This window comes from Amycolatopsis sp. NPDC088138, assembly GCF_044741685.1.
Lineage (GTDB): Bacteria > Actinomycetota > Actinomycetes > Mycobacteriales > Pseudonocardiaceae > Amycolatopsis.
The window spans coordinates 558423-613085 of the sequence record NZ_JBIUTB010000003.1; the positions used below are offsets into that span (position 1 = coordinate 558423).

The 54663-nt window shown below is 68.8% G+C and carries 62 protein-coding genes (2 of these 62 running past the window's edge); 8 read left to right on the forward strand and 54 right to left on the reverse strand.

From position 1 onward, the window contains the following. The 27 genes from ACIOD2_RS17600 to ACIOD2_RS17730 all read right to left on the reverse strand — a co-directional run. Window positions 1-10 carry the beginning of a hypothetical protein gene (locus ACIOD2_RS17600; protein WP_400539007.1) on the reverse strand. The gene continues 623 nt to the left of window position 1, outside the view, so only the first 10 of its 633 coding nucleotides appear in the window; its start codon is at window positions 8-10; its stop codon lies beyond the left edge, outside the window. A 108-nt stretch (window positions 11-118) separates the two neighbouring features. Further along, on the reverse strand, window positions 119-565 hold the full coding sequence (gene rplO / locus ACIOD2_RS17605; protein WP_323329526.1) for a 50S ribosomal protein L15: 447 nt from the start codon (window positions 563-565) through the stop codon (window positions 119-121). Next, entirely contained in the window at window positions 562-747 is a 186-nt protein-coding gene (gene rpmD / locus ACIOD2_RS17610) for a 50S ribosomal protein L30 (protein WP_005166796.1), read from the reverse strand. The genes rplO and rpmD overlap by 4 nt, the downstream gene beginning before the upstream one ends. A 1-nt stretch (window position 748) precedes the next feature. Beyond that, window positions 749-1396, reverse strand: coding sequence for a 30S ribosomal protein S5 (rpsE, locus tag ACIOD2_RS17615; protein ID WP_400539010.1), 648 nt, complete (start codon window positions 1394-1396; stop codon window positions 749-751). 34 nt (window positions 1397-1430) lie between these two features. Then, entirely contained in the window at window positions 1431-1829 is a 399-nt protein-coding gene (rplR, locus tag ACIOD2_RS17620) for a 50S ribosomal protein L18 (protein ID WP_400539012.1), read from the reverse strand. A 2-nt stretch (window positions 1830-1831) separates the two neighbouring features. Next, window positions 1832-2371 carry a 50S ribosomal protein L6 gene (rplF, locus tag ACIOD2_RS17625; protein WP_323329524.1) on the reverse strand — a complete coding sequence of 180 codons (540 nt, stop codon included), beginning with the start codon at window positions 2369-2371 and terminating at the stop codon, window positions 1832-1834. A 16-nt stretch (window positions 2372-2387) separates the two neighbouring features. Then, window positions 2388-2786: a 30S ribosomal protein S8 gene (gene rpsH, locus ACIOD2_RS17630; protein ID WP_155548873.1), complete on the reverse strand. Its 399-nt coding sequence runs from the start codon at window positions 2784-2786 to the stop codon at window positions 2388-2390. Between the two features lie 96 nt (window positions 2787-2882). Next, entirely contained in the window at window positions 2883-3068 is a 186-nt protein-coding gene (locus ACIOD2_RS17635) for a type Z 30S ribosomal protein S14 (protein ID WP_284745392.1), read from the reverse strand. A gap of 4 nt (window positions 3069-3072) precedes the next feature. Next, on the reverse strand, window positions 3073-3636 hold the full coding sequence (rplE, locus tag ACIOD2_RS17640; protein ID WP_323329523.1) for a 50S ribosomal protein L5: 564 nt from the start codon (window positions 3634-3636) through the stop codon (window positions 3073-3075). After that, a complete protein-coding gene (gene rplX, locus ACIOD2_RS17645) occupies window positions 3636-3950 on the reverse strand; it encodes a 50S ribosomal protein L24 (RefSeq protein WP_323329522.1) in 315 nt (104 codons plus the stop codon). Before rplX ends, rplE begins: the two co-directional genes overlap by 1 nt. After that, window positions 3950-4318: a 50S ribosomal protein L14 gene (rplN, locus tag ACIOD2_RS17650; RefSeq protein ID WP_004558867.1), complete on the reverse strand. Its 369-nt coding sequence runs from the start codon at window positions 4316-4318 to the stop codon at window positions 3950-3952. Before rplN ends, rplX begins: the two co-directional genes overlap by 1 nt. Before the next feature lie 79 nt (window positions 4319-4397). Beyond that, window positions 4398-4676 carry a 30S ribosomal protein S17 gene (gene rpsQ / locus ACIOD2_RS17655; protein ID WP_013222609.1) on the reverse strand — a complete coding sequence of 93 codons (279 nt, stop codon included), beginning with the start codon at window positions 4674-4676 and terminating at the stop codon, window positions 4398-4400. Next, window positions 4673-4918 carry a 50S ribosomal protein L29 gene (gene rpmC, locus ACIOD2_RS17660; RefSeq protein WP_323329521.1) on the reverse strand — a complete coding sequence of 82 codons (246 nt, stop codon included), beginning with the start codon at window positions 4916-4918 and terminating at the stop codon, window positions 4673-4675. Before rpmC ends, rpsQ begins: the two co-directional genes overlap by 4 nt. Then, complete coding sequence (rplP, locus tag ACIOD2_RS17665) at window positions 4918-5337, reverse strand: 50S ribosomal protein L16 (protein ID WP_004558864.1); 420 nt, start codon at window positions 5335-5337, stop codon at window positions 4918-4920. The genes rpmC and rplP overlap by 1 nt, the downstream gene beginning before the upstream one ends. A gap of 3 nt (window positions 5338-5340) precedes the next feature. Beyond that, the gene (gene rpsC, locus ACIOD2_RS17670) at window positions 5341-6162 is read right to left on the reverse strand and encodes a 30S ribosomal protein S3 (protein WP_323329520.1); all 822 of its coding nucleotides are present in this window, start codon (window positions 6160-6162) and stop codon (window positions 5341-5343) included. Beyond that, window positions 6162-6578: a 50S ribosomal protein L22 gene (gene rplV, locus ACIOD2_RS17675; protein WP_323329519.1), complete on the reverse strand. Its 417-nt coding sequence runs from the start codon at window positions 6576-6578 to the stop codon at window positions 6162-6164. Before rplV ends, rpsC begins: the two co-directional genes overlap by 1 nt. 28 nt (window positions 6579-6606) lie before the next feature. After that, window positions 6607-6888 carry a 30S ribosomal protein S19 gene (gene rpsS / locus ACIOD2_RS17680; protein ID WP_026468892.1) on the reverse strand — a complete coding sequence of 94 codons (282 nt, stop codon included), beginning with the start codon at window positions 6886-6888 and terminating at the stop codon, window positions 6607-6609. Window positions 6889-6906: 18 nt separating this feature from the next. Further along, window positions 6907-7743 carry a 50S ribosomal protein L2 gene (gene rplB, locus ACIOD2_RS17685; RefSeq protein WP_323329518.1) on the reverse strand — a complete coding sequence of 279 codons (837 nt, stop codon included), beginning with the start codon at window positions 7741-7743 and terminating at the stop codon, window positions 6907-6909. A 14-nt stretch (window positions 7744-7757) separates the two neighbouring features. Then, window positions 7758-8069 carry a 50S ribosomal protein L23 gene (gene rplW, locus ACIOD2_RS17690; RefSeq protein WP_091618496.1) on the reverse strand — a complete coding sequence of 104 codons (312 nt, stop codon included), beginning with the start codon at window positions 8067-8069 and terminating at the stop codon, window positions 7758-7760. Then, a complete protein-coding gene (gene rplD, locus ACIOD2_RS17695; protein WP_400539019.1) occupies window positions 8066-8755 on the reverse strand; it encodes a 50S ribosomal protein L4 in 690 nt (229 codons plus the stop codon). The genes rplW and rplD overlap by 4 nt, the downstream gene beginning before the upstream one ends. Continuing rightward, window positions 8752-9408, reverse strand: coding sequence for a 50S ribosomal protein L3 (gene rplC, locus ACIOD2_RS17700; RefSeq protein ID WP_400539021.1), 657 nt, complete (start codon window positions 9406-9408; stop codon window positions 8752-8754). The genes rplD and rplC overlap by 4 nt, the downstream gene beginning before the upstream one ends. Before the next feature lie 31 nt (window positions 9409-9439). Next, window positions 9440-9745, reverse strand: coding sequence for a 30S ribosomal protein S10 (rpsJ, locus tag ACIOD2_RS17705; protein ID WP_003102098.1), 306 nt, complete (start codon window positions 9743-9745; stop codon window positions 9440-9442). 394 nt (window positions 9746-10139) lie between these two features. After that, window positions 10140-11333, reverse strand: coding sequence for an elongation factor Tu (tuf, locus tag ACIOD2_RS17710; protein WP_328445538.1), 1194 nt, complete (start codon window positions 11331-11333; stop codon window positions 10140-10142). Between the two features lie 131 nt (window positions 11334-11464). After that, complete coding sequence (fusA, locus tag ACIOD2_RS17715; protein WP_400539023.1) at window positions 11465-13564, reverse strand: elongation factor G; 2100 nt, start codon at window positions 13562-13564, stop codon at window positions 11465-11467. A gap of 63 nt (window positions 13565-13627) precedes the next feature. Further along, the gene (gene rpsG / locus ACIOD2_RS17720; RefSeq protein ID WP_003102106.1) at window positions 13628-14098 is read right to left on the reverse strand and encodes a 30S ribosomal protein S7; all 471 of its coding nucleotides are present in this window, start codon (window positions 14096-14098) and stop codon (window positions 13628-13630) included. Beyond that, window positions 14098-14472, reverse strand: coding sequence for a 30S ribosomal protein S12 (gene rpsL, locus ACIOD2_RS17725; protein ID WP_003102113.1), 375 nt, complete (start codon window positions 14470-14472; stop codon window positions 14098-14100). Before rpsL ends, rpsG begins: the two co-directional genes overlap by 1 nt. Before the next feature lie 392 nt (window positions 14473-14864). Further along, window positions 14865-15020 (reverse strand): hypothetical protein, encoded by a 156-nt coding sequence (locus tag ACIOD2_RS17730; RefSeq protein WP_400539026.1) that lies wholly within the window; start codon window positions 15018-15020, stop codon window positions 14865-14867. A 164-nt stretch (window positions 15021-15184) separates the two neighbouring features. Between ACIOD2_RS17730 and ACIOD2_RS17735 the strand changes: the two genes are divergently transcribed. The 4 genes from ACIOD2_RS17735 to ACIOD2_RS17750 are packed head-to-tail and all read left to right on the forward strand — an operon-like array spanning window position 15185 to window position 17962. Then, window positions 15185-15751: a YbaB/EbfC family nucleoid-associated protein gene (locus ACIOD2_RS17735; RefSeq protein ID WP_400539028.1), complete on the forward strand. Its 567-nt coding sequence runs from the start codon at window positions 15185-15187 to the stop codon at window positions 15749-15751. Continuing rightward, complete coding sequence (locus tag ACIOD2_RS17740) at window positions 15751-16104, forward strand: hypothetical protein (RefSeq protein ID WP_400539030.1); 354 nt, start codon at window positions 15751-15753, stop codon at window positions 16102-16104. The genes ACIOD2_RS17735 and ACIOD2_RS17740 overlap by 1 nt, the downstream gene beginning before the upstream one ends. Before the next feature lie 8 nt (window positions 16105-16112). After that, window positions 16113-17339: a hypothetical protein gene (locus ACIOD2_RS17745; protein WP_400539032.1), complete on the forward strand. Its 1227-nt coding sequence runs from the start codon at window positions 16113-16115 to the stop codon at window positions 17337-17339. A gap of 2 nt (window positions 17340-17341) precedes the next feature. Then, entirely contained in the window at window positions 17342-17962 is a 621-nt protein-coding gene (locus ACIOD2_RS17750; RefSeq protein WP_400539034.1) for a hypothetical protein, read from the forward strand. A 3-nt stretch (window positions 17963-17965) separates the two neighbouring features. On the opposite strand, the gene ACIOD2_RS17755 is transcribed toward ACIOD2_RS17750, so the two are convergent. After that, the gene (locus ACIOD2_RS17755) at window positions 17966-18190 is read right to left on the reverse strand and encodes a hypothetical protein (RefSeq protein ID WP_400539036.1); all 225 of its coding nucleotides are present in this window, start codon (window positions 18188-18190) and stop codon (window positions 17966-17968) included. 67 nt (window positions 18191-18257) lie between these two features. On the opposite strand from ACIOD2_RS17755, the gene ACIOD2_RS17760 reads away from it, so the two are divergent. Beyond that, entirely contained in the window at window positions 18258-18737 is a 480-nt protein-coding gene (locus tag ACIOD2_RS17760) for a GNAT family N-acetyltransferase (protein WP_400539038.1), read from the forward strand. Here ACIOD2_RS17760 and ACIOD2_RS17765 read toward each other — a convergent pair. From ACIOD2_RS17765 to ACIOD2_RS17795, 7 genes are all read right to left on the reverse strand, one after another. After that, window positions 18730-19197 (reverse strand): hypothetical protein, encoded by a 468-nt coding sequence (locus ACIOD2_RS17765; RefSeq protein ID WP_400539040.1) that lies wholly within the window; start codon window positions 19195-19197, stop codon window positions 18730-18732. The genes ACIOD2_RS17760 and ACIOD2_RS17765 overlap by 8 nt on opposite strands. A gap of 55 nt (window positions 19198-19252) precedes the next feature. Further along, complete coding sequence (locus ACIOD2_RS17770) at window positions 19253-19483, reverse strand: hypothetical protein (RefSeq protein ID WP_400539042.1); 231 nt, start codon at window positions 19481-19483, stop codon at window positions 19253-19255. A gap of 17 nt (window positions 19484-19500) precedes the next feature. Beyond that, window positions 19501-19707 (reverse strand): hypothetical protein, encoded by a 207-nt coding sequence (locus ACIOD2_RS17775; protein ID WP_400539044.1) that lies wholly within the window; start codon window positions 19705-19707, stop codon window positions 19501-19503. A 27-nt stretch (window positions 19708-19734) separates the two neighbouring features. Continuing rightward, window positions 19735-21426 (reverse strand): hypothetical protein, encoded by a 1692-nt coding sequence (locus tag ACIOD2_RS17780; RefSeq protein ID WP_400539046.1) that lies wholly within the window; start codon window positions 21424-21426, stop codon window positions 19735-19737. Window positions 21427-21438: 12 nt separating this feature from the next. Continuing rightward, complete coding sequence (locus tag ACIOD2_RS17785) at window positions 21439-23286, reverse strand: hypothetical protein (protein WP_400539048.1); 1848 nt, start codon at window positions 23284-23286, stop codon at window positions 21439-21441. 362 nt (window positions 23287-23648) lie between these two features. Further along, complete coding sequence (locus ACIOD2_RS17790; protein ID WP_400539050.1) at window positions 23649-24290, reverse strand: zinc ribbon domain-containing protein; 642 nt, start codon at window positions 24288-24290, stop codon at window positions 23649-23651. A 71-nt stretch (window positions 24291-24361) separates the two neighbouring features. Beyond that, entirely contained in the window at window positions 24362-25546 is a 1185-nt protein-coding gene (locus ACIOD2_RS17795) for an MFS transporter (protein ID WP_400539052.1), read from the reverse strand. A gap of 95 nt (window positions 25547-25641) precedes the next feature. Between ACIOD2_RS17795 and ACIOD2_RS17800 the strand changes: the two genes are divergently transcribed. Together ACIOD2_RS17800 and ACIOD2_RS17805 are read left to right on the forward strand one after the other, a co-directional pair. After that, window positions 25642-26148 carry an Lrp/AsnC family transcriptional regulator gene (locus tag ACIOD2_RS17800; RefSeq protein WP_400539054.1) on the forward strand — a complete coding sequence of 169 codons (507 nt, stop codon included), beginning with the start codon at window positions 25642-25644 and terminating at the stop codon, window positions 26146-26148. A gap of 42 nt (window positions 26149-26190) precedes the next feature. Next, on the forward strand, window positions 26191-26976 hold the full coding sequence (locus tag ACIOD2_RS17805; protein ID WP_400539056.1) for a M15 family metallopeptidase: 786 nt from the start codon (window positions 26191-26193) through the stop codon (window positions 26974-26976). A 52-nt stretch (window positions 26977-27028) separates the two neighbouring features. Here the strand turns inward: ACIOD2_RS17805 and ACIOD2_RS17810 are convergent, their stop codons facing one another. From ACIOD2_RS17810 to rplJ, 17 genes are all read right to left on the reverse strand, one after another. Then, complete coding sequence (locus ACIOD2_RS17810; RefSeq protein WP_400539058.1) at window positions 27029-28780, reverse strand: hypothetical protein; 1752 nt, start codon at window positions 28778-28780, stop codon at window positions 27029-27031. Window positions 28781-28941: 161 nt separating this feature from the next. Then, complete coding sequence (locus ACIOD2_RS17815; RefSeq protein ID WP_400539060.1) at window positions 28942-32853, reverse strand: DNA-directed RNA polymerase subunit beta'; 3912 nt, start codon at window positions 32851-32853, stop codon at window positions 28942-28944. A gap of 96 nt (window positions 32854-32949) precedes the next feature. Beyond that, the gene (locus ACIOD2_RS17820; protein WP_400539062.1) at window positions 32950-36453 is read right to left on the reverse strand and encodes a DNA-directed RNA polymerase subunit beta; all 3504 of its coding nucleotides are present in this window, start codon (window positions 36451-36453) and stop codon (window positions 32950-32952) included. 1709 nt (window positions 36454-38162) lie between these two features. Then, complete coding sequence (locus ACIOD2_RS17825; RefSeq protein ID WP_400539064.1) at window positions 38163-39023, reverse strand: ADP-ribosylglycohydrolase family protein; 861 nt, start codon at window positions 39021-39023, stop codon at window positions 38163-38165. A 76-nt stretch (window positions 39024-39099) separates the two neighbouring features. Beyond that, complete coding sequence (locus tag ACIOD2_RS17830) at window positions 39100-40128, reverse strand: hypothetical protein (RefSeq protein WP_400540387.1); 1029 nt, start codon at window positions 40126-40128, stop codon at window positions 39100-39102. 177 nt (window positions 40129-40305) lie between these two features. Next, window positions 40306-40902, reverse strand: a complete 597-nt coding sequence (locus ACIOD2_RS17835) for a hypothetical protein (RefSeq protein ID WP_400539066.1) — start codon at window positions 40900-40902, stop codon at window positions 40306-40308. A gap of 36 nt (window positions 40903-40938) precedes the next feature. Continuing rightward, window positions 40939-42204, reverse strand: coding sequence for an MCE family protein (locus ACIOD2_RS17840; protein WP_400539068.1), 1266 nt, complete (start codon window positions 42202-42204; stop codon window positions 40939-40941). Continuing rightward, a complete protein-coding gene (locus ACIOD2_RS17845; protein ID WP_400539070.1) occupies window positions 42204-43391 on the reverse strand; it encodes an MCE family protein in 1188 nt (395 codons plus the stop codon). Before ACIOD2_RS17845 ends, ACIOD2_RS17840 begins: the two co-directional genes overlap by 1 nt. Beyond that, entirely contained in the window at window positions 43388-44572 is a 1185-nt protein-coding gene (locus ACIOD2_RS17850) for an MCE family protein (RefSeq protein ID WP_400539072.1), read from the reverse strand. Before ACIOD2_RS17850 ends, ACIOD2_RS17845 begins: the two co-directional genes overlap by 4 nt. Continuing rightward, complete coding sequence (locus tag ACIOD2_RS17855; RefSeq protein ID WP_400539074.1) at window positions 44569-45555, reverse strand: MCE family protein; 987 nt, start codon at window positions 45553-45555, stop codon at window positions 44569-44571. The genes ACIOD2_RS17850 and ACIOD2_RS17855 overlap by 4 nt, the downstream gene beginning before the upstream one ends. Continuing rightward, window positions 45552-46580 (reverse strand): MCE family protein, encoded by a 1029-nt coding sequence (locus ACIOD2_RS17860; protein ID WP_400539076.1) that lies wholly within the window; start codon window positions 46578-46580, stop codon window positions 45552-45554. The genes ACIOD2_RS17855 and ACIOD2_RS17860 overlap by 4 nt, the downstream gene beginning before the upstream one ends. Then, a complete protein-coding gene (locus ACIOD2_RS17865; RefSeq protein WP_400539078.1) occupies window positions 46577-47902 on the reverse strand; it encodes an MCE family protein in 1326 nt (441 codons plus the stop codon). Before ACIOD2_RS17865 ends, ACIOD2_RS17860 begins: the two co-directional genes overlap by 4 nt. Next, window positions 47899-48735, reverse strand: a complete 837-nt coding sequence (locus ACIOD2_RS17870) for an MlaE family ABC transporter permease (protein WP_400539080.1) — start codon at window positions 48733-48735, stop codon at window positions 47899-47901. The genes ACIOD2_RS17865 and ACIOD2_RS17870 overlap by 4 nt, the downstream gene beginning before the upstream one ends. A 4-nt stretch (window positions 48736-48739) precedes the next feature. Next, window positions 48740-49534 (reverse strand): ABC transporter permease, encoded by a 795-nt coding sequence (locus ACIOD2_RS17875; RefSeq protein WP_323329492.1) that lies wholly within the window; start codon window positions 49532-49534, stop codon window positions 48740-48742. After that, complete coding sequence (locus tag ACIOD2_RS17880; protein ID WP_400539082.1) at window positions 49531-50733, reverse strand: ABC transporter ATP-binding protein; 1203 nt, start codon at window positions 50731-50733, stop codon at window positions 49531-49533. Before ACIOD2_RS17880 ends, ACIOD2_RS17875 begins: the two co-directional genes overlap by 4 nt. A gap of 358 nt (window positions 50734-51091) precedes the next feature. Next, a complete protein-coding gene (rplL, locus tag ACIOD2_RS17885; protein WP_284747833.1) occupies window positions 51092-51475 on the reverse strand; it encodes a 50S ribosomal protein L7/L12 in 384 nt (127 codons plus the stop codon). Between the two features lie 52 nt (window positions 51476-51527). Next, window positions 51528-52082: a 50S ribosomal protein L10 gene (rplJ, locus tag ACIOD2_RS17890; RefSeq protein ID WP_400539084.1), complete on the reverse strand. Its 555-nt coding sequence runs from the start codon at window positions 52080-52082 to the stop codon at window positions 51528-51530. A 422-nt stretch (window positions 52083-52504) separates the two neighbouring features. Between rplJ and ACIOD2_RS17895 the strand changes: the two genes are divergently transcribed. After that, entirely contained in the window at window positions 52505-53341 is an 837-nt protein-coding gene (locus tag ACIOD2_RS17895; RefSeq protein ID WP_400539086.1) for a hypothetical protein, read from the forward strand. Here ACIOD2_RS17895 and ACIOD2_RS17900 read toward each other — a convergent pair. Both ACIOD2_RS17900 and rplA read right to left on the reverse strand, forming a co-directional pair. Beyond that, window positions 53338-54111 (reverse strand): alpha/beta fold hydrolase, encoded by a 774-nt coding sequence (locus tag ACIOD2_RS17900; RefSeq protein WP_400539088.1) that lies wholly within the window; start codon window positions 54109-54111, stop codon window positions 53338-53340. The genes ACIOD2_RS17895 and ACIOD2_RS17900 overlap by 4 nt on opposite strands. A 70-nt stretch (window positions 54112-54181) precedes the next feature. After that, a protein-coding gene (rplA, locus tag ACIOD2_RS17905; RefSeq protein ID WP_323329487.1) for a 50S ribosomal protein L1 crosses the window boundary here: on the reverse strand, window positions 54182-54663 show its 3' portion. It continues 238 nt past the right edge of the window; 482 of the gene's 720 nt are visible here — the last part of the coding sequence; its start codon lies beyond the right edge, outside the window; its stop codon occupies window positions 54182-54184.

The window sequence follows — 54663 nt, forward strand, 5'->3', positions numbered from 1 at the left end:
GGGTGTCCACACCGGGATCTTCCAGGCGAAACACCCGGCGGGCAAGGACGGCGCGCCGGGTCCGGAAACGCCGAAGGCCCGCCTGGCGAACCAGGCGGGCCTTCGAACGAGGTACAGCTCAGTTGGTGGTGGCGGAGCCACCGGCCGCTTCGAGCTTCTCCTTGGCGGAACCGGAGAAACCGTCGGCGGTCACGTTGAGCTTGACGCCGTTGACGTCACCGTTGCCGAGCACCTTGACGAGCTTGCCCTTGCGGACGAGGCCCTTCGCGACGAGCTCCTCGGCGCCGACCGTGCCACCGTCCGGGAAGACGCGGGCGATGTCGCCCACGTTCACCGGCTGGTACTCGGTGCGGAAGCGGTTCTTGAAGCCGCGAAGCTTCGGGAGCCGCATGTGGATGGGCATCTGCCCACCCTCGAAACCGGCGGGCACGTTCTTCCGGGCCTTGGTGCCCTTGGTACCGCGACCGGCCGTCTTGCCCTTCGAGCCTTCACCACGACCGACGCGCATCTTCTCGCGCTTCGAGCCCGGAGCCGGGCGGAGGTGGTGGATCTTGATGGCCGTCATGCCTTGACCTCCTCGACCTCCACCAGGTGGCGGACGGTGTGGATCAGGCCGCGCACCTGGGGGGTGTCTTCACGCACGACGCTCTGGCGGATCTTGCGCAGCCCGAGGGTGCGCAGCGACTCGCGGTGAGCGTGCTTGGTGCCGATCTTGCTCTTGACCTGGGTGACCTTGAGCTGAGTCATGTCAGGCCCCCTGACCCGCGCGCTGGCGCAGCATCCGGGCCGGAGCGACGTCCTCGAGCGGGAGACCGCGGCGGGCCGCGACCTCTTCGGGACGCTGCAGACCCTTCAGGGCCGCCACGGTCGCGTGCACGATGTTGATCGCGTTGTCGGAGCCGAGCGACTTCGACAGCACGTCGTGAACGCCCGCGCACTCCAGCACGGCACGCACCGGGCCACCGGCGATGACGCCGGTACCGGCGGAAGCCGGACGGAGCAGGACCACACCGGCGGCTTCCTCACCCGTGATCGGGTGGGGGATGGTGCCGCCGACGCGGGGAACGCGGAAGAAGTTCTTCTTCGCTTCCTCGACGCCCTTGGCGATCGCCGCGGGAACTTCCTTGGCCTTGCCGTAGCCGACGCCGACCTGACCGTCACCGTCACCGACGACGACGAGGGCGGTGAAGCTGAAGCGACGACCACCCTTGACGACCTTGGCGACGCGGTTGATCGTCACGACCTTCTCGAGGTGCGGGGTCTTGTCCTGGCCGGCCCCGCCACGGCCGCTGTCGCGCCGGTCCCGGCCGCCACCGCGACGTTCATTGCGGTCGTTGCCGCCCTGCCCGCCGGGTCCGCCCTGTCCGCCGCCGAATTGCCGTGTACGTCCCGGCATCAGGCATTCCTTCCGTTAACAAGCTTCTGCATCGTCAGAACTCCAACCCCGCCTCACGGGCGGCGTCGGCGAGCGCGGCGATGCGGCCGTGGTAGGCGTTGCCCCCACGGTCGAACACCACAGCCGAGATCCCGGCGTTCTTGGCACGGGCCGCGACGAGTTCCCCGACCTTGGCGGCCTTGGCCTTCTTGTCGCCGTCCAGCGCCCGCACGTCCGCCTCGAGGGTGGACGCCGAGGCCAGCGTGTGACCGGCCAGGTCGTCGATGACCTGCACGGCGATGTGCCGCGAAGACCGCTTGACGACCAGGCGCGGACGCTGTTCGGTGCCCGAAACCTTCTTGCGGAGCCGGAAGTGCCGACGGGTCTTCGCAACGCGGCGGCGGGTCGAGATGTCCTTGCCCACCGGCTTGCGCTTCGTAGTCGTGTCGCTCATGATCACTTACCCGTCTTTCCGACCTTGCGGCGGATCTTCTCACCCTCGTAGCGCAGGCCCTTGCCCTTGTAGGGGTCCGGGCGCCGCAGCTTGCGGATGACGGCCGAGATCTGGCCGACCTTCTGCTTGTCGATGCCGGAGACCGAGAACCGGGTCGGGGTCTCCACCTTGAAGGTGATGCCCTCGGGGGCCTCGATCTTCACCGGGTGCGAGAAGCCGAGGGCGAACTCGAGGTCCGAGCCCTTGGCCTGCACACGGTAACCGACACCGTGGATCTCGAGCTTCTTCTCGTAGCCGGCGGTGACGCCGACGACGAGGTTGTTCACGAGCGTGCGGGTGAGGCCGTGCATGGCCTTGCTGGTGCGCTCGTCGTCCGGGCGCTTGACCAGCAGGGTGCCGTCCTCGTCGCGCTCGACCGTGATCGGCTCGGCGATGGTGTGCTCCAGGGTCCCCTTGGGGCCCTTGACGCTGATGTGCTGACCGTTGATGGTCACCTCGACCCCGGAGGGGACGGCGACCGGCAGCTTTCCGATGCGTGACATGTCTGTGCCCCCTTCCTTACCAGACGTAGGCGAGGACTTCGCCGCCCACGCTGTTTCGCTTGGCCTGACGGTCCGTCTGCAGCCCCGAAGACGTCGAGATGATCGCGACGCCGAGGCCACCGAGAACGGACGGCAGTTCGGTCGATTTTGCGTAGACCCGCAGGCCGGGCTTGGACACGCGCCGGAGGCCGGCGATGCTGCGCTCACGGTTGGGGCCGTACTTGAGCTCGACGATCAGGTTCTTGTGCTTCTCGCCCGGCTCGTCGCGGTAGCTCGCGATGTAACCCTCGCGCTTGAGGATCTCCGCGATGTTCGCCTTGAGCTTCGAGTGGGGAAGCACGACCTCGTCGTGGTACGCCGAGTTCGCGTTACGCAGACGGGTCAAGAAGTCTGCGATCGGGTCGGTCATCGTCATGGTGACCTGTCAACCTTTCTCGCCTGGTTCCCCGCCGCCCGGAGTGCGGGCAGCGGGGCCTGTGGCGAAGTGGGAGTTAAAGATAAAGAAACGCTTCTACCAGCTGGACTTGCGGACCCCGGGCAGCTCGCCCGCGTGCGCCATCTCGCGAAGGCAGATCCGGCAGAGCCCGAACTTGCGGAACACCGCGTGCGGGCGGCCGCACCGCTGGCAGCGGGTGTAGCCGCGGACGGCGAACTTCGGCTTCTTCGCGGCCTTGTGGACCAGTGCTTTCTTGGCCATCGGCTCAGTTCTCCTTGAACGGGAAGCCGAGCTTGCGCAGCAGCGCCCGGCCCTCGTCGTCGTTCGTGGCGGTCGTGACGACGGTGACGTCCATACCGCGCGGGCGGTCGATGGAGTCAGGGTCGATCTCGTGGAACATCGACTGCTCGTTGAGACCGAACGTGTAGTTGCCGTGGCCGTCGAACTGCTTCGGCGAAAGCCCGCGGAAGTCGCGGATACGCGGCAGCGCGATGGTCAGCAACCGGTCGAGGAACTCCCACATGCGGTCGCCGCGCAGCGTGACGCGCGCACCGATCGGCTGACCCTCACGCAGCTTGAACTGCGCGATGGACTTGCGGGCCTTCCGGACCTCGGGCTTCTGGCCGGTGATCAGGGAGAGGTCCTTGACCGCACCCTCGATCAGCTTGCTGTCGCGAGCGGCGTCACCGACACCCATGTTCACGACGACCTTCACGACACCCGGGATCTGGTGGACGTTGACGAAGGAGAACTCCGCCTGCAGCTGTCCCTTGATCTCTTCGCGGTAGCGCACCTTGAGGCGCGGCGCGACCTTCTCTGCGGTGGTCATCAGATGTCCTTACCGTTCCGGCGCGAGATCCGGACCTTCTTGCCGTCCTCGCCGATGCGGTAACCCACCCGCGCCGGCTTGCCGTCCGCGTCGACGACCATCACGTTCGAGACGTGGATGGGCGCCTCCTGCGTGACGATGCCGCCGGACTGCGCGCCGCGCTGGGTCTGGCTGATCCGCGTGTGCTTCTTGATCCGGTTCACACCCTCGACCAGGACGCGGTCGCGCTCGGGGTAGGCCATGATGACCTTGCCCTTGGCGCCCTTGTCCTTGCCGGCGATGACGACGACCGTGTCGCCCTTCTTCACCTTCATCACAGCACCTCCGGCGCGAGCGAAATGATCTTCATGAACTTTCGGTCGCGCAGCTCGCGGCCCACCGGGCCGAAGATGCGGGTGCCCCGGGGCTCGTTGTCGTTCTTGATGAGCACGGCGGCGTTCTCGTCGAACCGGATGTAGGAACCGTCCGGACGACGACGCTCCTTGACCGTGCGGACGATGACGGCCTTGACGACGTCGCCCTTCTTCACCCCGGCAGCCGGGATGGCGTCCTTCACGGTGGCGACGATGATGTCGCCGATGCCGGCGTAGCGCCGCCCGGAGCCACCGAGAACGCGGATGCAGAGAATTTCCTTCGCACCCGTGTTGTCGGCTACCCGAAGCCGCGACTCCTGCTGGATCACGTCAACTCCTGTATGTCGCGCCGGTTCTCGCCCCGACGAGCGAGCCTTGCGGAACTAAGGACTCTTGGGAGAGCCCTGCTTACTTGGCCTTCTCCACGATCTGCACCAGGCGCCACCGCTTCGTTGCCGACAGCGGGCGGGTCTCCATCAGGGTGACCCGGTCGCCCACGCCCGCCTCGTTGTTCTCGTCGTGCACCTTGACCTTGGTGGTGCTGCGAACGACCTTCGAGTAACGGGGGTGCTTCTTGCGGTCCTCGAGCTCGACCACGATCGTCTTGTTCATCTTGTCCGAGACCACGTAGCCCTCGCGGACCTTGCGGTCGTTCCGGGCCGGCGTCTCGGTGGTGGGCTCGCTCATGCGGCACCTTCACTCTCGGCGTCGGGGGCAACGGACAGGCCGAGTTCGCGCTCGCGCATGACCGTGTAGATCCGCGCGATGTCCGTGCGGACGGTGCGCAGACGGCGGTTGTTGTCGAGCTGCCCGGTCGCCATCTGGAAGCGGAGGTTGAAGAGCTCCTCCTTGTATTCCTTCAGACGCAGGACGAGCTCTTCCGCGGTGAGCTCACGCAGCTCCGATGCCACAGCACCAGCGTTCGCCATCAGAACTCACCACCTTCACGGGTCACGATGCGGCACTTCATGGGCAGCTTGTGGATCGCGCGGCGGAGCGCCTCACGGGCGGTCTCCTCGTTCGGGAACGAGATCTCGAACATCACGCGGCCCGGCTTCACGTTGGCGATCCACCACTCGGGCGAACCCTTACCGGAACCCATGCGGGTTTCGGCCGGCTTCTTGGTCAGCGGGCGGTCCGGGTAGATGGTCGTCCACACCTTGCCACCACGCTTGATGTGACGGGTCATGGCGATACGAGCGGACTCGATCTGCCGGTTCGTCACGTAGCTGTGCTCAAGCGCCTGGATGCCGTACTCGCCGAAGCTGACCTTCGTGCCACCCTTGGCGGCGCCGTGGCGCTTCGGGGAGTGCTGCTTCCGGTGCTTGACCCTGCGCGGGATGAGCACGTCTCAGCCCTCCGTCTTTTCTGCGGTCTCGGTGGCCGGAGCCGCCTCGGTCGTGGCGGCAGCGGCGGCGCGACCGGCTTCGGTCGACGTGGCGGTCGTGCCCGAGGCGCCGGAACGACGCGGACGGGACGGCCGGTCGCTGCGCTCGCGACGCGGCGCGCGCTCGGCGGCGTCACGGGCTTCGCGGGCCTTCAGGCCACCGACGAGCTCACCCTTGTAGATCCACACCTTGACGCCGATGCGACCGAACGTCGTCTTGGCCTCGAAGAAGCCGTAGTCGATGTCGGCGCGCAGCGTGTGCAGCGGGACCCGGCCGTCGCGGTAGTGCTCGGAGCGGGACATCTCGGCACCGCCGAGACGACCGCCGCACTGCACGCGAATGCCCTTGACCTGCGGCGAGCGCATGGAGGTCTGGATCGCCTTCCGCATCGCGCGGCGGAACGCCACACGGTTGGAGAGCTGCTCCGCGACCGCCTGGGCGACCAGCTGGGCGTCGGCCTCGGGGTTCTTGACCTCGAGGATGTTCAGCTGGACCTGCTTCTTGGTCAGCTTCTCCAGCGCGCCGCGGATCCGGTCGGCCTCCGCGCCGCGGCGGCCGATGACGATGCCCGGCCGGGCGGTGTGGATGTCCACGCGGACGCGGTCACGGGTGCGCTCGATCTCGACCTTGGAGATGCCGGCGCGCTCCATGCCCGTCGCCAGCAGCTTGCGGATCTTGACGTCCTCGGCCACGTACTCGGCGTACTGCTTGTCGGCGTACCAGCGCGACTTCCAGTCCGTGGTGATACCCAGGCGGAAGCCGTGCGGGTTGATTTTCTGGCCCACTACCGGCCACCTGCCTTCTTCTTGCTCTGAGCCTTCGGCGCGGCGGCGGCCGGACGCGACTCCACCTCGACGGTGATGTGGCTGGTCCGCTTGCGGATCCGGTACGCGCGCCCCTGGGCACGCGGGCGGATGCGCTTGAGGGTCGGGCCCTCGTCGGCGTACGCGTTCTTGACCCAGAGCGTCTCCGGGTCCAGCTGAAGGTTGTTCTCGGCGTTGGCCACGGCGCTCGCGAGCACCTTCGCGACCGGCTCGCTCGCCGCCTGGGGGGCGAAACGGAGCACGGCCAAGGCGTCGGCGGCGCTACGTCCCTTGATGAGCTCGATGACCCGGCGCACCTTGGTAGGCGAGTCCCGGACAAAGCGAGCCCGCGCGTAAGCCACAGGCAGAGCCTCGGCCACGTCGTTCTGGGCGTTCATCGCTAGTTCCTTGATCTCTCGTGCCCGCTCAGCGGCGGCGCGACTTCCGGTCGTCCTTGATGTGACCCTTGAAGGTCCGAGTCGGGGCGAACTCCCCGAGCTTGTGACCCACCATTGCCTCGGTGACGAACACCGGGACGTGCTTGCGGCCGTCGTGCACCGCGATCGTGTGACCCAGGAAGTCCGGGATGATCGTGGAACGACGCGACCAGGTCTTGATCACGGTCTTCTTGCCCGACTCGTTGAGAACGTCCACCTTCTTGAGCAGGTGGTCGTCCACGAAGGGGCCCTTCTTCAGGCTACGTGGCATGTTCTTCTACCTCCCTGCTCAGCGCTTGTTCTTGCCGGTACGGCGACGGCGGACGATCATCGCGTCGGATGCCTTGCGGCGGCGCGTACGACCCTCGGGCTTACCGTTCGGGTTGACCGGGTGGCGACCACCGGAGGTCTTACCCTCACCACCACCGTGCGGGTGGTCGACCGGGTTCATGACGACACCACGGACCGTGGGGCGCTTGCCGCGCCAGCGGTTACGGCCGGCCTTGCCCCAGTTGATGTTGGCGTGCTCGGAGTTGCCGACCTCGCCGATGGTGGCGCGGTTGCGCACGTCCACGTTGCGGATCTCACCCGAGGGGAGACGCAGCTGGGCGTACGGCCCGTCCTTGGCGACGAGCTGCACCTTCGCGCCCGCGGACCGCGCCATCTTCGCGCCGCCACCGGGGCGGAGCTCGATCGCGTGGATCACGGTACCGACCGGGATGTTGCGCAGCGGCAGGTTGTTACCCGGCTTGATGTCGGCACGGGGGCCGTTCTCGACCGTGTCACCCTGGCGGAGCTTCTCCGGCGCGATGATGTAGCGCTTCTCACCGTCGGCGTAGTGCAGCAGCGCGATGCGAGCGGACCGGTTGGGGTCGTACTCGATGTGCGCGACCTTGGCGGGAACGCCGTCCTTGTCGTTCCGGCGGAAGTCGATCAGCCGGTACGCACGCTTGTGACCGCCACCCTTGTGCCGGGTGGTGATCTTGCCGGACGAGTTGCGACCGCCCGAACCGCTCAGCGGACGAAGCAGCGACTTCTCCGGCGTGGAGCGGGTGATCTCGGCGAAGTCCGAGACGCTCGAACCGCGACGACCCGGGGTCGTCGGCTTGTACTTGCGGATGCCCATGTCAGCTCAGTCCTTTACGCGGTGGGTCCGCCGAAGATCTCGATCGCCTTGCTCTCAGGCGAAAGAGTCACGATGGCGCGCTTCGTGTCCTTGCGCTTGCCGAAGCCTGCGCGAGTCCGCTTCCGCTTGCCCTGCCGGTTGGCCGTGTTGACGCTGACCACCTTGACGCCGAACACCTTCTCGACCGCGATCTTGATCTGGGTCTTGTTGGCGTCCGGGCGGACGATGAACGTGTACTTGTGGTCCTCGAGGAGCCCGTAGGACTTCTCGGAGATCACCGGCGCGAGCAAGATGTCGCGGGGATCGGCAATGGCGACCGAACTCACTGCTCGTCACTCCCTTCCGAAATCTCGCTCGACCGGGCCGAAGCCTTCGCGCTCTTGCCCCGGGTGGGGCCGGCGACGAAGCCGTCGTAAGCGGCCTTGGTGAACACGACGTCGTCGTTGACCAGGACGTCGTAGGTGTTGAGCTGGTCGAACCAGATCAGGTGGACCTCGGCGAGGTTCCGCAGGGAAACCCAGCTGAGCTCGTCGTCCCGGTGCAGCACCACGAGCACGCGCTTCGCCTGCGTCACCGCGGCGAGAGCGAGCTTGGCGGCCTTGGTCGACGGCTTCTCACCCGTCACCAGTTCGGTGACGACGTGCAGCTGGCCGGCGCGAGCCCGGTCCGAGAGGGCGCCACGCAGAGCGGCGGCCTTCATCTTCTTCGGGGTGCGCTGGGAGTAGTCACGCGGCGTGGGGCCGTGGACGACACCGCCACCGACGAACTGCGGCGCACGGGTCGAACCCTGGCGGGCACGGCCGGTGCCCTTCTGGCGGTACGGCTTCTTGCCGCCACCGCGAACCTCGCCACGGGTCTTCGTGTCGTGCGTGCCCTGGCGGCCGGCGGCCTGCTGGGCCACCACCACCTGGTGCATCAGCGCGACATTGGCCTGCACGTCGAAGATCTCCTCGGGGAGGTCCACGGTGCCGTCGGCTTTACCGGCCGGGGTCTTCAGCTCGACGCTTGTCATTCGGAGTTACCACCCTTCGCGGCGCTGCGCACGAACAGCAGGCCGCCCTTGGGACCGGGCACGGCGCCCTTGATCAGCAGCAGGCCGTCCTCGGCACGCACGGCGTGCACGGTCAGGTTCTGCGTGGTGACCCGGTCGTTGCCCATCCGGCCCGCCATGCGCAGGCCCTTGAAGACGCGGCCGGGGGTGGCGCAGCCACCGATAGAACCCGGCTTGCGGTGCACGGCCTGGGCACCGTGGCTCGCGCCCTGGCCCTTGAAACCGTGGCGCTTCATGACACCGGCGTAGCCCTTGCCCTTGCTGGTACCGGTCACGTCGACCTCGACGCCGGCGGCGAACACCTCGGCGGTGATCTCCTGGCCGACCTCGTAGGTCTCGGCGTCGGTGGTACGCAGCTCCGCGAGGAAGCGCCGCGGGGTCACGCCCGCCTTGTCGTAGTGGCCGGTGCGCGGCTTGTTCACCTTGCGCGGGTCGACCGCGCCGAACGCCAGCTGCACGGCCGTGTAGCCGTCCTTGTCCTGAGTCCGAACCTGGGTCACCACGTTCGGACCGGCCTTCACGACGGTGACCGGGACAACCCGGTTCAGCTCGTCGAAGACCTGGGTCATGCCGAGCTTGGTGCCCAGGATGCCCTTCATCTGCCTGTCAGACATGAGTCTCTTATCTCCGCCGCTCGCCCAACGCTTACTGGATGTTGACGTCGACGCTCGCCGGCAGGTCGATGCGCATGAGCGCGTCGACCGTCTTCGGCGTCGGGTCGAGGATGTCGATCAGACGCTTGTGCGTGCGCATCTCGAAGTGCTCGCGCGAGTCCTTGTACTTGTGCGGCGAGCGGATGACGCAGTAAACGTTCTTCTCGGTGGGCAGCGGCACCGGCCCGACAACACGGGCGCCGGTGCGCGTGACCGTCTCCACGATCTTGCGCGCCGAGGTGTCGATCGCCTCGTGGTCGTAGGCCTTGAGCCGGATGCGGATCTTCTGTCCCGCCATGGTGGCTGCTCGTTCCTTGTCGTCTCGTGCCGCTATCTCACAAACCCGAACCGGATGTCGCCATCCAGAGCCCGAGTTTCCGCAGTTCAACGGCCCTGTCCCCGGTCCACGCGGTCGGGCGTGTCGCGCCCGACGCACAGACGGATCCCGCGGGATCGTCGTCTTGCCTGGTCTTCCTCAACGTGAGGAGGCTATGAGCCGGCTGACCGTCTCACTGCCTTTGCCCGCTCGCCTACCCGAAGGAAGAGGCTCGGCGGACCGTGGCCACTCGCACCGAGGCGGCCGGATCCCCGAAGGAATCGGCCGCCCCAGGACGAGCAACCTGAATAGTGTCGCACACGTGATTTGACGCCCCGGACCCGGGGGTGTATCACCCCCGGGAGGGGCGCCTGAATCACTTGATGATCTTGGTGACCTGACCCGCACCAACGGTGCGGCCACCCTCGCGGATGGCGAAGCGCAGGTTCACGTCCATGGCGATCGGCTGGATCAGCGCCACCGAGATGTCGGTGTTGTCGCCCGGCATGACCATTTCGGTGCCCTCGGGGAGGGTCACGACGCCGGTCACGTCCGTGGTGCGGAAGTAGAACTGCGGGCGGTAGTTGTTGAAGAAGGGGGTGTGACGGCCACCCTCGTCCTTCGACAGGATGTAGACCCGGCCCTCGAAGTCGGTGTGCGGGGTGGTGGTACCCGGCTTCACGACGACCTGGCCGCGCTCGACGTCCTCACGCTTGATACCGCGGACGAGGAGGCCGACGTTGTCGCCCGCCTGGCCCTGGTCCAGCAGCTTGCGGAACATCTCGACACCGGTGACAGTCGTCTTGGTCGACTTCTCCTTGATGCCGACGATCTCGACCTCTTCGTTCACGTTGACCACGCCACGCTCGACGCGGCCGGTGACGACGGTGCCGCGACCGGTGATCGTGAAGACGTCCTCGATCGGCATGAGGAACGGCTTGTCGAGCTCGCGCACCGGGTCCGGCACGTTGTCGTCGACAGCGGTCATCAGCTCGAGAACGGCTTCGCCCCACTTCTCGTCGCCCTCAAGGGCCTTGAGGCCCGAGACGCGCACGACCGGAGCGTCGTCGCCCGGGAACTCCTGCGAGGACAGCAGCTCGCGGACCTCGAGCTCGACGAGCTCGAGAATCTCCTCGTCGTCGACCATGTCGGCCTTGTTCAGCGCGACGACGATGTAGGGCACGCCGACCTGGCGGGCGAGCAGCACGTGCTCACGGGTCTGCGGCATCGGGCCGTCGGTCGCCGCGACCACGAGGATCGCGCCGTCCATCTGAGCGGCACCGGTGATCATGTTCTTGATGTAGTCAGCGTGACCGGGGGCGTCCACGTGGGCGTAGTGACGCTTCTCGGTCTGGTACTCGACGTGCGAGATGTTGATCGTGATACCGCGCTGGCGCTCTTCGGGCGCGTTGTCGATCTGGTCGAACGCACGCGACTCGTTGAGCTCCGGGTACTTGTCGTGCAGAACCTTGGTGATCGCCGCGGTCAGCGTGGTCTTGCCGTGGTCGACGTGACCGATGGTCCCGATGTTGACGTGCGGCTTGCTCCGCTCGAACTTCGCCTTCGCCACTGGAATGTCCTCCTGGACTGATTTCGCTTTGTGCTCGGGGGCCGGCGTGGCTGCCGACCCCCGAATGTTCCTTCGTCGGTGCTAGCGGACGTTCAGGAGAGTCCCTTAATGCCCGCGCGCGGTGGGGGGAGTTACTCCCCCGTCGCCTTCGCGATGATTTCCTTCGCGACGTTCGCGGGAACCTCGGCGTAGGAGTCGAACAACATGGAGTAGTTCGCCCGGCCCTGGGTGCGGGACCGGAGGTCACCGACGTAGCCGAACATCTCCGACAGCGGGACCAGCGCCTTCACGACGCGGATGCCCGCCCGCTCCTCCATGGCCTGGATCTGGCCACGACGGGAGTTGAGGTCACCGATGACGTCACCCATGTAGTCCTCGGGCGTGGTCACCTCGACCGCCATCATCGGCTCCAGGATCACGGGGTGGGCCTTCTTCGCGGCTTCCTTCATCGCCATGGAACCGGCGATCTTGAACGCCATCTCCGAAGAGTCGACCTCGTGGTACGCACCGTCCAACAGGGTGAACTTCAACCCGACGAGCGGGTAGCCGGCCAGGACGCCGTACTGCATCGCGTCCTGGGCGCCCGCGTCGACCGACGGGATGTACTCCCGCGGCACACGGCCACCGGACACCTTGTTGACGAACTCGTAGAGCGCGCCGTCGGTGCGCTCGAGCGGCTCCAGCTTCACGATGACCTTCGCGAACTGGCCGGAACCACCGGTCTGCTTCTTGTGGACGAAGTCGAGCTTCTCCACCGTCTTCTTGATGGTCTCCCGGTAGGCGACCTGCGGCTTGCCGATGTTCGCCTCGACCTTGTAGTCGGACTTCATCCGGTTCACCAGCACCTCGAGGTGCAGCTCGCCCATGCCCGCGATGATCGTCTGGCCGGTGTCCTCGTCCAGCTTGACCTGGAACGTCGGGTCCTCTTCGGCCAGCTTCTGGATCGCCAGGGACAGCTTCTCCTGGTCGGCCTTCGTCTTCGGTTCGATCGCGACCCGGATGACCGGCTCGGGGAACGTCATCGACTCCAGCACGATCGGGTTCTGCGGGTCCGCCAGGGTGTCACCCGTGGTGGTGTCCTTCAGGCCGATGACCGCGTAGATGTGGCCGACCTGGGCGTCGTCGACCGGGTTCTCCTTGTTGGAGTGCATCTGGAAGATCTTCCCGATGCGCTCCTTGCGCTCCTTGGTCGCGTTGACGACCTGCGCCCCGGCGGCGACCTTGCCCGAGTACACCCGGATGTAGGTCAGCTTGCCGAAGAACGGGTGCGCGGCGATCTTGAACGCGAGCGCGGCGAACGGCTCGTCGACCGACGCCTTGCGGGACGCCACGGTCTCGCCGTCGGGCAGCAGGCCCTCGACGGCCGGGACGTCCAGCGGGGTCGGCAGGTAGTCGATGACCGCGTCGAGCATGGGCTGCACGCCCTTGTTCTTGAACGCGGAACCGGCCAGCACCGGGAAGACCTGGCTGGTGATGGTGAGCTTGCGGATGCCGGACTTGATCTCGGCCTCCGTCAGCTCCTCACCCTCGAGGAACTTCTCCATCAGCGCGTCGTCCGCCTCGGCGACGGTCTCGACGAGCTTCTCGCGGTACTCCGCGGCCTTCTCGGCCAGCTCGGCCGGGATCTCCTCGACGGAGTAGTCCTCGCCCTTCTGGACCTCGCCACGCCAGGTCAGCGCCTTCATGCGGACCAGGTCGATGACGCCTTCGAAGTCGTTCTCGGCACCGATCGGCAGCTGGATGACCAGCGGCCGGACACCGAGACGATCGATGATCGTCTGGACCGTGTAGTAGAAGTCCGCGCCGAGCTTGTCCATCTTGTTGACGAAGCAGATGCGCGGGACGTCGTACTTGTCCGCCTGCCGCCAGACCTGCTCGGACTGCGGTTCGACGCCTTCCTTGCCGTCGAAGACCGCGACCGCGCCGTCGAGCACCCGGAGGTTGCGCTCCACCTCGACGGTGAAGTCGACGTGGCCCGGGGTGTCGATGATGTTGATCTGGTGGTCGTCCCAGAAGGTGGTGGTGGCAGCCGAGGTGATGGTGATACCCCGCTTCTGCTCCTCCTCCATCCAGTCCATGGTGGCGGCGCCGTCGTGGACTTCACCGATCTTGTAGTTGACCCCGGTGTAGAACAGGATCCGCTCGGTGGTGGTCGTCTTGCCGGCGTCGATGTGGGCCATGATGCCGATGTTGCGGACCTTGTTCAGGTCGGTCAGCACGTCACGTGCCACGAGAGTGTTCCCCTGTTCTCAAGCTTGGGGCCCGGCATGGCTTGATCGACAGCCGGGCGATCATCACCAGCGGTAGTGCGCGAAGGCCCGGTTGGACTCGGCCATCTTGTGCGTGTCCTCGCGGCGCTTCACGCTGGCACCGAGGCCGTTGGAAGCGTCGAGGAGCTCGTTCTGCAGACGCTCGATCATCGTCTTCTCGCGGCGGGCCTGCGAGAAGGAGACCAGCCAGCGCAGCGCCAGGGTGGTGGAGCGGCCCGGCTTGACCTCGATCGGCACCTGGTAGGTGGCGCCACCGACGCGGCGGCTCTTCACCTCGATGGTGGGCTTCACGTTGTCGAGAGCGCGCTTCAGCGTGACGACCGGGTCGGTGCCCGTCTTCTCGCGAGCGCCTTCGAGCGCGCCGTAAACGATGCGCTCGGCCAGGGACCGCTTCCCGTCCTTCAGCACCTTGTTCACCAGCTGGGTGACCAGCGGGGAGGCGTAGACGGGGTCGGAGATCAGCGGCCGCTTGGGGGCCGGACCCTTGCGGGGCATTAGCTCTTCTCCTTCTTCGCGCCGTACCGGCTGCGCGCCTGCTTGCGGTTCTTCACACCCTGGGTGTCGAGAGAACCGCGGATGATCTTGTAACGGACACCCGGAAGGTCCTTCACACGACCACCGCGCACGAGCACCATCGAGTGCTCCTGCAGGTTGTGGCCCTCACCGGGGATGTAGGCGGTGACCTCGATGCCGCTGGTCAGCTTCACACGCGCGACCTTGCGCAGCGCCGAGTTCGGCTTCTTGGGGGTCGTGGTGTACACGCGAGTGCACACGCCACGCCGCTGCGGGCTCCCCTTGAGGGCCGCGGTCTTCTGCTTGGCAGCCTTGTCCTGGCGGCCCTTGCGGACCAGCTGCTGGATCGTGGGCAATGGACCAGCTTCCTGTCGTGATCTGCTTCTTCGTGTCTTCACCGGCCCCCGCGGTCGGGCGTGTCGGCCCGCGTCACGGTCTGTCGACCGGTAACTTCCCGGAGGGATTTTCCGTCGGAACCCCGACCTGCCGAAGCCGGTGACCGGGTGCCTGAGCACCCCGCCCATGCCGCACGGCACGCGGAGCGGCCCGACGCATGCCGGGCACGGTCTCCAAAGATACCCGCCCATCTACCGGACGGGCGAAGCGGGGGGTCTGAAGGTCGGCGAACCTTCAGCCTACCTCTCAACGCCGACGCCGCGCCGGACATTCCACGGGGTGGCGCGAGGGGCCCGGCGGGCTCCGGCGTGAGCCGGGAACCCCGCCAGGGGCCCGATTCGCGGCCGGCGGCTCAGTCCTCGTCGGGCTTCGCGTGGTCCGGCTTGCCCGGGTTCGGGTCGCGCGAAAGGTCGATCAGCGGGTGCACGTCGGCCCCTTCGGGCGCCGCGTGGCTGCCGCTCTTCTTCGATTCCTCTTCGGACCGTCCGGCCCCTTCGGTGCTGCTCATCACACACTCCTAGCGCTCGTCCCCTGCTTCCCTCGGGCCCGAAACTACCCATTACCCGGTCGGGTGACGCAGTGGGATCGGATCCGTCGTTCCGTACGTCACACCGTCGCCGAGGGGCCACGATGTGTGGACCACGTACCGGGCGTTCGGGGAGGAAGCAGGACATGTCGGCCGAGTTCGACCAGGTGGTAGCCGAGTTCCAGCGGTTCGAAGCGAGTATCCGGAACGTCGACGACCGGTTCGCCGGATTGGGCGCGATGCAGCAGGAGCTGACCGGGCTCCGGGCGAGCGCGGCGTCCCCGGACGGCGGGGTCACCGTGACCACCGGGCCGGGTGGCGCGGTTCTCGACGTGAAGTTCACCGCCGCGGCGCTGGCGAAGGGGCCGCAGGCGCTGTCCACCGCGCTGATGGCGACGCTGCGGGAAGCCGTCGGCGCGGCCGCCCGGCGGCAGGCGGTGATCGTCGAGGAGCACATGGGCGACGACGAAGGCCTGGTCGAGCAGGTCCTCGAGACGCAGGCCGAGGCGTTCGGAACCAGCGTCGAGGAACTGCGGTCGAAGCTGGCGGAAGAGACGACGCGCCAGGAACCGCCGGCCGCCGCCCCCGACGACTTCGCCGAGGAGCGGGTGCTGCGCCAGGCCGACGCCCCGTCCCCGCCGCCGGCACCGCCCGCGCGCGGCGGGTCCGCGGGCGACAGCTTCCTGCGCACCTTGTTCGACGAGGAGGACTGATGCCCGACGGAGCCGGCGGTTACCAGGTCCGGGTGGACGCGCTGCACAAGTACGTCGGCCAGCTGGGCGCCTACCAGGACCAGGGCGCCGCGATCACGAAGAAGGTCGGCCAGTCCGACGTCGGCGACAAGTCCTGGGGCGTCGTCGGCGTCTTCACCAAGGGCGGCTACGACGACACCCTCCGCGAGCTGCAGGAGCTGCTGAAGTCGATCGCCGACGGGCTGAGCTCGGCGCAGGAGAAGTTCACCGACGCGGCGAACGTCTACCAGGGCGTCGAAGACGATCACACGGCCTTCTTCGGGCAGGTCGAGGTCCTGCTCGACGGCCCCGGCAAGCCGCAGCCGAAGAAGTAGGGGAACCGATGGCAGAGGTGGAGAACGTCGCGGACGGGATCGCCGTCAAGTCCGGCGACCCGGCCACGGTGCTCGGGGTCAACGTCGACAACGCGGTCAAGGCGACGCCGTTCGTCGGCAGCGCGGTCACCGTCGGGAAGGACGCCGTCTCGGTGACGAAGGCGGTGTTCGCGCCGCAGAAGAACGGCGCCGACATCACGCTGGCGCTCGGCTCGATCGCGACCGACACGGCGAGCTTCATCCAGTCGAGCTCGAGCACGATCACCGAGATCGCCACCGACCCGCTCGGCTGGCTCGTCGGGCAGGGGCTGAACTTCCTGGTCAACGCGGTCCAGCCGATCCAGGACGCGATCCACTTCGTCAGCGGCGACGGCCCGGCGCTGGGTGTCGCGGCCGAGAACTTCGGGGCGATCGCCACCGGGCTCGACAAGCTGGCGAAGAACTTCGGCGAGGTGGCCGACGACACGCTCCGGGACTGGCACGGCGACGCGAGCGACGCGGCGAAGACCGCGCTGGGCGAGTTCGCGCACGGCATCGAGGGCGTCGCGGGCAAGTCCGGCGACCTGGCGAAGATGCTGCAGCTCAACAGCATGCTGATGAGCTTCGTCGAAGACCTGATCAAGGCGATCCTCACCGAGTTCGTGACCTGGCTGATCATGCTGTGGGTGCCTGCCCTGGCGGCCGCGGTGCCGACGTGCGGCGCCTCGCTGTCGGCCGCCGCGCCGGTGTCCGAGGTCAAGGCGGCCCAGACCACCGCGAAGACCACGCAGAAGGTGTCCAAGCTGCGCGAGCTGCTGCAGAAGGTGCTGGCCTGGCTGAAGAAGCTGCAGCAGCAGTTCGCCACGACGAAGCTCGGCAAGTCCCTGACGAAGATCGCCGAGGAGAACGAGGGCAAGGACCTCCTGCAGAAGGCCGCCGGTGACAAGGGGTTGCTCGGCAAGCGCTGGGCGAAGGCCTTCGAAAACCCCGTTCTCGACGCCGCCGGCAAGGTCGACTACCCGAAGACGATGCTCAAGGCCGGCGCCACCGAAGCCCTGAAGAAGGGCGGCGAAGCGGCGGTCAAGGGCGTGCTCGGGTACAACCCGGCCGACCCCGGCGACAACCCGGCGAAGACGCTGAACGACCACCTCGGCAAGCTCAACAGCCACGTCAAGAACGCCAAGAAGGCGAGCGACTACGACGAGACCGGCCGCGACCAGTCGGCCGAGGAAACCCGTGAGGACCTGGACTTCTGACGATGGAGACGCTGTTCACGATCGCCGTCGTCGTCGTGGTGGCCGCGATCGCCGCCGCGATCTGGTGGCGGTCGCACCGGAAGTTCGTCGCGAGCCAGGAGGACCACTGGTTCAAGGCCTTCGCGGCCGAGCGGGGCGGGACGTTCCACAGTGGAGTCCCGGGTGACACGGGCGCGGCGCCGACGTTCGGCGTCGTTCACCCGGCCGGCAAGCCGCTGGCCGACTGGCCGCGCGAGACCTGGGTCGAGTTCCGCCACCGCGACCGGCCGGTGATCGGGATCGACGACCAGGAGTCCTACCGGCACTTCGACGACCACGTCTACTTCCGCGACACCCACGTCACCCAGGTACGGGTGCCGCCGTGCCCGGAGCTGCGGATCGTGCCGGGCCAGGCGATGACCATGCCGACGCTGCCGCCGGACTCCCGGCTCGAAGGCGAGCTCGTCCGGTGGCTGGCCGCGAACCCGCGGTTCGCGCAGCGGGACGTCGTCGTCGAGCACGGGTCCGCGCGGACGTGGGGCCAGGGCTGCGCGACGCAGCAGAACCTCGTGGCCGAGGCCGACTACCTTGTCGACCTGGCCGCAAGCCTGCCCGCGGCGCTGTGGGCGCACTCCCCGCGCTGAGCGTCAGCGGCGGCGCGTCGTCAGGTGCGTGAGCCCGGCCGACAGCGCGAACACCAGGCCGAGGCCGACGACGTACGGCCCGGCGAGCAGTGCGAACCCGGCGCCGATGTTGGCGTCGGGCTCGTCGGACGTGGCCCGGAACCCGATGGCGCCCACCGACAGCAGGACCGCGCCCACCGTGATCAGCAGGACGGCCACCACCGTGAGGCGCTTCGTGACAGACGTCATGTCCCCATGGTGCCCGGGGTCGGCCGCGCCCGCTGAATTCGGTGGACAGCTTCCCCAGGATGGGGACGTGGAGTGGAACATCACCGAGGTCCCCGTCGGCGACCCGGACGCCGTCGCGATCATGCGCGAGTACATGGACGAAGTCGCTTCGCGGTACTACGGCCGCCCGGCCACCGACGCGGAGCTGGCCGTCGCGCTGGCCGACGAGCCGGGCACGGACCTGGTCGCGCCGACCGGGGCGTTCCTGCTCGGCCGGCTCGACGGCGTGCTCGCGGGCTGCGTCGGCACCCGTGTCCTCGAACCGGGGCTCAGCGAGCTGACGAAGATGTACGTCAAGCCCGCCCACCGCGGCTCGGGCGCGGCACCGCGCCTGGTCGCGGCCGCGGAGGACGCCGCCCGCCGCCTCGGCTCGCGGCTCATGCGGCTCGACACCCGCCACGACCTCGTCGAGGCGCGGGCGCTCTACGCGCGGACCGGGTACGCCGAGGTCGAGCCCTTCAACGACGACAAGTACGCCGAGCACTGGTTCGCGAAGGCCCTCAGCTGAGCCGTCCGGTGCAGGCCGCGACCTCGCCGGGCGCCGACGTCTGGGACGTCACCACCCGGCCGCCGAGGGAGATGCGGCACTCGACCGGGCCGCTCCCCTGGCCCAGCAGCTGCACCGTGCCGGGAGATGGCCAGGTGAACTCCTGCCGCCAGGGCAGCGGGACGGCCAGCTCCTGGTGGACCAGGCCGAGGCCGTTCGAGTCGTAGACGACCGTCGCGGTGCCGGTGCCCGTCAGCTCGTAGGTCACCTGGTAGCCCCGCGGCGCCGGTGGCGTCGACGTGGACGTCACCGTCGCCATGATCGTGCGCGGTGGCACCGACGTCGACGACGGTTCGCCGACCACCGCGACGGACGGCGTCGGCGCGGGGGCGCCGTGGTCGCCGAGGATGTAGATGCCGGCGATCACCGCGGCGATCGCGATCACCGCGATGCCGAGCCTGCCGATCAGCTGGCGGTTCATGGGGACTCCCGGGGAAAGCGGCGGCCCCCGGGTCGGGCCGGGGGCCGCCGACGGATCAGAACGAGGGCAGGAGCTTGCCCGGCACGCCGTTGACCGACTGGATCAGGCCGAGCACCGGGACGCCGAGCGGGGCGAACGTCCAGATGTTGTTCAGCCCGCTCGTGTCGGGCTCGTCGACCACGACGACACCGGGGGCGTCGGCCGCCAGGGCCGGTGCGGCCGCGCCGAACAGGGCCGCGCCGGTGAGCACCGCGGCACCGGCCGCGCGGATGAGGGTCTTCTTCATGGTTCTGTCCTTTCGGTTCAGGAAACAGCGGTGATGAGGTCGAAGACCGGCGCGAGCAGGTCGACCGGCTGGCCGATCGGCCCGAGCACGCCGCCGAGGTCGAGACCGGGCACGACCCAGACCGAGCCGTCGGTCGGGTCGGCGCTGGCGACACCGCCGGCCAGGCCGGTGAGCACGGCCGCCGCGGCCAGCGGCAGCAGCACGCGGGCAGCAAGACGCTTCATGAGATTTTCCTTTCCTGCCAAGGAGAATTAGCGCAGAACCGACGTGATCGGCACGATGGTTCCGTCGGGCACCCACTGGCCCGCGTAGTCGCGGTCCATCACCATTCCGGTGGCGTGGGGTTCGGTGGGGTACATCGGCATGGCGTTGACCTGGGCGGCGGCGAAGATCTGGACGTCGCCCGCCGGACGGCCGGCGCCCAGCCAGGTCCGGAAGCCGCCGACTGTCGGGCTTTCGCCGCCGAAGCGGTCGCCGACCGCGACGGCGTACCCGACCGCCACGGCTTCCCGCGGGTCGAACCGCAGCGGCACCGACGCGCTCGCCACCGCGTTGACGATCGGCCCGTTGAGCAGCCACGGCGCCAGGTAGAGCCCGTACTGGTGCGTCGGCTCCAGGCGTTGCGACTCGGCGGCGCGCGTCATCGCCAGGTAAGCCGGCGCCCAGCCGGAGACGACGACGAGCGCCGTGTCCGGCCCGGCGTCCGGCCGCACCGCCAACCCGGTGCGCGACGCCGTCTCGCGTACCAGCTTCGCCGCCGCGACGCCGCGTGGTGAGTCGTCCTCGACCAGCGTGATCGCCGACGGCTTCCGACCGGCGAGGAACTCGACGAGCTTCACCAGTGCCCCGCTGTCCTCCGGCGTCAGCGCGCCGGACGGGCACGCGGTCAGCACGTCGGAGCGGCCGGCGACCAGGCCGCCGAGGGCCGCCGCCGCGCACTCGGGCGCGTCGGCGTCGGCGATCGCCGGGCCGGGTGCCTTCCCCGCGTCGACCTCGACGACCGTCGTCGTGTCGCCGCGGTGGATCTCCAGGTCGCTGCGCCCGGCCGGCAGGTCGACGTCGGCCCAGGTGCCCTCGGCCCCGGCCCGCACCACGGCCTTGGTGAGCACTCCCCCGCGCACGCCGGCGGACAGGTCGTCGCCCGCGCTCGCCGGGAAGTGCACCAGGTTGTGGCCCGGCCGCTGCGGGCTGACCAGGACGGGGAACCCCGCCTGCTCGGCCAGCAGCGGCACCCCCGGCACCGGCAACGGCGGCGGTGCCGGGATCGCGCCGAGCGCGCTCCACGCGACGAACCCGAGCGCGACGCCGGCCGCGCCGACGCGGTAGGCACGCCCGCGCAGGACCGCCGCGAGCCCGCTCACCACGAGCGGCAGGACGACGACGGCGACCGTCGCGAGCCCGAACAGCGTGCTGTGGAGCCGCCGGTCGAACCCGACGCCGGACACCCCGAACCGCACCGCGCCGGCGAGGACCAAGAGCCCGCCGAGGGTGAGGGCCAGTGGCCCGGGCCGGACCGCCGAGGTCTGTACGGGCCCGTTCAGTGCGAAACCGAACCAGACGGCGGCCCCGGCGACGAACACCGAGTCGAGCGCGAACTCGACACCGGAGCCGCCCAGCGACGTCTCCAGCACGACCAGGACCAGCAGCGCGACCGACGTCCAGCGGCCGGCCGACGGCCACCGGACGACGATCGGCACCGCCACCGCGAGCACGACGTGGATCGCGAGCGCGACGACGTTGACGTCGACCGCGAGCGCGGACACCAGCGCGAGCAGCGCCGAGGTCCCGCCGAGGACGTACAGCGTGCGGCGCGCCGGCACCGGCCCCCGCACCAGGCCGCCGCCGGCGAGGAACGCCGTCGACAGCAACAGGGCCAGCCGGAGTACCAGCGCCAGAACGTCCACTGTGGACGAACCGGTTGACGTGTCGTGGTGGTGGTCCATCAGGGCTCCCGGCTACTTGACGTCGGCGTCCGCGGCCACGAACAGCTCGGAGTGCGGCTTGGCGTTGCCGAAGTCCCCGTGCGGCCACGACTTGCGGTTGAAGTTGATGCCGACCTGGCCGGTGAACTCGTCCCGGAAGTCCGGGTCGACGGCGATCTTCCCGTCCGGTCCGATGTCCAGCAGGTTGACCTTGTGGTCACCGTCCAAACCGGACCGGGCGACGAAGTAGTTCGACACCGCGAGGTGCTGCGGCGTGTCGGTCTCGTGGTAGAAGCCGTCGCTGCCGAGCGCCAGGTTGTCGTAGGCGCCCCAGTGCGGGCCCGCGCCCGGCGTGCCGGGGTTGATCGGGGCCGCGCCGACGACGGTCGGCAGGTCGCCGCCCCCGCCCTGCTGCGCCTTCGCCTTGGTGTCGACCCGGCCCTGGATGTCCTCGACCTTGTCGCCGGCGGCGAGCAGCTTCTGGATGTCGAGCACGTAGACACCGCCGGTGGTGCCGGGGTCGTCGGCCGAGAGGGTGCCCTTCTGCCGCCCGACGATCGCGCGGTAGAGGTACTTGTCGTCCGGGCTGGTCTGGATCCAGCCGCCGTTGGAGCTGGCGCCGTTGGAGTCGTTGTTCGGGTAGATCGCCTTGTTCGCGGTGCCGTCGTCGAACACCTCGATCCAGTGCGGCTCGGCGGCGGTGATGTCCGGCGTGTAGAACACCGCACCGCCCTGCATGGTCTGGGCGAACGCGCCCTTGTGACCCGGCAGGTTGGTCACGGTCGTCTCCATGACCGCGCGGCTCTCGGCGTGCAGCGGGTCAGCCGGATCGGCACGCGGGCCGTCCTGCAGGTACGACACCGCCTTCAGCTTCGGGTGGTTGCGGTCGGAGATGTCCCAGGTCCGCACGGTCGGCCGGCGCAGGTACGGCGACGGCTGCTTCACCGGGTCGAGGATGATGTTGCGCGGCTCGGCGTAGTCGCTGGTGACGAGCGTGTTCAGGTCCTCGCGGGCCTGGATGCCGTGCGGGTTGGCGCACGTCGGCTTGCCCAGCTGCGGCAGGTTGTCGCAGAGCTTCTGGTTGTCGCCTTGCGGGGTCGCCGCCGGGGACTCCGAGAGCACCTGCGCGTTCTGTCCGAAGTGGACGACCTCGCCGGGGCTGCCGGCGAAGCCGTTGCCGATCTGCGTGGACCCGTCGGCGTAGCTGTGCGGGCCGGGGACGACCGGGCCGCCCATGTAGGTGCCGTACGCGGTGCCGTCCTTCAGCACCCAGTAGGCGTCCGGGACACTGCCGCCGAGGGTGTTGGTCGGCAGGCTGACGCCCTTGAGCTTGAGCTGCGGCAGCGCGCTGACGTCGAAGGCGTACGTCGCGGCGGCGAACAGCGCCCCGGCGTAGATCGTGTCGCCCTTGTGCCACACGTACTGCATGTGGTGCGGCTCGTTCTCGACCAGCGGCCCGACGGTGGCGGTGTTGACGACCTTGCCGTAGGTCGGCGAACCCTGCGTCGCGTCGATGACGGCGAGGAAGTCCGGGCCGGGCAAGGCGTTCTTGATCTTGTTGAGGCCGCCGCCGAGGGTGCCCGGCAGGTTCTTGACGTCCTTGACGAGCGTGTCGGCGATGTTCTCGTCACCGGCCCAGACGAGCAGCCACTTCTTCGGCGTGCCGCCGGCTCGCGCCGCGAGATCCTTCGTCACCAGGTGGTTCTGCACCCAGTACTGCTTGCCGTCGGACGCGGTCTTCGCGTCGGTGATGGTCTGGACGTCGGCGTAGGCGCCGGTGGACGAGCCGGTGTAGGTCACCGCGCTCACCGCCAGTGCCACGGCCGCGAACCCGATCACCACCTTTCGCCACCGGCCGGGACGCAACGGTTTCGATCGCATTCGACTCCCTGTTCTCTTTCCCCGGGCGGAAAAGGGCGCGCTGAACCACCGATTCGTCGGGGAATCGTTGGGGCACAACGGAAAGTGTCACCGGCCGGGACCGGCGGACACCGGCGGAATATTCGCGCCAAGCGGGCAAAGCGTCCAGCCGTGATCAAAGAATGAGACGTGACCCGAGCGGGTGAATATCCCACGAACCGGACCGAGTTGCGCACCCTCATTGAGCCGAACGAGTGAGTGCGATTACGCCACTACGCTTGCGCCATCCGGCAGCGTCACGGTTGGTCACAATGGCGCAGCCCCGGCGCCTGAACGCCGGGGCTGCTCGTTACGTAGTCGTTATGAAAGCTCGGGAACTTTGCTCAGAGTTTGGTGCCGCAGTCCGAGCAGAACATCGCGCCGGCCTTGTTGCTCTCGCTGCCGCAGCCGCCGCAGCGCACCTTCAGCGCCAGCGCGGTGCCGCACGACTGGCAGAACTTGCCGCCTTCGGCCTTGAGGCCGCAGCCCGGGCAGGACACCTTCGCGCGGGTGTCGATGTCGATGCCGGACGTCCAGTCCTTCTCGCGGGCCTTGTCCCAGATCTGGTCGCGCTGCGCCGAAGCCTGCGCGCGCGAGACCTCTTCGGCGACGCTCGGCGAGCAGCGCAGGCACTGGCCGATCTCCTCGTTCCAGCACTGGTCGTGGCACATCCAGTCGCTGCAGCCCCGGCACTGCCGGAAGCTCGGGGTGATCTCCTTGACCGCCGCCGCGAGCGCGCGGTCCTTGGCGGGCGAGTTCGTCGCGCGGTCGTAGCGCCACTGGTCGGCCGAGTTGCTCAGGTCTCGCAGCGTGCCGCCGAAGAACGAGCCGACGGTGCGAAGCACACTTCGCCCGGTTTCCATGTTGTCGCGCTGGAACGCGGAACGGAAACCGTTCCCGCAGCGTTCACAGCGGAACTCGAACTGGTACCCCTGCGTGTTGGAGAGGTCCGAGAAGTTGTCCGTGAAGGGCACAGAGTCAGCCACAGCCCATCTTCCCCAGCCGATCGCGATCACGGCGACGGAAGATTTGCCGACAACGGCTCGGCTACCGGACGTCACGATCGCCGTGGTGCCAGCAAAACCAGCGGCAACAGCGCGAGGACGCCGCCGACGACGGCCACCAAACCGTACCCACCGCCCGAAAACAGCTGTCCCGAGCCCAAACCGGCCAAAGCGGACGCGGACCAGACCACCGCGTCGACCACGCCCTGGACCCGGCTGCGCGTCTCCGGTGCGAGGTCGCGACTCAGCTGCGCGCTGCCGCCGACGAACACCAGGTTCCAGCCGTACCCGAGCAGGAACAACGCCACCGGCAGGCCGGTCGTGTGCGCCGTCGGCGCGGCGATCGCGGTCGCCGACGCCAGCGCCAGCACGCCGAGCCCCGCGTTGATCGTCACGCGCGGACCCCAGCGGTCGGCGATCCGGCCGCTCAGCGGCGCCAGCGCGAACATGCCGACCAGGTGCGCGCTCAGCACCCAGCCGACGACGTCGAGGCCGTGCCCGTGGTCCTGCAGCTGCAACGGCGTCATCGTCATCACCGCGACCATCGCCAGCTGCGCGGCGACCATCGCCACCAACGGCTTCAGCACCGCGGGCGAACGCACCGGGCCACCGGCGGCGAACACCGCCGGCCGGGCCGGGAGCCGCTCGGGGACGCCGCGCGGCAGGAACGCCGCCGCCAGCGCCGCGCCCGCCGTGGCGAACACCGCGACGGCGACCGGCCCCGACAACGACGGCCAGCCGAACCGCGTCACGACGTTCGCCGCCGGTGCCATCAGCGCGGGACCGACGAGCGCGCCGACCGTGCCCGCCCAGACGACGGTCGAGAGCGCGCGGCCCCGGCGTTCCTCGGGGTACAGGTCCGCGGCGACGTAGCGGGACAGCTGCGCGCCGCCGTTGCCGATACCGACCAGGAGGATCCCGAGCAGCAGTGGCACCAACGACGTCGTCAGGGCGCCCGCGAACGCGACCAGCGCGCCGGCCGCCGCGACGCCGTATCCCACACCGAGGACCCGGCGCCGGCCGTGCGCCGGGAGCAGCAGGCCCGCGCCGAGCGCGCCGGCGGCCGTCCCGAGCACGCTCGCGACGCTCGGCAGGCCGCTCCACCCCGGCCCGCTGCCCGCGGCGACGATCAGCGTGGCCGCGGTGCTCAGCCCGACCGTGGCCGTGTTGAGCAGCGCGACGCCGGTGAAGAGCGCCGCCATCGACCGGGTCCGGCCTGCTGTCGTCAGAGTCCCCATGACCAGCAACTTTAGGGAGTTCCGGGCGCCGGACGAAGGGGTGGTCAACGGCAATTCGGTCGCTCGGGCCCCTGTTCGGAAGGAAGATGGGGCCCATGACCTTCCGTTCGGAAAAGCCGCTGGACGACGTCGACTGGCGGCTGCTGGAAGCCCTGCAGGCCGACGGGAGGTTGTCGTTCAAGGAACTGGGCCGGCGGATCAACCTGTCGGCCCCGGCGGTGGCCGAGCGGGTCCGGCGGCTCGAGGAGACCGGGGTGATCACGGGCTACCGCGCGGAGGTCGACGCGCGGCGCGCGGGCCAGCCGCTGCACGCGTTCGTCGAGATGCGCTGCGCGCTGAGCCGCTGCCTGCTGAAGACGTCGAAGTCCGAGGACTACCCGGAGGTCGTCGAAATCCACCGCCTCAGCGGCGACCACTGCACGATGCTCAAGGTGCGGGCGGCGTCCCTGGAGCACTTCGAGGGCCTGCTGGAACGCCTCGGCACGCACGGCGAACTGCGGTCGTCGGTGGTGCTCTCGACGCAGTACGAGGGCCGGCCGGTCCAGCCGCCGTCGGACGACTTCCTGCGCGCGACGACGTCGGAAGGCTGGGTTTCACCCTGAGCGGCGGCTGATCACGAGCCGATTTCCTGCTAGACGTGCGGTATGCCGATTTCCATCCGGATACGCACCTTCGCCGTCACCCTCGCCGCCCTGACCGCCTTCGCCGTCCCCGCACCGGCCGAGGCGACCACCTCGACCCGCTCGTTCGTCGCGCTGTCCGACGTCGCGCCGTCGATCCTGCAGGACATCCGCTACGCCACCCGGCACAACTTCGTCGGCGCCCGCGTCGACGGGTACCTCGAGCCCACCTGCATCCTGACCCGGCAGGCCGCCGACGGCCTCCGCACGGTCCAGGCGCAGCTGCGGCGGCAGGGCTACACCCTCAAGGTCTACGACTGCTACCGCCCGCAGCGCGCCGTCGACCACTTCGTGCGGTGGGCGAAGGACCTCACCGACGAGAAGATGAAGGCCGAGTTCTACCCGAACGTCGCCAAGGACCGGCTCTTCGAGGACGGCTACATCGCCGAGAAGTCCGGGCACAGCCGCGGCAGCACCATGGACCTCACGATCGTCCGGATCCCGCCGCGGCCCCAGCGGCCGTACTTCCCGGGTGAGCCGCTCCGGCCCTGCTTCGCGCCGCAGAACCAGCGCTTCCCCGACAACATGGTCGACATGGGCACCGGCTACGACTGCTTCGACCCGCTCGCCCACACGGACAACCCGGCGATCACCGGTGTCGCGCGGCAGAACCGCGACCTGCTGCGGACCACCATGATCGCCGCCGGCTTCCACAACCTGCCCGAGGAGTGGTGGCACTACACACTCGACAACGAGCCGTTCCCGGACACCTACTTCGACTTCCCGGTGAGCCACCGCAGTCTCCGCTGAACAAGAGAGCGCCCCCGGTCCACTGTGGACCGAGGGCGCTCTCTTGGTTCGATCAGGCCGAGTGACGGCGACGGCGGGCGCCGATCACCAGGCCACCGCCGAGCGCCAGGGCGAGCAGCGCCAGCGCGCCGAGCCCGAGCGCGTCGACACCCGTGCTGGCCAGGCCGCCGCCGGACTCACCGCCGCCGCCGGACCCGGGCGTGCCCGTGGTCGAGGTCGGCGCCCCGGGCGCACCGCAATCCGCGGGATTGGCCGGCACGGTCGGCACCGCCGCGTCGCCTTCCTCGGCGTCGATCCGGTACGGGTAGTGGTTCTCCGGCGGACCGTAGACGCTGACCCACATCGGGTTCTCGTACTTGATCTTCCAGCCCTTCGGAGGCAGGAAGTACAGGTGGAAGTCCGGCCCGGGCGCCACGTCCAGGAACACGAAGTGCCCCTTCTCGTCGGTCGTCCCTTCGCCGACGACCGGGCAGTGCTGGTCGGCGACGAGCACGACCTTGACGCCGGCCACGCCCTTGGTCAGGTTGCCCTGGTCGTCGAAGACGCCGACGGTGCCCTCGACGGTGGCCTTGGCGCCCGGAACCGCCGCCTGGTCACTCGCGTTGGCGTGGTTCTCGATGTCGACTTCTTCGTAGCCGAAGTCGCAGGAGGCGACCACGATGCCGCGGTTCGACGCGGCGGCCGGCACCGCTTCGGACACGTCGAACGTGCGCGTCTCACCCGGCGCGATCGTCACCCCGTCGCCGGCGAGGTCGCCCCAGCCGGGGGTGCGGCCGCTCAGGATGTACGGGTCCCCGATGCGGTTGCACGCGGCCACGATGCCGGTGAGCGGGATCGGGCCGGAGTTCGACAGCGTCACGGTGACGTGCGCGAGATCCCCGACCTGGTAGCTGTCCTGGGTGAAGGCCATCGACGCCTTGAGCGCGCCGTTGAGCGGCGGCGCCCCGCGGACCTCCAGGTGGGTGTCCGCGCCGATCCGGATGACGCGGAACGGGATCAGCCAGCCGTCGACGACCTCGCCGCCGATGTAGTAGTCGGCGCCCGGTACGTCGAAGACGATCTTCCCGTCGGGGCCGCTCGTGGCGGTCTGCGTGCCACTGCCGTTGACGTACCGCAGGGTGAGCTTCGCGCCGGCCAGCTCCTCGCCCGCGTCGCGCTTGCCGTTGCCGTTCTTGTCGCCGTACACAACGCCTTCGGCGTGGCCGGGCGCCGGTGCGACCTTCGCGTCCGCGGAGAACTGGCCGACGCCGAAGTGGGTCGCGTCGAACACGACGCCCCGCAGGACGACGGAGGTCTGCTCGACTTCCCGGACCTTCCCGGTGCCGTGCAGCACGAAGGACTTCCCGGGCTCGAGGTCGAGACCGGGATCGCTGGTCTTGAGCGGGCCCCAGCCCGGGTCGTACGGGACGACCAGGTCGGTCGGCTCGATGATGTCCTGAGCGACCCAGAGACCCTTCGCGGTGGTCGAGCCGGTGTTCGTCACCGTGAAGGTGAAGTTGACGTCCTCATTGCTCAGGTAGGCGTCCTTGTCCAGCGAGGCCGACACTTCGACCTGAGCACGCTGCGGCGGATCGTCCTGCTTCTGCACCGCCGGTGCGCTGGAACTCGGCGCGGTGGACTCCGGCGCGGTGGTCGTCGGTGCCTCGGAACTGCTCGGCGGCGCCGCCTCCGATGTGGACGGCGCGGTCGAGGACGGCTCCTCCTGCGCCACCGCCGGTGCGGCGAACACGCTGGTCAGCACGGCCGCTGCGGCGAACGTGGCGAAAAAACGCGCGACAGATCTCGCGCTTCTGGATTTGTTCACGAACAGTCACCCCTGATTACCCGTTGGAAACGCGCAAAGCCCCCGAACCGCGTGAACCGGGCCACTCTAGCGAGATTCGGAAGGGCAGAGGTGACATTTCGGAAACGGGAAAGGCCCCCGCTGGAATCCAGCGAGGGCCTTTCCCGTTGAGCGGGACTCGGTCAGCGGAAGTCGCGGCCGAAGTCGTAGTCGTCCAGCGGCACCGCGGCACCGGTACCCGTACCGAACACGTCCGGGGTGTAGTAACCGTCGTCGTAGGACGGGATCGCGTACGCCGCGACCCGGGCCTCTTCCGTCGGCTGCACCTGGATGTTGCGGTACTTGTTGATGCCCGTACCGGCCGGGATCAGCTTACCGATGATCACGTTCTCCTTGAGGCCCACGAGCCGGTCCGAGCGGCCGTTGATGGCCGCGTCGGTCAGGACGCGCGTGGTCTCCTGGAACGACGCCGCCGACAGCCACGAGTCCGTGGTGAGCGACGCCTTCGTGATCCCCATCAGCACCGGGCGACCCGAAGCCGGCTCGCCGCCTTCGGAAACCGTCGAACGGTTGCGGGCCTCGAACTTGGTCCGCTCGGGCAGCTCGCCCGGCAGGAAGTCCGTGCCACCCGAATCGATGACCGTCACCCGGCGCAGCATCTGCCGGACGATGACCTCGATGTGCTTGTCGTGGATCGACACACCCTGGGCCCGGTACACCTTCTGGACCTCGTCGGTGAGGTGCATCTGCGCCTCACGCGGGCCCATCACGCGCAGGACCTCGTGCGGGTCCGGGGTGCCCTCGAGCAGCTGCTGCCCGACGTTGACGTGGTCACCGTCGCCCAGCGGGCCGTTCGGGGTGTTCGCGAGCCGCTGACGCTTGGACAGCTTGTCGAAGACGATCTCTTCGCCGCCGTCGTCCGGGATCAGCGTGATCTTCCAGAACCGCTCGCTCTCCTCGATGCGCACCCGGCCATCGACGTCGGCGATCGGCGCCTTGCCCTTCGGGACCCGAGCTTCGAAGAGCTCCTGGACACGGGGCAGACCGGTCGTGATGTCGTCACCGGCGACACCACCCTGGTGGAACGTACGCATCGTCAGCTGCGTACCCGGCTCACCGATCGACTGGGCCGCGACGATACCCACGGCCTCGCCGACGTCGACGAGCTGACCGGTCGCCATCGAGCGGCCGTAGCAGGTCGCGCAGATGCCGACGGCCGACTCGCAGGTCAGCACCGAGCGGACCTTGACCTTCGAGATGCCGCTGGAGAGCAGCTTGTCGAGGGCCGGGTCACCGATGTCGTCACCGGCGTTCAGCACGACGTTGCCCTTGGCGTCCACCGCGTCCGTCGCGAGGTTCCGCGCGTACACGGAGGTCTCGACGTGCTGGTCGCGCAGGACCTTGCCGTCACCGATGTCCTCGCCGATCGGCATCATGATGCCGCGGGTCGTGCCGCAGTCGACCTCGCGGACGATGACGTCCTGCGAGACGTCCACCAGACGACGGGTCAGGTAACCCGAGTCGGCGGTACGCAGGGCCGTGTCCGCCAGGCCCTTGCGGGCACCGTGCGTCGCGATGAAGTACTCCGCCACCGACAGGCCTTCGCGGAAGTTGGCCTTGATCGGACGCGGGATGTACTCACCCTTCGGGTTCGACACCAGGCCACGCATACCGGCCAGCGACCGGACCTGCGTCATGTTGCCCGCCGCGCCCGACTTCACGATCATGGCGATCGGGTTGTCGTCCGGCAGCGCCGTCTCCATGATCTTGTGGACCTCTTCGGTGGCCTGCGTCCACACCTTGACGAGCTCGTTGTTGCGCTCGGTGTGCGACAGCTGACCACGCTGGTAGCGCTTCTCCACCTGGGAGGCCTTGCCCTCGTACTCGTCGAGGATGGCCTTCTTGCCCACCGGGGTGAGCACGTCCGAGATGGCGACGGTGACACCCGACCGGGTCGCCCAGTAGAAACCGGCGTCCTTCAGCCGGTCCAGGGTCTGCGCGACCTGGGTCATCGAGTACCGCTCGGCGAGGTCGTTCACGATCGCGGCCTGACGCTTCTTCGGCATCGGCTCGTTGATGAACGGGTAGTCCGCCGGCAGCAGCTCGTTGAACAGCACGCGGCCCAGGGTCGTCTCGGCCAGCCAGGTCTTGCCCGGCTCCCAGCCCTTTTCCGCGAGCCGCGCCTCGTCGGCCTTCGCCGGCTGACGGTCGGACACGCGGATCTTGATCGGGGCGTGCAGGCCCAGCGCCTTGCGGTCGAAGGCCATGATGGCCTCGGCCGGCGAGGAGTACGCGCCGCCCGCGCCTTCGGCCTTCTCGTTGAGACGGGTCAGGTGGAACAGGCCCGTCACCATGTCCAGACGCGGCATGGCGAGCGGACGGCCCGACGCCGGCGAAAGGATGTTGTTCGCCGACAGCATCAGGATCCGGGCCTCGGCCTGCGCCTCGGCCGACAGCGGCAGGTGCACCGCCATCTGGTCACCGTCGAAGTCCGCGTTGAACGCCTCGCAGACCAGCGGGTGCAGCTGGATGGCCTTGCCCTCGACCAGCTGCGGCTCGAAGGCCTGGATGCCGAGACGGTGCAGGGTCGGCGCGCGGTTCAGCATCACCGGGTGACCGGTGATGACCTCTTCGAGCACGTCCCACACCTGCGGCCGCGAGCGCTCCACCATCCGCTTGGCGGACTTGATGTTCTGCGCGTGGTTCAGGTCGACCAGCCGCTTCATGACGAACGGCTTGAACAGCTCGAGCGCCATGTCCTTCGGCAGGCCGCACTGGTGCAGCTTCAGCTGCGGGCCGACGATGATGACCGAACGGCCCGAGTAGTCGACTCGCTTGCCGAGCAGGTTCTGGCGGAACCGGCCCTGCTTGCCCTTGAGGAGGTCGGACAGCGACTTCAGCGGCCGGTTGCCCGGGCCGGTGACCGGACGCCCGCGGCGGCCGTTGTCGAACAGCGCGTCGACGGCCTCCTGCAGCATCCGCTTCTCGTTGTTGACGATGATCTCGGGCGCGCCGAGGTCGATCAGCCGCTTGAGGCGGTTGTTGCGGTTGATCACGCGGCGGTACAGGTCGTTCAGGTCCGACGTCGCGAACCGGCCACCGTCGAGCTGCACCATCGGGCGCAGGTCCGGCGGGATGACCGGGACGGCGTCGAGCACCATGCCGCGCGGGTCGTTGCCGGTCGCCTGGAAGGCCGCGACGACCTTGAGCCGCTTCAGCGCGCGGAGCTTCTTCTGCCCCTTGCCGTTGCGGATGGTGTCGCGCAGGTTGTCGGCTTCGGCCGCGACGTCGAACTCGGCGGCCAGCTTCTGGATGGCCTCCGCGCCCATGCCGCCGGTGAAGTACTCGCCGTAGCGGTCGACGAGCTCGCGGTAGAGCAGCTCGTCGGCGATCAGCTGACGGGTGTCGAGCTTCGTGAAGGTCGTCCAGACCTCCTCGAGGCGGTCCAGCTCGCGACCGGCACGGTCACGCAGCTGGCGCATCTCGCGCTCGCCGCCCTCCTTGACCTTGCGGCGGACGTCGGACTTGGCGCCCTCCGCCTCCAGCTCGGCCAGGTCGGCTTCCAGCTTCTGCGCGCGGGTCTCGATGTCCGCGTCACGCTTGGTTTCGAGGTTCTTGCGCTCGACGCCGATCTCGTTCTCGAGGGTCGGCAGGTCGTTGTGGCGCAGCTCCGTGTTCACGCCCGTGATGACGTAAGCAGCGAAGTAGATGATCTTCTCGAGGTCCTTCGGCGCCAGGTCCAGCAGGTAGCCCAGGCGGGACGGAACACCCTTGAAGTACCAGATGTGGGTCACCGGCGCGGCCAGCTCGATGTGGCCCATCCGCTCACGGCGCACCTTGGCGCGGGTCACCTCGACGCCGCAGCGCTCACAGATGATGCCCTTGAAGCGGACGCGCTTGTACTTGCCGCAGTAGCACTCCCAGTCCCGGGTCGGACCGAAGATCTTCTCGCAGAAGAGGCCGTCCTTCTCGGGCTTGAGCGTCCGGTAGTTGATGGTCTCCGGCTTCTTGACCTCGCCGTACGACCACTGACGGATGTCGTCAGCCGTGGCGAGACCGATGCGGAGCTCATCGAAGAAGTTGACGTCCAGCACGTCTAGATCCCCTTGGGGTTGTTTCGGCTAGAGGGGGTTGGCGGGCGAGCGAGGGGGGCCCTGCGGGAGGCCGGTCCCCCCTCGCTCAGCTCGCGATCAGTGCACGACGTCGTCCACCGAGGGCGACTCGTTGCGGGACAGGTTGATGCCGAGGTTCGCCGCAGCGCGCTCGAGGTCCTCGTCGTCGGAGTCGCGCATCTCGATCGAGGAGCCGTCGCTGGAGAGCACCTCGACGTTGAGGCACAGCGACTGGAGCTCCTTGAGGAGCACCTTGAACGACTCCGGGATGCCCGGCTCGGGGATGTTCTCCCCCTTGACGATGGCCTCGTACACCTTGACGCGGCCGACCACGTCGTCCGACTTGATCGTCAGCAGCTCCTGCAGCGTGTAGGCAGCGCCGTACGCCTGCATCGCCCAGCACTCCATCTCACCGAAGCGCTGGCCACCGAACTGCGCCTTACCACCCAGCGGCTGCTGCGTGATCATCGAGTACGGGCCGGTGGAGCGAGCGTGGATCTTGTCGTCGACCAGGTGGTGGAGCTTCAGGATGTACATGTAGCCCACCGCGACCGGGTACGGGTACGGCTCGCCGGAGCGGCCGTCCAGCAGCGTCGCCTTGCCGTTCTCCTTGACCATGCGCTCGCCGTCGCGGTTCGGCTTGGTCGCCCCGAGCAGCCCGGTGAGCTCCTCTTCCTTCGCGCCGTCGAACACCGGGGTCGCGGTGTTCGTGCCGGGCGCGACGTCGTAGAGCTCCTCGGACAGGTTCTTCGCCCAGTCCGGTTCGCCTTCGATCGTCCAGCCCTGCGAGGCCAGCCAGCCCAGGTGCAGCTCGAGGATCTGGCCGATGTTCATCCGTCGCGGCACACCGTGGGTGTTCAGGATGATGTCGACGGGCGTGCCGTCCTCCATGAACGGCATGTCCTCGACCGGCAGGATCTTGCCGATGACACCCTTGTTCCCGTGCCGGCCGGCGAGCTTGTCGCCCGGCTGGATCTTGCGCTTCTGGGCCACGTAGACGCGGACCAGCTCGTTGACGCCCGGGGGCAGCTCGTCGTCGTCCTCGCGCGAGAACACGCGGATGCCGATGACCTTGCCGGTCTCGCCGTGCGGCACCTTCAGCGAGGTGTCGCGGACTTCGCGGGCCTTCTCCCCGAAGATCGCGCGGAGCAGGCGCTCTTCCGGCGTCAGCTCGGTCTCGCCCTTGGGCGTGACCTTGCCGACGAGGATGTCGCCGTCGCGGACCTCGGCACCGATCCGGATGATGCCGCGCTCGTCGAGGTCCGCGAGGACCTCTTCGGAGACGTTCGGGATGTCCCGGGTGATCTCTTCGGCGCCCAGCTTCGTGTCGCGGGCATCGATCTCGTGCTCCTCGATGTGGATCGACGTGAGCACGTCGTCCTGCACCAGGCGCTCCGAGAGGATGATCGCGTCCTCGTAGTTGTGGCCCTCCCACGGCATGACCGCGACGAGCAGGTTCTTGCCGAGCGCCATCTCACCGTTCTCGGTGGACGGGCCGTCGGCGATGACCTGACCCTGCTCGACCCGGTCGCCCTCGTTGACGATCGGGCGGTGGTTGAAGCAGGTGCCGTGGTTCGAGCGGCGGAACTTGTACAGTCCGTAGCTCTTCCGCGTGCCGTCGTCGTGCATGATCGTGATCAGGTCCGCCGAGAGCTCCTCGACGACACCGGACTGCTCGGCGACGAGCACGTCACCGGCGTCGACCGCGGCACGCAGCTCCACCCCGGTGCCGACGTACGGCGCCTGGTTGCGAAGCAGCGGCACGGCCTGGCGCTGCATGTTCGCACCCATCAGGGCGCGGTTCGCGTCGTCGTGCTCGAGGAACGGGATCATCGCCGTCGCGACCGAGACCATCTGCCGCGGCGAGACGTCCATGTAGTCGATGTCGAGCGGGTCGATCAGCTCGACCTCGCCGCCCTTGCGGCGGGCCATGACCCGGTCTTCGACGTAGGTGCCGTCGTCGGTGATCGGCGCGTTGGCCTGGGCCTTGACGTACCGGTCCTCTTCGTCCGCGGTCAGGTAGTCGACCTGGTCGGTGACCCGGCCCTCGACGACCTTGCGGTACGGCGTCTCGATGAAGCCGAACGGGTTGACCCGCGCGTAGGAGCAGAGCGAGCCGATCAGGCCGATGTTCGGGCCTTCCGGCGTCTCGATCGGGCACATCCGGCCGTAGTGCGACGGGTGGACGTCCCGGACCTCCATGCCGGCGCGCTCACGGGACAGACCACCCGGGCCGAGGGCCGACAGACGACGCTTGTGCGTCAGGCCCGACAGCGGGTTGTTCTGGTCCATGAACTGCGACAGCTGCGAGGTGCCGAAGAACTCCTTGATCGCCGCGCCGATCGGGCGGATGTTGATCAGGGTCTGCGGGGTGATCGCCTCGACGTCCTGCGTGGTCATGCGCTCACGCACGACTCGCTCGGTGCGCGACAGGCCGACCCGGATCTGGTTCTGGATCAGCTCGCCGACGGTGCGCAGGCGGCGGTTGCCGAAGTGGTCGATGTCGTCGGTCTCGACCGGGATCTCGGTGCCGTTCTGCGCATCGAGCTTGTCCTCGCCGGCGTGCAGCCGGACCAGGTACTCGATGGTCGTGACGATGTCCTCTTCGGTCAGCGTCCCCGTGTCGTAGGACGTCGACAGGCCGAGCTTCTTGTTGACCTTGTACCGGCCGACCTTGGCCAGGTCGTAGCGCTTCGCCTTGAAGAACAGGTTCTCCAGCAGGGTCTGCGCGCTCTCCTTCGTGGGCGGCTCGCCCGGGCGCAGCTTGCGGTAGATGTCGAGCAGGGCCTCGTCGGTGCCGGCGGTGTGGTCCTTCTCGAGGGTCGCCAGCAGCGTCTCCGAGAAGGAGAAGCGCTCGCGGATCGCCTCGGTGGTCCAGCCCAGCGCCTTCAGCAGCACGGTGACCGGCTGGCGGCGCTTGCGGTCGATCCGGACGCCGACGGTGTCGCGCTTGTCGACGTCGAACTCGAGCCACGCGCCGCGGCTCGGGATCACGCGGACGCTGAAGACGTCCTTGTCGGTCGTCTTGTCGACGTCCTTCGAGTAGTAGACGCCCGGCGAGCGGACCAGCTGGGACACGACGACACGCTCGGTGCCGTTGATGATGAACGTGCCCTTGTCGGTCATGACCGGGAAGTCGCCCAGGAAGACCGTCTGGCTCTTGATCTCGCCCGTGTTGTTGTTGACGAACTCCGCCGTGACGAACAGCGGGGCCGCGTACGTCATGTCCTTGTCCTTGCACTCCTCGATCGAGGCCTTGACCTCGTCGAAGCGCGGAGCGGAGAAGGACAGGGACATCGATCCGGAGAAGTCCTCGATCGGGGAGATCTCGTTGAGAACCTCTTCGAGGCCGCCGACCGGGTTTTCTTCACCTTCTTCGACACGGCGTTCGAACCACGCTTCGTCCCCGGTGAACCACTGGAACGACTGGATCTGGACGTCGAGCAGGTTGGGGGTGTTGAGCGGTTCGCGAATCTTTGCGAAGGAAACCCGCTTGGGCGCGCCGGGGATTCCCGTGGACTCCGAGCGAGATTCAGCCGAGGTGGTCGCAGCAGTGGCCTGGTTCGCGGGAGAGACTGCCAAGATGCGTCCTTCCGGGGACAATGAGCGGTGACGGCCGCCATAGCAACAGCTATCAGCGACTGTCAAGGGTGCCGTGTGCCCACTATCCTAACTACCGGCTCCGGGCAGCCTGAAAGAGGGCAGCGCAAAGAGGCAGTCTAGCCCGAACGGCGCGGTCTGTCCAGGGGGCGCTCCCGATGGGGCCCAGCCTGCTTCGCGACGTCTTCAGGTATGCCTCCAGGCGAGCCGGTGGTCCCTCCCGCAAGGGCTCCCGGTTTCGCCGTTCGGGAGTAAGCGTGAACCCACCGGGCGCGAGAGTCAAGATGCCACACGGGGGTCCCGCCGGTTGGCGCAGCGTGGAAGTAGGTCTGCGGAGCGTGAGCGGCCGAATATCCTCCCAGTTACCGGCCAGTAGCGCCACCACTGCGTCTGGACCTGCGGATTTACCCGGTTCTCCGGACGTGCGGCCTGTGCTCCAGGCCACTTCGGACGGGCCCAGGTTCGTCCATCGGCGGCGTGTCGCGGGGAGTTGGGTAACCGGCCCGGGACCCGCGCGGGCGACGTCACACCCGCACCAGGCGCCCCGCCCGCCCCGGGGCCGCCGGGCGCTCACTGGTCCGGTTCGACGCCCGCGGTTCGCCGGAGGCACCACGGCGCCCTCAGTGGCCCGACGCGGACGCGGGGCGGCTCCTGGGCGCTCGGCGGGTGCTGCCGGGAGCACGGCAGCCCGCTCGATGCCGACCGGATCGTGACCCGGAGCGGCTCGCCGGCCCGGTCGGACACCCACGGCGGCTTCGCGGCGCGGGCCCTCAGGCAGATCCTGCGGGCTGTCCGCGGCTCGCTCGCCGGGAGCCGTCTGCGGCTCACACACCCGGTGCAGGCTCCTCCGGCCAGTCTGGCGAACCATCCGCGGCGCGCGCCCGGGGCGCAGGCCCCTCGGGCCGGTTCGGCGAACCCCCGCGGCTCACACGCCGGGCGCAGGCCCCTCAGGGCTAGACCGGCGAGCTGCCCGCGGCTCACACACCGCGGCTCGCACGCCGAGCCGGTTCGGCGAACCATCCGCGGCGCGCGCCCGGGGCGCAGGCCCCTTGGACCGGTTTGGCGAACCGCCCGAGGGCCCACACCCGGTGCAGGCCCCTTGGGCCGGTCCGGCGAACCGCCCGCGGCCCACACACCGCGGCTCGCACGCCGCGCCGGTTCGGCGAACCGCCCGCGGCTCACACCGGGCGCAGGCCACTTGGGCCGGGTTGGCGAACCGCCCGCGGCCCACACCCGGTGCAGGCCCTCGGGCCGGTCTGACAAAGCCGTCCGCGGCTCACACGCCTCGGCGCAGGTCCCTTGGGCCGATCCGGCGAACCTTCCGCGGCTCGCACACCGGTGCACAGGCCCCTCGGGCCGATCCGGTGAGCCACCCGCGGCTCACCTCACACACCGAGGCGCATCCCCCTCGGGCAGGTCTGACAAACGACCCGCGGCTCACACCCCCGGGGCGCCAGGCCCCTCAGGCCTGCCCGGCGAGCTGCCCACGGCTCACACACCGCGGCGCAGGCCCCTCATCCGGCCACCGTCCGCGACTCGCACTCAGGAACACCCGCCCAGGCGCCGCCGGGGCGGGTGTTGCCCGCTCGAGCCCGACCCAAGCGCCGCTCAAGCCGATCCCGTGACCCTGGCACTCGTCCAGCACCTCCGAGCGTCCACCACGGGCGCGATGAACCAGACCCAAGCGCCGCTCAGGCCGGTCCAGCCACCCAAGCCGGCAACGGCTCACACGCCGCACGCCAGTCGTCCGGGACCTCTGAGCCGTCCGCCGCGAGCACGCCGCCCACAATCGCGCCCACCGTGTCCGCGTCCTCGGCGAACCTGGCCACCGTCCAGAGCGCCTCGGTGAAGCTGTCCGCGAAGCGGGCGGCGATCCACAGGGCCAGCGGGACCGTGTCGTGCGCGGCCATCTCGCGGCCCGTCCCGAGCTTGGCGGCGGCTTCACGCGCGTCGGAGAACTTCAGGGACCAGGTGATGCCGTCGCGGACGCGGCCGGGCGGCACGAGCGGGATCACCTCGTCCAGCAGGTCCGCCCCGGCCAGCCCCGGGGACGCGGCCCGCAGCGCGGCCGCCGCCGCGACGGCCACCGTGCCCGCGATGCCTTCGAGGTGCGAGTGCGTCACCACCGCGGACAGCTCCGCCTGGCGCAGCGCCTGCGGCAGATCGTCGCAGAACCACGCGCCCAGCGGGGCGACGCGCATCGCGCCGCCGTTGCCCCAGGAGCCGTGGCCGTCCTTCTCGCTGACCTCCTGCCACGGCCGCCCGTTCCGGATCTGGTTCAGGCGCCACTCCGCGCCCGGGCCGTAACCGCGGGCGGAGTCGAGGCGGGTGGCGAACTCGCGGGCGAGCGCGTCCTGGTCGACCTGGCCGTGCTGCTGCAGGACGGCGACGATCGAACACGCCATCTCGGTGTCGTCGGTCCAGCTCCACGGCGCGGCGGGCAGCTGTCTGCCGATCACGTCCGGGTGGTCGCCGGGCTCGAGGATCTGCGCGCCGAAGGCGTCACCGACGGCGAGGCCGACGAGACTGGCGTACGCCTGTTCTAATCCCATCGGCCCACCGTAGCGGCGGCACCACCGCCCGCTGACCGCCGACATCGACGAGCGGCACCGAGCGTCGCCCGGCGGCTTACTTGGACGGGGACGGCGAAGCGGGAGCCTGCGACGAAGGGGCCTGCGTCGCCGCCGGGACCTTGGGCGCGTTGTACGTGTCCATGTCCGTGATCTTCCACTTGTCGCCCTGGAGCTGGGCGTTCAGGTGCAGCTGGGCGGTGCCCGCGGTCGTCTTCTTGGTGTCCGTGCGGGTCGAGGTCTGGTCGACGAAGACCATCACCTTCGCCAGGTCGTCGTTCAGCATGATCACCGCGGCACGGGTGACCTTGCACGTGACGATCATCTTCTGGCCCGGCGCGAGCCGCTTCACCTCGCCCATCAGCGAGTTGTACTTGTTCCGGACGTCGTCGTTGGCGAGCAGGTCGTTCGCCGCGTCCTCGGTCTTCTTGATGTTGTTGAAGTCGTAGGAGAACAGGGCCTCGGCCGCCTTCGACACGGCGTCCTTCACCTGCGCGGTCTTCGCGACGTCCAGCAGCGCGGTGTTGCTGGTCGCGTTCGAGATCGCGCTCTCCTTGGTGTGGAAAAAGTACGCCAGGCCACCGAGCAGGAGCGCGACGAGCACCAGCGCGCCCGCCACGAGGTACGGCCGCTGCGCCGAAGCGCCCGCGAGACGCTCCGGCTCGTCGTCGGCGGCTGCCGGGACCTCCTCGACCTCGGTCGGCTTCGCGATCCCGGTGTCGCGCTTCTTCCGCCGCGGCGCCGGACGGACCGGAGCGGCGTCTTCGACGGGGGCTTCCGGCTCACCCGTGAGCGCGTCGACCTTCTCGGCCTCTTCGGTGCCGACGGCGGCGAACACCGTGGTGTCCTCGGCGGACGCCGTGTCGATCCGCCCGGTGGCCGGCTCGAACGGCTCCTCGGCCCGCGGCTTCGCGACCGGGGCCACCGGACGCGGCATCGGGCGCGGCGCCGGCCGGGGCCGCGGCTTGCGGGTCTCGGCGGCGGTCGCGGAGGTCTCGGGGGACGTCTCGGCCGGCGGTACGGCCGGAACCTGGCCGGTCCGCTCGGCGGGCGACTCGTCCGTGGCCGGCCTGCGCAGGCCGGCCACGCGGGGCCGGCGCGGCGGCGGGGTGCTGCTGCTGCGAGGCGGCTGGCGGCGGGAGGGGGGCACTACAAGCTCCTTCTGGTGACGCTGATGAGGTTTGTTCAGCCGTCGCCCGGCGCTGGGTAACTGCTGGTCAGTCGGCTGCGGGCGGGTGCGCCGCGCTGACCAGAACAAGCCTCACTACTGACCGGCCGCGACGAGGGGGACGCTGTCGATGCCGGACAGCTTCCAATCGTCGCCCACGCGGGTCATCGACACTTCGAGGCGCAGCGGCTTCGCGCTGCTCTTGTCCCCCTGGGTGACGGTCGTGGCGATCGCGGCGAGGAAGCTGGCCTTGCCTTCGTGGTCGTCGAGCTCCTCGACGGCGATGTCCTGGACGTCGGTGGTGACCTTCGTCTTGGCGTCGGAGAGCGCCTTGCGGAACGTCGGCGCCGACTGGTCGATCTGCTGCGACATCGTGGCGTCCGAGACGGACTTCTGCCGGGCGAAGAAGCCGTCGAGGTCCTGGTAGTCGACCTCGGTGTAGGCCTTCAGCGCGTTGGTGCCCGCCTTGACCACGGCCTCGCGCGACGCCGCCAGACCGGCGTTGTCGTCGTTCGCCGCCACCCACCACAGCACACCGAACAGGATCGCGGCGATCAGCGCGGCCAGTGCCAGCGCCGCGGCACCGAGCACGAGGATCCGCGAAGACGACTCGCTCGACGGCACCTTCGTGGCACCCACCGACTCCTCTTCGGGCTCCGCCACCGCGACGGCGGCCTGCTCGTCCGCACTCATAACACTCCAGGGTAGGTAACGGTCATCAAATCCACGTCAGGCGAGTCCGAGCAGCGATCCCAGGCTGTTCAGGCTGACGCCGGGGCTGCCGACGATGCCCGGCACGCCCCGGGTGTCCCGCTCCTCGGCCAGCTCTTCGGCCGGCCGGTTCGCGTTCGCCGCGACGTCACCGTTGCTCGGGGCGACCGGCACCCCGTTGTACGGCGCGTTCTGCGCGCCGCGCACGTTGATCGGGCTGCCCTTCGGTTCGGCACAGTACGCGTCTTCCTTGGCCGGCTTCGCCGAAAGGTCGGCCCCCGTCCGGTACTGCTGGTAGGGGATGTAGCCCTTGGTGCAGGCCGGCGGGTTGAACAGGTTGAGCACCAGCCCGAGGTGCGCGGTGCCGTCACCGGGCGCAACGCTGCTGGCCGCGCCGGCCAGCGCCGGGTACGTCACCAGGCCCTGCTCGATGCCGTCCAGCCGGGTCACGGTCAGGTTGGCCGTGGTCAGCAGGTTCGCCGTCAGCGCGCCGAGGCCCGGGCCGGACTCGCTCAGCACCTGGCTGATCTGCGACGCCACCTGCGGCGTGATGCCGATGAGCTTGCGCAGGTCGCCGTCGGAGTTCTTCAGGGTGCCGGTGAGCTCGTTGAGGCTCTTGCTGAACGACGCGAAGTTCGCCGCCTCGTCGTTCTGCGTGTCCAGCACCTGGCCGCCGGCGTCGAGCAGCTGGATCGTCTGCGGCAGGTACTGCTGCGCCGTCGTGGTGAAGCTGCGCGCGGTGTCGAGCAGCTTCTGCAGGTCGCCGCCGGTGCCGCGGAACGCGTCGTAGGACTCGTCGACGACCGTGCGCAGCGAGTCGACCGGGACCGACGCCGCGAGCGAGTCGAGGTCGCCGATCAGCCGGTCGGTGCTGACCGGGGTGGTGGTCTTGTTCGCCGGGATGACCGAGCCGGCCGCGAGGTACGGGCCCTTGTCGGCCTTGGGCCGCAGGTCGACGTACTGCTCGCCGACGGCCGAGCGGTTGGCGACGACGGCGTCGAGGTCCGCGGGGACCTGCGGCGCCGACGGGTCGATGTTGAGGTCGGCCTCCAGGCCGGTCTGGGTGAGCCGCAGCTCCCCCACCCGGCCGACGTTGAAGCCGCGGTAGGTGACCTCGGCGTTGGTGAAGATGCCGCCCGACTCGTTGAGCTCGAGCTTCACCGTGTAACCGCTGTTGCCGAACACCGTGCCGAGCCCGGCGAACCGGATCAGCGCGTACACGATCGCGACGATCGAGATGATCGCGAACGCGACCAGCTGCAACCTCGTCCTGCGCACCAGCATCAGCCGTTACCTCCCGACAGGAGACCGAAGAGCCCGGACAGGCCGGACTGCGACTTCCCGGGTTGTCCCGTCTGACCGCTTTCACCCGGGATGGGCAGCGGCGGCGGCTGGTCGGACGGCGTGCCCTGGACGCCACCGGTCAGGCCCGGGAGCGGGAGCTGGCCGTTCAGGATGTTCTGGCGGCTGTTGCCCAGGTTGCTGACGATGGTCTGCAGGTTCAGGTCGACCTTGGCGTAGAGGTTGAAGTAGTCGCCCTTGACGCCGTTGACGGCCTGGTCGCTGAACGGGAACGTCAGCAGGATCTGCAGCGCCTTCGGCAGGTCGTTGCCCGCCTCGCCGAGCTTCTGCAGCGTCGGCGTCAGCGCCTTCAGGTCGGCGACGAGGTCCTTCTGCGACGCGTTCACCGTCTCGGTGGCCACCCCGGAGAGGTTGTCCAGCGCGTTCAGCATGGTGACCAGCTGGCCGCGCTGCGACTCGAGCACGCCGAGGCCGGGCCCGAGGTTGTCGACCGCGCCGACCAGCTTGTCCTTCTGGTCGTTGAGCGTCGAGGAGAGCCGGTTCAGCCCGTCGATGGCCCGGGTGATGTTCTTCGACTGGTTGTCCAGGTTGGTGACCAGCAGGTTCGCGTTGTCCAGCAGCGCCTTGATGTCCGGCTCGCGGCCCGACGTGGCGTTGTTGAGCTCCTTGGTGATGGTGTTGAGCTGGTCGACCCCACCGCCGTTGAGCAGCAGGGACAGCGCGCCCAGCAGCTCTTCGACCTCGACGCTGCGGTTCGTCCGGGCCAGCGGGATCGTCGCGTCGTTCGCGAGCTTGCCCTGGGCCTGGTCGTCCCCGGGCGAGGCGAGCTCGACGTACTTCTCGCCGAGCAGGCTGGACTGCTTCACGTTGGCCAGCGCGTTGGCCGGCAGCTTGACGTCGCCGTTGACCTTGAGCGTGACCAGCGCGTGCCAGCCGTCCTTGGTGAGGCCGACGTTCTCGACCTGCCCGACCGGCACCTCGTTGACCTTCACGCCCGCCTTCGGCGTGAGGTCGAGGACGTCCCGGAACTCGACGTTCACCGTGTACGGGTGGTCGCCGAGGTCGGCGCCACCGGGCAGCGGCAGGTCGTAGATGCCCTTGAACGAGCAGCCGGTGAGCACCAGCGCGGACGCCGTCACCAGCGCCCCGACGGTCAGCAGCTTCCTCACTGGCCACCTCCGTAGAGCTGCCCGGCGATGGGCAGCGGCAAGGGCGGCAGCTGACCGGACTGCAGGGCCTGCAGGGTCTGCGCCAGGGACGGCAGCGGGATCACCTTGTCGACCACGCCGGCGATGTTCTCGCAGGCGTTGCCGAGCACGTCCGGGATGCTGTTGGTGCCGACCTGCTTGAGCAGCCGGCAGATCATCACCAGCGGCGGCTGGGTCAGCTCGTTGAGGTTCGGCCGGGCGTCGAGCGTGCCGGCCGCGCCGTTGTAGGTGTTGACCAGGTTGCTCAGGCCGACCGGCGCGACGTCGAGGATCTCGGCGAGCGAGCTGCGCTGGTCGACCAGGACGTTGGTGATCCCGGCCAGCTTGTCCACATTGGACTTGAGCCGGTCGTGGTTCTGGTCGATGAACGCCTGCACCGAGGTGAGCGTGGTGCCCAGCTGCTGCACGGTCGCGGCCAGGTTGTCCTTTTCGGACGCCAGGTAGCCGCTGACGTCGGCGAGCTGGCCCTCGAAGTCGCGGACCTGGCTGTCGGAGTCGGCCAGCGTCTGCGAGAACTTGCCGAGGTTCTCGACCGTGGAGAACAGGTCGTCCTTGTTGCCGGCCAACGTGCCCGCGGCCTGGCCGAGCTTGGTGATCGTGTCGTGCAGGGCCTGGCCGTTGCCGTCGACGTTGGCCGCCGCGGTGTTCAGCAGGTTCGACAGCGACCCGTTCTTGTTGGCGCCGTTCGGGCCGAGGGTCTCGCTGACCCGGGCCAGGCTGGACGCGAGCTGGTCGACCTCGAGGGGCACCTCGGTGCGGTCGAGGCCGATGGTGGCGCCGTCGGAGATCCGCGGGCCGCCGGTGTAGGCCGGGGCCAGCTGGACGTAGCGGTCCGACACCAGCGACGGCGCCACGATCAGCGCCTTCGCGTCGGCCGGCACGGCGACCGAGCGGTCGTACTCGAACTCGACCTTCACCTGGTTGCCCATGGGCTGGATCTTGGTGACCGTGCCCATGTCGACGCCGAGCATCCGCACGCTGTTGCCCTCGTACAGGCCGACGGCACCGGCGAAGTACGCGGTCAGGTGGTTGCGGCCGGCGTCCTTGAGCGTCCACCAGATCCCGCCGGCGACGACGAGCGCGAGCACGATCGCGATGGTGAAGCCCCGGGTCAGGGCCTGGCCGAAGCGGGTGTCACTCATTTCGTGTAGCACCCCTCTTCGTTGAGCGGACCGAACGACGGCAGGACCAGGCCGCAGATGTAGTTGTCGAACCAGCGGCCGTTGCCGATGGTGTTGGTGAAGACGCGGATGAACGGCGCGAACTTCGCGATGCCCTGGCCCAGCGCGTCCTGGTTGCGCTGCAGCATCGACGTCAGCTGGTCGAGCTGGGTGAGCACCGGGTCCAGCTGCTTGCCGTTGTCGTCGATCAGGCCCTGCAGCTGCGTGGCCAGCTCGCGGGAGCCGTTCAGCAGCGACGTGATCGCGTCCTCGCGCTTGGCCAGCTCGCCGAGCAGCGCGTTGCCGTCGGTGAGCAGCTTCTGCACCTCGGCGTCGCGGTCGACCAGCGTCTGCGACACCTCGCGGGTGTTGGCCAGCAGGTTCGACAGCTGGCTGTCGCGCGAGGCGATCGTGTCGGACAGCTTCGACAGCCCGGACAGCGCACCCTTCACGTCCTGCGGCGTGTTGGCGAACGTCCCCGAGATGGTGTCGAAGCTCTGCGCCAGCTGCTTGGTGTCGATGTCGTCGACGGTCTGCGAGAGCCCGCGGAAGGCGTCGAGCACGTCGTAGGGGGCCATGGTGCGCTCGCGCGGGATCCCGGTGCCCGGGTTCAGCGCGCCCTCACCCTGCGGGTCCAGCGACAGGTACTTCTGCCCGAGCAGCGTCTTGATCTTGATCGCGGCGCTGGTCCGGTCACCCAGCCACGCGTCCTTGACCTTGAACGACACCTTGACCGACGCGCCGTCGAGCTTGATGTCGCTGACCTTGCCGACCTTGACGCCGGCGATCCGGACGTCGTTGTCGGTCTGCAGCCCGGAGGCCTCGCTGAACTCGGCGCTGTAGGTGGTGCCGCCGCCGATCACCGGCAGGTCGTCGGAGTTCAGCGCGGCGATGAAGGCCAGCGCGAGGACGGCGATGCCGACCAGCGCGATCGGGACGGGGTTGCGCTTCTGGAAGGACTTCATCCCGTGCACCTCTCCCGGTTGACCGGGATCAGCGGGATCGCGACGTCGTTGATCAGTGGCGGCAAGCTGACGCTCCCGGAGAACTCGCAGGCGTAGAAGTTGAACCAGGAGCCGTAGTCCGCGGTGCGGGTCAGCGTGCTGACCTTCTCCGGCAGGAACTGGATGAAGTGCTCCAGCTCCGGCTCGTTCTTGTTGAGCTTGTCGGTCAGCGTGCCCAGCGCGCTGATGTCGTTCTTCAGCGGCTCGCGGACCTCGCCGAGCAGGCCGGACGTCGTCTGGGCCAGGTTGCCGAGGCTCTCGATCGCGTCACCGATCGGCTTGCGGTCCGCGGCCAGCCCGGACACCAGCTGCTGCAGCTTCACGATCAGGTCGTTGAGCTGCGGGGTGTGCGCGTTGACCGTGTCGAGCACGGAGTTGAGGTTGTCGATGACCTGGCCGATGACCTGGTCCTTGTCGGCGATCGTGGTGGCCAGCGACGCGGTGTGCGACAGCAGGCTCTCCACGGTGCCGCCCTCGCCCTGCAGGACCTGGATGACCTCGTAGGACAGCTTGTTGACGTCGTCCGGGTTGAGCGCGGTGAACAGCGGCTTGAAGCCGTTGAACAGCTCGGTCAGGTCCAGCGCCGGTTGCGTCCGCTCCAGCGGGATGGTGCCACCGGGGCCGAGCGTCTTGCCGGAGGTGTCGTCACCCTCGCCGAGGGAGACGTAGCGCTGGCCGACCAGGTTGCGGAACTTGATCTGCGCGGTGACCCCGGCGGGCAGCTGTCGTCCGGCGTCGACCTCGAACTCGACCTCGGCCTGGCGCTTGTCGACGATCTTGACGTCCTTGACCTGCCCGACCCGGACGCCGGCGATGCGGACGTCGTCGTTGGGCAGCAGGAGCGTCGCGTCGGTGAAGCGCGCCTTGTAGGCGTTGGTGCTGGTCGTGTTGATGTTGGCGATGCTGATCCCGAGGATCGTCGTGAACAGCACGGTGACGACCACGAAGACGCCCAGCTTGATCAGCGGTGCGAGCAGGCCCCTCACTTGACCGTCACCTCCGCACCCCGGTACAGCGGGCCGACGAGCAGCGCGCTCCAGCTCGGGACGTCCGCGGCGTTCATGCCGAGCTGCGGGCCCAGCAGGTCGGCCAGGAAGCCCTGCTCCGCCGTCGAGTAGGCCAGGTTCCCGCCGGAGCCGTTGCCACCGGTGGCGTCGGCCTTGAAGTTGGCCGGGTTGAGGCCTTCACCGACGGTCTTCGGCGCGGTCTGGTGGATCGTGCCGTCCTTGAAGGCGCCGTCCGGCGGCTCCGAGGGGAACGGGTTCGGCAGCTTGTCCGAGTCGTAGCAGCGCGGGCCGCGCTTGTCGTCGAACCGCGGCTCTTCCTTGCCCGCCTCGTACGGCGCGCGCGGCACGACGACCTCGATGGTCGCGTGCAGGCCGGGCTGGTTGGTGCCCTTGCCCAGCGCCTGGTCGATCAGGGGGACGTTCTTGGCCATCTGGGAGATCACGCAGGGGTACTCCGGCGCGTACTTCGCCAGCAGCTCGGCCGTCGGCCGGGCGGTGGAGGCGAGGGAGATGATGTTGTCCTTGTTGTTCTGCAGGAACGTCTGCAGGTCCACCGACGCCTGGGTCAGGGTGCCGTAGAGGCTCGACAGGTTCTGCTGCTGGTCGACCACCGTGCGGGTGGTCGTGCTCAGGTTGTCGAGGCTCTGCACCAGGTCCGGGGCCGAGTCCTTGAGGTTGTCGGAGAACTCCGCCAGCGCCTTGAGGTTGTGCTGCAGCTCCGGCTCGTGCGGGTTCAGCTCGCCGATGTAGCTGCCCAGCTGCGACAGCGTGTCGCCGAGCTGGTCGCCGCGGCCGGACAGCGCGGTCGAGATCGCGGTGAGCGTCGCCGACAGCTTCTGCGGCTGGACCGCCTGCAGCACCGGCATCAGGTGCGCGAACGCCTGCTCCAGCTCGACCGCGCTCGACGTCCGGTCCTGCGGGATCACGTCGCCGTTCGTCAGCGTCTTCGACGACGGCTTGGCCGGGATCTCCAGCGAAACGAAGCGCTCACCGAAGAGCGTCTTCGGCAGGAACCGCGCCGAGACGTTCTCCGGGATCAGCTTCGCCGATTCCGGGTTCAGCGCGAGCGTCAGCTCCGCGCCGTCGGCGGTGGCCGAGATGTCCTTGACCGAGCCGACGATCAGGCCGCGGACCTTGACGTCGGACTGCTGGATCAGCTGGTTGCCGATCTTGTCGGCCTGCAGCTTCACCGTGACGAACTTGGTGAACGCCTTGTCGTAGAGCGCGATCGAAAGCGCCACGCCGCCGACCATCACGGCGACCAGCAGCAGGCCCAGCAGCCTGCGTCGCAACGTGGTCATCCCGCGATCCTTACCGTGACGTCGGTTCCCCAGATGGCGAAGCCGATGAAGAAGTTCATGATCGAGACCGTGACGATCGAGAGCCGGACCGCCTTGCCGACCGCGACGCCGACCCCGGCCGGGCCACCGGTCGCCCGGTACCCGAAGTAGCAGTGAGACAGGATGATCAGGACGCTGAAGAGCAGCACCTTGATGAACGAATACAGCACGTCCTGCGGCGGTAAGAACAGGTCGAAGTAGTGGTCGTAGGTACCGGCCGACTGGTTGTAGATGTAGATCACGACCAGTCTCGACGCGAGGTACGAGCTCAGCAGGCCGATGATGTAGAGCGGGATGACCGCGACGAACCCGGCGATGATCCGGGTCGTCACCAGGTACGGCAGGCTCGGCACGCCCATCACCTCGAGCGCGTCGATCTCCTCGGAGATCCGCATCGCGCCGAGCTGCGCGGTGAAGCCGGCGCCGACGGTGGCGCTCAGCGCGAGCCCCGCGACCAGTGGCGCGATCTCGCGGGTGTTGAAGAACGCCGTCAGGAAGCCGGTGAAGGCCGACGTCCCGATCGAGTTCAGCGCCGAGTAGCCCTGGAGGCCGACGAGGACACCGGTGAACAGCGTCAGGCCGACCATGACCCCGACCGTGCCGCCGATGACCGCCAGCGAGCCGGAGCCGAAGCTCACCTCGGCCAGCAGCCGCAGGACTTCCTTGGTGTAGCGGCGCAGCGTCCGCGGCGTCCACAGCAGCGCACGGCCGTAGAACGACATCTGGTCGCCCAAGGCGTCCAGTGTCTGGAGCGGTCGGTTGGCGACGCGTTTCGCGCCCTGGAGGAACGTCATGGCGCTAGTCCAGCTTTCCGGGCACGATCTGCAGGTAGATCAGGGTGATCACGAAGTTCACGACGAACAGCATGAGGAACGTGATGACCACCGACTGGTTCACCGCGTCCCCGACGCCCTTGGGGCCGCCGGAGGGGTTCAGACCCCGGTAGGACGCGACGACGGCGGCGATGAACCCGAAGATCAGCGCCTTCAGCTCACCGACCCACAGGTCGGGCAGCTGGGCCAGGGCGGAGAAGCTCGCCAGGTACGCACCCGGCGTCCCGCCCTGCAGCACGACGTTGAAGAAGTAGCCGCCCAGCACGCCGATGACGCTGACCATGCCGTTGAGCAGCAACGCGACCAGCATCATCGCGAGGGTGCGCGGCACGATCAGCCGCTGCACCGCGGAGACGCCCAGCACCTCCATCGCGGCGATCTCTTCGCGGATGGTCCGCGCCCCGATGTCGGCACAGACGGCGGAGCCGCCCGCACCCGCCACCAGCAGCGCGGTGACCAGCGGACTGGCCTGCTGCACGGTGGCGAGCACGGAGCCCGCGCCGGTGTAGGACTGCGCGCCCAGCTGGCGGGCGAGCGAACCGAACTGCAGCGAGATGACCGCGCCGAAGGGGATGGCCACCAGGGCCGTCGGCAGGATCGTCACGCTCGCGATGAACCAGGCCTGCTGGATGAACTCCCGCAGCTGGAACGGGCGCTGGAAGATGCCACGAACGATGTCGAGGCCGAGGGCGAACAGGTTCCCGGTTTCGCGGAGGATGCCGATCCCGGGGATCTTCGCCTGTGAAGCGGGAGAACTCACCTGCCACCTGGCCCGTTGTTCGGCGGCGGTGGCATCCGGTGCGAGCCGCCGGGTCTCGGCTGCTGGCCGCCGGGGATGCGCGCCACCTGGTCGGCGGGCAGCTGGCCGTGGTGCTGGTTCGGGACGCCGTCACCCTGGCGGGCGCCGGCCGGGACCTGCTGCTGTTGCTGCTGCTGGGCCTGCGCGACCTGCCGCGGGCTGACGCCGTAGTGGCGCTGCTCCTCGGGGCTCAGCGAGGCGATGATGCCCTGCTGCGCGGCGTCCGGCAGCCGGTGCATGATCTCCATGACGCGGTCCTTGCGGCGGACCGCCCCCATCCGCTGCGGCACACCCGGCGTCGTCTGCATCTGCGGCGGCACGCCCGAGACGTCCTCGACACCACCCGCGTGGTGCCCGGCGTCGAACATCGCCTGCTCGGCGGCCATCTGCGCGGAGTCCTTCTCCTCGGACATCCCGATCGGGCCCTGCATCTTGCCGTTGAGGAACTGCTTGACGACCGGCTCTTCGCTGGTCAGGAGCACCTCGCGCGGGCCGAACATGACCAGTTCCTTGCGGAAGAGCATGCCCAGGTTGTCCGGCACGGTCCGGGCCAGGTTGATGTTGTGCGTGACGATCAGGAACGTCGCGTCGATCTGCGCGTTCACGTCGAGGAACAGCTGCGAGATGTAGGTCGTGCGGACCGGGTCGAGGCCGGAGTCCGGCTCGTCGACCAGGATGATCTCGGGGTCCAGCACGAGGGCGCGGGCCAGGCCGGCGCGCTTGCGCATCCCGCCGGAGATCTCGCCCGGGAGCTTCTTGTCGGCGCCGGCGAGACCGGTCATCTCGAGCTTCTCGCGCACGATCTGCCGGATCTCGGTTTCGGACTTCTTCGTGTGCTCCCGCAGCGGGAACGCGACGTTGTCGTAGAGGTTCATCGAGCCGAACAGCGCGCCGTCCTGGAAGAGGACGCCGAAGAGCTTCCGGATCTCGTAGAGCTTGTGCTCGGAGCAGGTGACGATGTCCACCCCGTTGATCACGCAGCGGCCGCGGTCGGGCTTGAGCAGCCCGATCATCGACTTGAGGAACACCGACTTACCGGTTCCCGACGGGCCGAGCATCGCCGACACCTCGCCCGGAGGCAGCGTCAACGTGACGTCCCGCCAGATGGCCTGCTTACCGAAGGACTTCGTCAGACCTTCGATGACCACCTCGGCACCCATCGCACCTCCAGGAGCTGTTCCGCGTCATTGCGCCCGCTGCCACACCCTGTCGGCGGGTGCGGGCCATGCGCCCCGAGAACCCGCGTCAACCAGGTGCAACGAGCTGAGTGCGAACAGGTTACTCACGAGTTTTCTTTTCTGGCCAGCCCCGACGGCATCGTCACCCCGCCGTGATCGCCAACTCGCAGCACGGTAGTCCAAACGGGGCAGTGGCGCAGTTTCACCCAGCCCGGAATCCACGATTTAGGGACCCGGGGCTATTCGGACACCACCCCTAGGGGGACAGACGAAAGGGGCGGGCATCCGGTGGATGCCCGCCCCTTCACGAGGTGGTGCCTAGGCGCTTGCGCGCCCGAGATCACTTGATGGAGATCTTGGCGCCCGCAGCCTCGAGCTTCTCCTTGGCGGCCTCGGCGGCCTCCTTGTCGACCTTCTCCAGGAGGGCCTTGGGAGCGGCCTCGACCAGCTCCTTGGCCTCCTTCAGGCCCAGGCCGGAGACGACCTCGCGGACGACCTTGATGACCTGGATCTTCTTGTCGCCCGCGCCCTCGAGGATGACGTCGAACTCGTCCTGCTCCTCGACCGGGGCGGCAGCGGCGGCGGCCGGGCCGGCGGCGACGGCGACCGGAGCGGCGGCGGTGACGTCGAAGACCTCTTCGAACTCCTTCACGAACTCGGACAGCTCGAGGAGGGTGAGCTCCTTGAAGGCGTCGATCAGCTCGGCGGTGCTCAGCTTCGCCATGATGGCTTCCTCTCAGAAAAACGAACTAAAAACGTTCGGGATGGGGGGTGGTTCAGCTCTCGGCGGGTGCTTCGGCTGCTTCGGTACCGGTGGCGTTGCGCTGCTTCTCCTCCAGCGCGGCAGCCAGGCGGGCGACCTGGGACGCCGGCGCCTGGAACAGCGCGGCGGCCTGGGAGAGCTTCGCCTTGAACGCGCCCGCCGCCTTGGCGAGCAGGACCTCACGGCTGTCGAGATCGGCGATCTTGTTGATCTCGTCCACGGACAGCGCTTTGCCGTCCATGTAGCCGCCCTTGATCACAAGCGCGTTGTTGTCCTTCGCGAAGTCGCGAAGCGCCTTGGCGGCGTCGACCGCTTCACCCTCGACGAAGGCGATGGCGGTCGCGCCGACGAACAGGTCCTCGAGCCCCGTGACGCCGGCGTCCGCGGCGGCACGCTTCACGAGGGTGTTCTTCGCGACCCGGTACTTGGCACTGGTGCCGAGAGCGCGGCGCAGCTGGGACAGCTGGGACACGGAGAGGCCGGTGTACTGGGTAACGACGGTGGCCGAGCTGCTGCGGAAGCTCTCCGCGATCTCGGCGACGGCCGCCACCTTGTCGGGCTTCGCCATGGTCGCCTCCTCTCTTGGCTAGTGTTTCCACTGGCCCGAAGAGCCCCCGAAACGACAAAACGCCCTCGCGCAGACAGGCGCGGGGCGTAGTACGGCACAGTGACGTGCCGAGCCTCGTTCCTCCTGCGCGGGCCGCCCGGCGATGCGGGACCTTCGTTCCTCGTGTCCGTGGGGGCACTCGGATAACCAGCGGTCTTCGGTAGAACTGGGAGTAACTATAACCCTGACCCTCGACAAGGTTTCCGCCACCCCCCTGACCTGCGTTTTGGGGCGGCGGGGGTTCCTTCTCCAGCCCCGGCGGGCATCATGGTCACGTGGCGGAGCAGCGTGATGACGGAAAGCCGGGCGCGGAAGTCGAACCGGCGGGCTCTCACACGCCCGCTACTCCTCCGCAGCCACCTGCTCAGCCATCTCAGCCGCCGATGGATCCGGCGCAGCTGGAGCAGTTCCGCCAGTTCCAGCAGTTCCAGGACTACCTGAGGTTCACCCAGGCCCAGCAGGGCAATGAGCCCGCACCGCCGCCGGGCGCCGGGCAGGTGCAGGCTTCCCAGTACGGGCAGCCGCCGGCCACGCAGTACTCCGGTGGCCAGCCACCACTGCCTCCGGGCCCGTCGCGAGAGGTGGTCCCGGCGGAGCGCCGTCCTCGCCGCCCGGCGCCGAAGTGGCTGACGTGGCTGGGCAAGAAGGTCATCGCCTGGGTACTGGCGTTCGTGGTCCTCGCGGTCGCGGGAACGTGGCTGTACAACCACTTCTTCCCCAACGACGCGGGGAAGACGTCGGAGCAGCTCGCCCAGGAGGGCGGCGGCAAGTACCACACGAACCACATCTACTCGACGAACCCGTACGAGGCCGTGCGGTTCGTCTACCACAACATCGCCCAGGGCCGGGTGGACGACGCCTGCGGCCGGTTCCAGAACGAGGGTCAGCACGACATCCAGACCCAGTTCGCCCAGGACATCGCCCAGACGTTCCGGCAGAACGCCGCGCAGACCGACTGCAAGAAGGCCGTCGAGTTCCTCTCGTCCCAGGTGACGAACAAGAACGACTACGCCGAGTCCCTGCCGTCGTACGTCTCGGAACCCCTGCCCGGAAACACCGTCACCATCGATTCCTGCGCCTTCGACATCAAGGCGGGGCCGGCATTGGGCGTCTTCACGGTCACGAAGGTCGAGAAGGACCAGTGGCTGATCACCGGCCACGCCATCGGCCCGGCGAAGTGCAGCGGCGTCCCCACCACCCCGACGCCGACGACCCGTTAACGCGGGTGCGGGGCCGACAGGAACGACACCAGGGCCTCCGAGAACGCCGGGGACATGACCGCCGTCATGTGGTCGCCGGGGATTCGGACCAACCTGGCTCCCGCGATGGCTGCCGCCAGGCGTTCGGGTTCCGCTGCCAGGACGTCCTGGTCGCCCGCCAGGACCAGGGTCGGGACGCTGATCCCCGACAGGTCCACCGCTCCCTCGCGGGACGCCATGGCCACCGCCGCCAGTGCCTTGCGGTCGCCGCCCACCGCGTCGGCCAGGAGGCGGAACGGGACTCCCGATGGCGGGACCGTGGTCGGGTCTTCCGCCAGCAGGGCCGAGGCGATGTCGGCCGGCTTGACGACGCGCAGGTCCACCCCGCCGAAGTCGACGATGCCCGAGCCCACTCCGCCCGTGGCCAGGCAGCGGATGCGCTTGTCGGCCGCCGTTGCCGCCAGGGCGATGATCGCGCCCATCGAGTAGCCGACCATCGAGACCTCGTCCAGGGCCAGCTCGTCCAGCAGTGCTGAGACGTCGTGCGCCATCGTGGCCTCGGTGTAGCGGGACTCGTCGTGCGGTTTCTCGGAACGGCCGTGGCCGCGGGCGTCCAGCGAGACGACCGTGAAACCGGCCTTGCGCAGGGCCGCGACGACGCCGGTCGAGATCCAGTTCGCGTTCGTGTCGGCCGCGAAGCCGTGCTGCAGCAGCACCGGGCGGACGGCGGCTTCGCCCTCCCACACGGTGTAGTTCAGCTGGAGCCCGTCGAACGACGCGAATGTCGGCATGCCGTCAATAAGACACGAAGAAAGGGCGCCCCCGCAGCAAGCGGGAGCGCCCTTTCTGGTGATGTCCGACTCAGACGTTCGCGTCCTCGGAAAGGAGGTTGCGGGTCCGCAGCGGGTCGACCGGGATGCCCGGGCCCATCGTCGTGGTGAAGGTGACCTTCTTCAGGTAACGGCCCTTCGCCGACGACGGCTTGGCGCGGAGGATCTCGTCCAGCGCCGCCGCGTAGTTCTCGACCAGCTTCTCGGTGTCGAAGGAAGCCTTGCCGATCACCAGGTGCAGGTTGGCCTGCTTGTCGACGCGGAAGTTGATCTTACCGCCCTTGATGTCCTGAACCGCCTTCGTGACCGCGGGGGTCACGGTGCCGGTCTTCGGGTTCGGCATCAGGCCACGCGGGCCGAGGATGCGGGCGATGCGGCCCACCTTGGCCATCTGGTCCGGCGTCGCGATCGCGGCGTCGAAGTCGAGCCAGCCACCCTGGATGCGCTCGATCAGCTCGTCGGTGCCGACCGCGTCCGCGCCGGCGGCCTCGGCCTCGGCGGCCTTGTCACCGA

Excerpts from the sequence above, each read along its gene's own strand:
- rplO (WP_323329526.1), bottom strand. The coding sequence starts at position 565 with ATGACGGCCATCAAGATCCACCACCTCCGCCCGGCTCCGGGCTCGAAG.
- rpmD (WP_005166796.1), bottom strand. The coding sequence starts at position 747 with ATGACTCAGCTCAAGGTCACCCAGGTCAAGAGCAAGATCGGCACCAAG.
- rpsE (WP_400539010.1), bottom strand. The coding sequence starts at position 1,396 with ATGCCGGGACGTACACGGCAATTCGGCGGCGGACAGGGCGGACCCGGC.
- rplR (WP_400539012.1), bottom strand. The coding sequence starts at position 1,829 with ATGAGCGACACGACTACGAAGCGCAAGCCGGTGGGCAAGGACATCTCG.
- rplF (WP_323329524.1), bottom strand. The coding sequence starts at position 2,371 with ATGTCACGCATCGGAAAGCTGCCGGTCGCCGTCCCCTCCGGGGTCGAG.
- rpsH (WP_155548873.1), bottom strand. The coding sequence starts at position 2,786 with ATGACGATGACCGACCCGATCGCAGACTTCTTGACCCGTCTGCGTAAC.
- ACIOD2_RS17635 (WP_284745392.1), bottom strand. The coding sequence starts at position 3,068 with ATGGCCAAGAAAGCACTGGTCCACAAGGCCGCGAAGAAGCCGAAGTTC.
- rplE (WP_323329523.1), bottom strand. The coding sequence starts at position 3,636 with ATGACCACCGCAGAGAAGGTCGCGCCGCGCCTCAAGGTGCGCTACCGC.
- rplX (WP_323329522.1), bottom strand. The coding sequence starts at position 3,950 with ATGAAGGTGAAGAAGGGCGACACGGTCGTCGTCATCGCCGGCAAGGAC.
- rpsQ (WP_013222609.1), bottom strand. The coding sequence starts at position 4,676 with ATGAGCGAGCCCACCACCGAGACGCCGGCCCGGAACGACCGCAAGGTC.
- rpmC (WP_323329521.1), bottom strand. The coding sequence starts at position 4,918 with ATGGCGAACGCTGGTGCTGTGGCATCGGAGCTGCGTGAGCTCACCGCG.
- rplV (WP_323329519.1), bottom strand. The coding sequence starts at position 6,578 with ATGAACGCCCAGAACGACGTGGCCGAGGCTCTGCCTGTGGCTTACGCG.
- rpsS (WP_026468892.1), bottom strand. The coding sequence starts at position 6,888 with ATGCCACGTAGCCTGAAGAAGGGCCCCTTCGTGGACGACCACCTGCTC.
- rplB (WP_323329518.1), bottom strand. The coding sequence starts at position 7,743 with ATGGGCATCCGCAAGTACAAGCCGACGACCCCGGGTCGTCGCGGTTCG.
- rplD (WP_400539019.1), bottom strand. The coding sequence starts at position 8,755 with ATGACAAGCGTCGAGCTGAAGACCCCGGCCGGTAAAGCCGACGGCACC.
- rplC (WP_400539021.1), bottom strand. The coding sequence starts at position 9,408 with ATGTCTGACAGGCAGATGAAGGGCATCCTGGGCACCAAGCTCGGCATG.
- rpsJ (WP_003102098.1), bottom strand. The coding sequence starts at position 9,745 with ATGGCGGGACAGAAGATCCGCATCCGGCTCAAGGCCTACGACCACGAG.
- rpsG (WP_003102106.1), bottom strand. The coding sequence starts at position 14,098 with ATGCCCCGCAAGGGTCCGGCCCCCAAGCGGCCGCTGATCTCCGACCCC.
- ACIOD2_RS17730 (WP_400539026.1), bottom strand. The coding sequence starts at position 15,020 with ATGAGCAGCACCGAAGGGGCCGGACGGTCCGAAGAGGAATCGAAGAAG.
- ACIOD2_RS17735 (WP_400539028.1), top strand. The coding sequence starts at position 15,185 with ATGTCGGCCGAGTTCGACCAGGTGGTAGCCGAGTTCCAGCGGTTCGAA.
- ACIOD2_RS17740 (WP_400539030.1), top strand. The coding sequence starts at position 15,751 with ATGCCCGACGGAGCCGGCGGTTACCAGGTCCGGGTGGACGCGCTGCAC.
- ACIOD2_RS17745 (WP_400539032.1), top strand. The coding sequence starts at position 16,113 with ATGGCAGAGGTGGAGAACGTCGCGGACGGGATCGCCGTCAAGTCCGGC.
- ACIOD2_RS17750 (WP_400539034.1), top strand. The coding sequence starts at position 17,342 with ATGGAGACGCTGTTCACGATCGCCGTCGTCGTCGTGGTGGCCGCGATC.
- ACIOD2_RS17755 (WP_400539036.1), bottom strand. The coding sequence starts at position 18,190 with ATGACGTCTGTCACGAAGCGCCTCACGGTGGTGGCCGTCCTGCTGATC.
- ACIOD2_RS17765 (WP_400539040.1), bottom strand. The coding sequence starts at position 19,197 with ATGAACCGCCAGCTGATCGGCAGGCTCGGCATCGCGGTGATCGCGATC.
- ACIOD2_RS17770 (WP_400539042.1), bottom strand. The coding sequence starts at position 19,483 with ATGAAGAAGACCCTCATCCGCGCGGCCGGTGCCGCGGTGCTCACCGGC.
- ACIOD2_RS17775 (WP_400539044.1), bottom strand. The coding sequence starts at position 19,707 with ATGAAGCGTCTTGCTGCCCGCGTGCTGCTGCCGCTGGCCGCGGCGGCC.
- ACIOD2_RS17780 (WP_400539046.1), bottom strand. The coding sequence starts at position 21,426 with ATGGACCACCACCACGACACGTCAACCGGTTCGTCCACAGTGGACGTT.
- ACIOD2_RS17785 (WP_400539048.1), bottom strand. The coding sequence starts at position 23,286 with ATGCGATCGAAACCGTTGCGTCCCGGCCGGTGGCGAAAGGTGGTGATC.
- ACIOD2_RS17795 (WP_400539052.1), bottom strand. The coding sequence starts at position 25,546 with ATGGGGACTCTGACGACAGCAGGCCGGACCCGGTCGATGGCGGCGCTC.
- ACIOD2_RS17800 (WP_400539054.1), top strand. The coding sequence starts at position 25,642 with ATGACCTTCCGTTCGGAAAAGCCGCTGGACGACGTCGACTGGCGGCTG.
- ACIOD2_RS17805 (WP_400539056.1), top strand. The coding sequence starts at position 26,191 with ATGCCGATTTCCATCCGGATACGCACCTTCGCCGTCACCCTCGCCGCC.
- ACIOD2_RS17825 (WP_400539064.1), bottom strand. The coding sequence starts at position 39,023 with ATGGGATTAGAACAGGCGTACGCCAGTCTCGTCGGCCTCGCCGTCGGT.
- ACIOD2_RS17835 (WP_400539066.1), bottom strand. The coding sequence starts at position 40,902 with ATGAGTGCGGACGAGCAGGCCGCCGTCGCGGTGGCGGAGCCCGAAGAG.
- ACIOD2_RS17840 (WP_400539068.1), bottom strand. The coding sequence starts at position 42,204 with ATGCTGGTGCGCAGGACGAGGTTGCAGCTGGTCGCGTTCGCGATCATC.
- ACIOD2_RS17850 (WP_400539072.1), bottom strand. The coding sequence starts at position 44,572 with ATGAGTGACACCCGCTTCGGCCAGGCCCTGACCCGGGGCTTCACCATC.
- ACIOD2_RS17855 (WP_400539074.1), bottom strand. The coding sequence starts at position 45,555 with ATGAAGTCCTTCCAGAAGCGCAACCCCGTCCCGATCGCGCTGGTCGGC.
- ACIOD2_RS17865 (WP_400539078.1), bottom strand. The coding sequence starts at position 47,902 with ATGACCACGTTGCGACGCAGGCTGCTGGGCCTGCTGCTGGTCGCCGTG.
- ACIOD2_RS17870 (WP_400539080.1), bottom strand. The coding sequence starts at position 48,735 with ATGACGTTCCTCCAGGGCGCGAAACGCGTCGCCAACCGACCGCTCCAG.
- ACIOD2_RS17880 (WP_400539082.1), bottom strand. The coding sequence starts at position 50,733 with ATGGGTGCCGAGGTGGTCATCGAAGGTCTGACGAAGTCCTTCGGTAAG.
- rplL (WP_284747833.1), bottom strand. The coding sequence starts at position 51,475 with ATGGCGAAGCTGAGCACCGCCGAGCTGATCGACGCCTTCAAGGAGCTC.
- rplJ (WP_400539084.1), bottom strand. The coding sequence starts at position 52,082 with ATGGCGAAGCCCGACAAGGTGGCGGCCGTCGCCGAGATCGCGGAGAGC.
- ACIOD2_RS17895 (WP_400539086.1), top strand. The coding sequence starts at position 52,505 with ATGGATCCGGCGCAGCTGGAGCAGTTCCGCCAGTTCCAGCAGTTCCAG.
- ACIOD2_RS17900 (WP_400539088.1), bottom strand. The coding sequence starts at position 54,111 with ATGCCGACATTCGCGTCGTTCGACGGGCTCCAGCTGAACTACACCGTG.